This is a genomic window from Xanthomonas sp. LMG 12462 (genome assembly GCF_009192885.1).
GTDB classification, from domain to species: Bacteria; Pseudomonadota; Gammaproteobacteria; order Xanthomonadales; family Xanthomonadaceae; genus Xanthomonas_A; species Xanthomonas_A sontii.
Map to the genome: position 1 here is coordinate 1 of NZ_NMPP01000048.1, position 56414 is coordinate 56414.

The 56414-nt window shown below is 69.0% G+C and carries 50 protein-coding genes; 21 read left to right on the forward strand and 29 right to left on the reverse strand.

Annotated elements, in window-relative coordinates; genetic code table 11:
* Window positions 1–325 precede the first annotated feature (325 nt).
* Genes lpxK through CEK69_RS12760 form a run of 5 tightly spaced genes read right to left on the reverse strand, consistent with a single transcriptional unit; the run spans window position 326 to window position 6673 of the window.
* Window positions 326–1360 (reverse strand): tetraacyldisaccharide 4'-kinase, encoded by a 1035-nt coding sequence (gene lpxK, locus CEK69_RS12740; protein WP_152245972.1) that lies wholly within the window; start codon window positions 1358–1360, stop codon window positions 326–328.
* A complete protein-coding gene (gene msbA / locus CEK69_RS12745; RefSeq protein ID WP_026143406.1) occupies window positions 1357–3129 on the reverse strand; it encodes a lipid A export permease/ATP-binding protein MsbA in 1773 nt (590 codons plus the stop codon). Before msbA ends, lpxK begins: the two co-directional genes overlap by 4 nt.
* The gene (locus CEK69_RS12750; RefSeq protein ID WP_152245974.1) at window positions 3126–3563 is read right to left on the reverse strand and encodes a biopolymer transporter ExbD; all 438 of its coding nucleotides are present in this window, start codon (window positions 3561–3563) and stop codon (window positions 3126–3128) included. Before CEK69_RS12750 ends, msbA begins: the two co-directional genes overlap by 4 nt.
* Before the next feature lie 4 nt (window positions 3564–3567).
* Complete coding sequence (locus tag CEK69_RS12755) at window positions 3568–4227, reverse strand: MotA/TolQ/ExbB proton channel family protein (protein ID WP_026143405.1); 660 nt, start codon at window positions 4225–4227, stop codon at window positions 3568–3570.
* Window positions 4121–6673: a DNA internalization-related competence protein ComEC/Rec2 gene (locus CEK69_RS12760; RefSeq protein ID WP_152245976.1), complete on the reverse strand. Its 2553-nt coding sequence runs from the start codon at window positions 6671–6673 to the stop codon at window positions 4121–4123. The genes CEK69_RS12755 and CEK69_RS12760 overlap by 107 nt, the downstream gene beginning before the upstream one ends.
* A 258-nt stretch (window positions 6674–6931) precedes the next feature.
* Here CEK69_RS12760 and CEK69_RS12765 point away from each other — a divergent pair, with 258 nt between their 5' ends.
* Window positions 6932–7996 carry an SDR family oxidoreductase gene (locus CEK69_RS12765; protein ID WP_152245978.1) on the forward strand — a complete coding sequence of 355 codons (1065 nt, stop codon included), beginning with the start codon at window positions 6932–6934 and terminating at the stop codon, window positions 7994–7996.
* Between the two features lie 567 nt (window positions 7997–8563).
* Here CEK69_RS12765 and lolD read toward each other — a convergent pair.
* From lolD to CEK69_RS21460, 9 genes are all read right to left on the reverse strand, one after another.
* The gene (lolD, locus tag CEK69_RS12770) at window positions 8564–9271 is read right to left on the reverse strand and encodes a lipoprotein-releasing ABC transporter ATP-binding protein LolD (protein ID WP_152245980.1); all 708 of its coding nucleotides are present in this window, start codon (window positions 9269–9271) and stop codon (window positions 8564–8566) included.
* Window positions 9272–9308: 37 nt separating this feature from the next.
* A complete protein-coding gene (locus tag CEK69_RS12775; protein ID WP_010342649.1) occupies window positions 9309–10553 on the reverse strand; it encodes a lipoprotein-releasing ABC transporter permease subunit in 1245 nt (414 codons plus the stop codon).
* 23 nt (window positions 10554–10576) lie between these two features.
* Entirely contained in the window at window positions 10577–11029 is a 453-nt protein-coding gene (locus tag CEK69_RS12780) for a hypothetical protein (protein WP_152245982.1), read from the reverse strand.
* Window positions 10980–11228, reverse strand: coding sequence for a succinate dehydrogenase assembly factor 2 (locus CEK69_RS12785; RefSeq protein WP_010342652.1), 249 nt, complete (start codon window positions 11226–11228; stop codon window positions 10980–10982). The genes CEK69_RS12780 and CEK69_RS12785 overlap by 50 nt, the downstream gene beginning before the upstream one ends.
* Before the next feature lie 127 nt (window positions 11229–11355).
* Window positions 11356–12138, reverse strand: a complete 783-nt coding sequence (locus CEK69_RS12790) for a succinate dehydrogenase iron-sulfur subunit (RefSeq protein WP_017908442.1) — start codon at window positions 12136–12138, stop codon at window positions 11356–11358.
* 111 nt (window positions 12139–12249) lie between these two features.
* Window positions 12250–14040 carry a succinate dehydrogenase flavoprotein subunit gene (sdhA, locus tag CEK69_RS12795; RefSeq protein WP_017908441.1) on the reverse strand — a complete coding sequence of 597 codons (1791 nt, stop codon included), beginning with the start codon at window positions 14038–14040 and terminating at the stop codon, window positions 12250–12252.
* A 29-nt stretch (window positions 14041–14069) separates the two neighbouring features.
* Window positions 14070–14456: a succinate dehydrogenase, hydrophobic membrane anchor protein gene (gene sdhD / locus CEK69_RS12800; protein ID WP_017908440.1), complete on the reverse strand. Its 387-nt coding sequence runs from the start codon at window positions 14454–14456 to the stop codon at window positions 14070–14072.
* Entirely contained in the window at window positions 14453–14845 is a 393-nt protein-coding gene (gene sdhC / locus CEK69_RS12805) for a succinate dehydrogenase, cytochrome b556 subunit (protein WP_026144277.1), read from the reverse strand. The genes sdhD and sdhC overlap by 4 nt, the downstream gene beginning before the upstream one ends.
* Before the next feature lie 60 nt (window positions 14846–14905).
* Window positions 14906–15214, reverse strand: coding sequence for a DUF1674 domain-containing protein (locus CEK69_RS21460; protein WP_318526716.1), 309 nt, complete (start codon window positions 15212–15214; stop codon window positions 14906–14908).
* Between CEK69_RS21460 and CEK69_RS12815 the strand changes: the two genes are divergently transcribed.
* The gene (locus tag CEK69_RS12815; protein ID WP_193313978.1) at window positions 15116–15988 is read left to right on the forward strand and encodes a folate-binding protein YgfZ; all 873 of its coding nucleotides are present in this window, start codon (window positions 15116–15118) and stop codon (window positions 15986–15988) included. The two genes, CEK69_RS21460 and CEK69_RS12815, sit on opposite strands and share 99 nt — an antisense overlap.
* A 23-nt stretch (window positions 15989–16011) precedes the next feature.
* Here the strand turns inward: CEK69_RS12815 and ugpC are convergent, their stop codons facing one another.
* On the reverse strand, window positions 16012–17130 hold the full coding sequence (gene ugpC, locus CEK69_RS12820) for a sn-glycerol-3-phosphate ABC transporter ATP-binding protein UgpC (protein WP_152245986.1): 1119 nt from the start codon (window positions 17128–17130) through the stop codon (window positions 16012–16014).
* A gap of 441 nt (window positions 17131–17571) precedes the next feature.
* Here ugpC and zwf point away from each other — a divergent pair, with 441 nt between their 5' ends.
* From zwf to CEK69_RS12845, 5 genes are all read left to right on the forward strand, one after another.
* The gene (gene zwf, locus CEK69_RS12825) at window positions 17572–19008 is read left to right on the forward strand and encodes a glucose-6-phosphate dehydrogenase (protein WP_193313979.1); all 1437 of its coding nucleotides are present in this window, start codon (window positions 17572–17574) and stop codon (window positions 19006–19008) included.
* Window positions 19005–20012, forward strand: coding sequence for a glucokinase (gene glk, locus CEK69_RS12830; RefSeq protein ID WP_017917730.1), 1008 nt, complete (start codon window positions 19005–19007; stop codon window positions 20010–20012). Before zwf ends, glk begins: the two co-directional genes overlap by 4 nt.
* Entirely contained in the window at window positions 20009–20728 is a 720-nt protein-coding gene (pgl, locus tag CEK69_RS12835) for a 6-phosphogluconolactonase (RefSeq protein ID WP_152245988.1), read from the forward strand. Before glk ends, pgl begins: the two co-directional genes overlap by 4 nt.
* Window positions 20729–20867: 139 nt before the next feature.
* Window positions 20868–22784, forward strand: a complete 1917-nt coding sequence (gene edd / locus CEK69_RS12840; protein WP_017917732.1) for a phosphogluconate dehydratase — start codon at window positions 20868–20870, stop codon at window positions 22782–22784.
* A 76-nt stretch (window positions 22785–22860) separates the two neighbouring features.
* Window positions 22861–23541 carry a bifunctional 4-hydroxy-2-oxoglutarate aldolase/2-dehydro-3-deoxy-phosphogluconate aldolase gene (locus CEK69_RS12845; protein WP_152237421.1) on the forward strand — a complete coding sequence of 227 codons (681 nt, stop codon included), beginning with the start codon at window positions 22861–22863 and terminating at the stop codon, window positions 23539–23541.
* Window positions 23542–23655: 114 nt separating this feature from the next.
* On the opposite strand, the gene CEK69_RS12850 is transcribed toward CEK69_RS12845, so the two are convergent.
* The 9 genes from CEK69_RS12850 to CEK69_RS12890 form a co-directional block, all read right to left on the reverse strand.
* The gene (locus CEK69_RS12850; RefSeq protein ID WP_193313982.1) at window positions 23656–26772 is read right to left on the reverse strand and encodes a discoidin domain-containing protein; all 3117 of its coding nucleotides are present in this window, start codon (window positions 26770–26772) and stop codon (window positions 23656–23658) included.
* A 471-nt stretch (window positions 26773–27243) separates the two neighbouring features.
* Window positions 27244–28080 carry a carbohydrate ABC transporter permease gene (locus CEK69_RS12855; RefSeq protein ID WP_017909683.1) on the reverse strand — a complete coding sequence of 279 codons (837 nt, stop codon included), beginning with the start codon at window positions 28078–28080 and terminating at the stop codon, window positions 27244–27246.
* Window positions 28077–28958, reverse strand: coding sequence for a sugar ABC transporter permease (locus tag CEK69_RS12860; RefSeq protein WP_010342668.1), 882 nt, complete (start codon window positions 28956–28958; stop codon window positions 28077–28079). The genes CEK69_RS12855 and CEK69_RS12860 overlap by 4 nt, the downstream gene beginning before the upstream one ends.
* Entirely contained in the window at window positions 28955–30217 is a 1263-nt protein-coding gene (locus CEK69_RS12865) for a sugar ABC transporter substrate-binding protein (RefSeq protein WP_223875798.1), read from the reverse strand. Before CEK69_RS12865 ends, CEK69_RS12860 begins: the two co-directional genes overlap by 4 nt.
* A gap of 44 nt (window positions 30218–30261) precedes the next feature.
* Window positions 30262–31842, reverse strand: coding sequence for a glucoamylase family protein (locus CEK69_RS12870; RefSeq protein ID WP_173003417.1), 1581 nt, complete (start codon window positions 31840–31842; stop codon window positions 30262–30264).
* A gap of 136 nt (window positions 31843–31978) precedes the next feature.
* Window positions 31979–34951, reverse strand: coding sequence for a TonB-dependent receptor (locus tag CEK69_RS12875; protein WP_017909686.1), 2973 nt, complete (start codon window positions 34949–34951; stop codon window positions 31979–31981).
* A 105-nt stretch (window positions 34952–35056) separates the two neighbouring features.
* A complete protein-coding gene (locus tag CEK69_RS12880; protein ID WP_152182033.1) occupies window positions 35057–36070 on the reverse strand; it encodes a LacI family DNA-binding transcriptional regulator in 1014 nt (337 codons plus the stop codon).
* A 234-nt stretch (window positions 36071–36304) separates the two neighbouring features.
* Window positions 36305–36589, reverse strand: a complete 285-nt coding sequence (locus CEK69_RS12885; RefSeq protein ID WP_152245990.1) for a BolA family protein — start codon at window positions 36587–36589, stop codon at window positions 36305–36307.
* Complete coding sequence (locus tag CEK69_RS12890; protein ID WP_017909689.1) at window positions 36586–36885, reverse strand: YciI family protein; 300 nt, start codon at window positions 36883–36885, stop codon at window positions 36586–36588. Before CEK69_RS12890 ends, CEK69_RS12885 begins: the two co-directional genes overlap by 4 nt.
* Before the next feature lie 373 nt (window positions 36886–37258).
* On the opposite strand from CEK69_RS12890, the gene CEK69_RS12895 reads away from it, so the two are divergent.
* The 3 genes from CEK69_RS12895 to CEK69_RS12905 are packed head-to-tail and all read left to right on the forward strand — an operon-like array spanning window position 37259 to window position 40731.
* Entirely contained in the window at window positions 37259–38200 is a 942-nt protein-coding gene (locus tag CEK69_RS12895; protein WP_150410986.1) for a ScpA family protein, read from the forward strand.
* 22 nt (window positions 38201–38222) lie between these two features.
* Complete coding sequence (scpB, locus tag CEK69_RS12900; RefSeq protein WP_152245992.1) at window positions 38223–39191, forward strand: SMC-Scp complex subunit ScpB; 969 nt, start codon at window positions 38223–38225, stop codon at window positions 39189–39191.
* Window positions 39184–40731, forward strand: coding sequence for a pseudouridine synthase (locus CEK69_RS12905; protein WP_152182037.1), 1548 nt, complete (start codon window positions 39184–39186; stop codon window positions 40729–40731). The genes scpB and CEK69_RS12905 overlap by 8 nt, the downstream gene beginning before the upstream one ends.
* A 175-nt stretch (window positions 40732–40906) precedes the next feature.
* Here the strand turns inward: CEK69_RS12905 and CEK69_RS12910 are convergent, their stop codons facing one another.
* The gene (locus CEK69_RS12910; protein WP_152245994.1) at window positions 40907–41353 is read right to left on the reverse strand and encodes a pesticin immunity protein; all 447 of its coding nucleotides are present in this window, start codon (window positions 41351–41353) and stop codon (window positions 40907–40909) included.
* A 264-nt stretch (window positions 41354–41617) separates the two neighbouring features.
* On the opposite strand from CEK69_RS12910, the gene CEK69_RS12915 reads away from it, so the two are divergent.
* Window positions 41618–42313 (forward strand): hypothetical protein, encoded by a 696-nt coding sequence (locus CEK69_RS12915; RefSeq protein ID WP_152246044.1) that lies wholly within the window; start codon window positions 41618–41620, stop codon window positions 42311–42313.
* A 196-nt stretch (window positions 42314–42509) separates the two neighbouring features.
* Here the strand turns inward: CEK69_RS12915 and CEK69_RS12920 are convergent, their stop codons facing one another.
* From CEK69_RS12920 to CEK69_RS12930, 3 genes are all read right to left on the reverse strand, one after another.
* Window positions 42510–42947, reverse strand: coding sequence for a hypothetical protein (locus tag CEK69_RS12920; protein WP_017907302.1), 438 nt, complete (start codon window positions 42945–42947; stop codon window positions 42510–42512).
* A gap of 470 nt (window positions 42948–43417) precedes the next feature.
* Window positions 43418–44233: an amidohydrolase gene (locus CEK69_RS12925; protein WP_152245996.1), complete on the reverse strand. Its 816-nt coding sequence runs from the start codon at window positions 44231–44233 to the stop codon at window positions 43418–43420.
* Between the two features lie 106 nt (window positions 44234–44339).
* Window positions 44340–45488, reverse strand: a complete 1149-nt coding sequence (locus tag CEK69_RS12930) for a pyridoxal phosphate-dependent aminotransferase (protein ID WP_152245999.1) — start codon at window positions 45486–45488, stop codon at window positions 44340–44342.
* A 208-nt stretch (window positions 45489–45696) separates the two neighbouring features.
* Here CEK69_RS12930 and ccmA point away from each other — a divergent pair, with 208 nt between their 5' ends.
* The 10 genes from ccmA (at window position 45697) to CEK69_RS12980 (ending at window position 54162) form a co-directional block, all read left to right on the forward strand.
* A complete protein-coding gene (gene ccmA / locus CEK69_RS12935) occupies window positions 45697–46344 on the forward strand; it encodes a heme ABC exporter ATP-binding protein CcmA (protein WP_017907305.1) in 648 nt (215 codons plus the stop codon).
* Window positions 46341–47036, forward strand: coding sequence for a heme exporter protein CcmB (gene ccmB / locus CEK69_RS12940; protein WP_017907306.1), 696 nt, complete (start codon window positions 46341–46343; stop codon window positions 47034–47036). The genes ccmA and ccmB overlap by 4 nt, the downstream gene beginning before the upstream one ends.
* Before the next feature lie 129 nt (window positions 47037–47165).
* The gene (gene ccmC, locus CEK69_RS12945; protein WP_010343777.1) at window positions 47166–47915 is read left to right on the forward strand and encodes a heme ABC transporter permease CcmC; all 750 of its coding nucleotides are present in this window, start codon (window positions 47166–47168) and stop codon (window positions 47913–47915) included.
* On the forward strand, window positions 47912–48088 hold the full coding sequence (gene ccmD, locus CEK69_RS12950; protein WP_017915657.1) for a heme exporter protein CcmD: 177 nt from the start codon (window positions 47912–47914) through the stop codon (window positions 48086–48088). Before ccmC ends, ccmD begins: the two co-directional genes overlap by 4 nt.
* The gene (gene ccmE / locus CEK69_RS12955; protein ID WP_010343775.1) at window positions 48085–48534 is read left to right on the forward strand and encodes a cytochrome c maturation protein CcmE; all 450 of its coding nucleotides are present in this window, start codon (window positions 48085–48087) and stop codon (window positions 48532–48534) included. The genes ccmD and ccmE overlap by 4 nt, the downstream gene beginning before the upstream one ends.
* Window positions 48535–48705: 171 nt before the next feature.
* Window positions 48706–50640 (forward strand): heme lyase CcmF/NrfE family subunit, encoded by a 1935-nt coding sequence (locus CEK69_RS12960; RefSeq protein WP_152246001.1) that lies wholly within the window; start codon window positions 48706–48708, stop codon window positions 50638–50640.
* Window positions 50637–51245, forward strand: coding sequence for a DsbE family thiol:disulfide interchange protein (locus tag CEK69_RS12965; RefSeq protein WP_026143515.1), 609 nt, complete (start codon window positions 50637–50639; stop codon window positions 51243–51245). The genes CEK69_RS12960 and CEK69_RS12965 overlap by 4 nt, the downstream gene beginning before the upstream one ends.
* Window positions 51242–51700: a cytochrome c-type biogenesis protein gene (locus tag CEK69_RS12970; RefSeq protein WP_152246003.1), complete on the forward strand. Its 459-nt coding sequence runs from the start codon at window positions 51242–51244 to the stop codon at window positions 51698–51700. The genes CEK69_RS12965 and CEK69_RS12970 overlap by 4 nt, the downstream gene beginning before the upstream one ends.
* Window positions 51701–51704: 4 nt before the next feature.
* Window positions 51705–52736, forward strand: coding sequence for a cytochrome C biogenesis protein (locus CEK69_RS12975; protein ID WP_152246005.1), 1032 nt, complete (start codon window positions 51705–51707; stop codon window positions 52734–52736).
* A gap of 313 nt (window positions 52737–53049) precedes the next feature.
* Window positions 53050–54162, forward strand: coding sequence for a homoserine O-acetyltransferase (locus CEK69_RS12980; RefSeq protein ID WP_152246007.1), 1113 nt, complete (start codon window positions 53050–53052; stop codon window positions 54160–54162).
* Between the two features lie 288 nt (window positions 54163–54450).
* Here CEK69_RS12980 and CEK69_RS12985 read toward each other — a convergent pair whose 3' ends face one another.
* Window positions 54451–56328: a S8 family serine peptidase gene (locus CEK69_RS12985; RefSeq protein WP_193313980.1), complete on the reverse strand. Its 1878-nt coding sequence runs from the start codon at window positions 56326–56328 to the stop codon at window positions 54451–54453.
* Window positions 56329–56414 lie beyond the last annotated feature (86 nt).

A 56414-nucleotide genomic window follows, 5' to 3' on the forward strand; every position in this document is an offset into this window, starting at 1 on the left:
TGATCGGCGCTGGGCCCGGTCCTGCCTTGTCGATGCGAGTTCACGCCCGGGGCGGACTCTGGATACCGTTCGGACACACAAGGGCCAGCATGTGGAGGGCGGAGCCGATCTACGATGCAAGCTCGAAGCTTTAGGAGCGACTGGACCTCCCACACCTCCTCCGATGATCAGTCGGAAGACATGACGCCTGTTTAGGGGCGACATGTCCAGATACAAGGAGCGGCTTCAGCCGCGATGGGCTTGACCGGGAACGCCCCGTCGCGGCTGAAGCCGCTAACGCTGGATCCGGTGCGATTGCGGCAGAAACCGGTGCTGAGAGGCGCCGCTAGTCGCCGGTCCCGCCCGCGCGGCCGCGCAGCTTGTCCAGCCGATCCAGCAGGCCGATCCAGAACGCCGCCGGCAGCTCGGCGACCAGCGGCACGCTGAAGCACCAATCGTTGACGAAGGCGGCGCACTTGACTGCGTCCTTCTCGGTCATCAGCACCGGCAGTTCGCTGCCGAAGGCCAGATCCGCGGCGCGGTACTGGTGGTGGTCGGGAAAGGCATGCGGGACCACGCCGATGCCCTGCGCGCGCAGCATGTCGAAGAAGCGCTGCGGGTGGGCGATGCCGGCCACGGCGTGCACGCGCTGGCCGGCGAAGCTGCGCAACGGCCGCGCACGGCCGCCGTGCAACGGTTGCGCGCTGTCGATGCGCAGGCGCATCGCCCATTCGCCGAAGCCGACTTCGAGCGCGCCGCTGTCGCTGGCCTGTCCCAGATTGACGACCCGGAAATCGCATTCGTTGCCGCGCGCCACCGGCTCGCGCAGCGGCCCGGCCGGCAGCAGGCGGCCGTTGCCGTAGCGGCGCTGGCCGTCCACCACCTCGATCTCGATGTCGCGCTGCAGCCGGTAATGCTGCAGGCCGTCGTCGCAGACCACGATGTCGCAGCCGGCCTGCAGCAGCGCGCGCGCCGCGGCCACGCGGTCGCGGTCCACCCGCACCGGCACGCCGGTCTTGCGCGCGATCAGCACCGGCTCGTCGCCGCCCTGCTCGGCCGAGGTGCCCGGCTCGATCCAGCGCGGCTCCTGCGGCTGGCTGCGGCCGTAGCCGCGGCTGGCCACGCCCGGGCTCCAGCCGGCGTCGCGCAGGCGCTGCACCAGGGCGATGGTCAACGGCGTCTTGCCGGTGCCGCCGGCGGTCAGATTGCCCACCACCACCACCGGCGCGGCGATGCTGTGGCGCTTGCGCCAGCCGCGACGGTACAGCGCGCGGCGCAACGCGATCGCCGCCGCGTACAGCGGGGTCAGCACGCGCGCGTACAGCGGCGGCGAACCCGTGCCGTACCAATAGGCGGGGGTGTGCGGCCCGCGCTCGCTCATCCGAACTGCCTTTCGCGGAACTGCATGCTGTGCAGGTGCGCATACACCCCGCCCAGCGCCAGCAGCTCGCGGTGGGTGCCGCGCTCGACGATGCGGCCGTGGTCCATCACCAGCACCTGGTCGGCGTGTTCGATGGTCGACAGGCGGTGGGCGATGACCAGCGTGGTGCGGTCGGGCATCAGCCGGTGCAAGGCGTCCTGCACCAGCCGCTCGGATTCGTTGTCCAGCGCCGCGGTAGCCTCGTCGAGGATCAGGATCGGCGCGTCCTTGAGCATGGCGCGGGCGATCGCCAGGCGCTGGCGCTGGCCGCCGGACAGGCGCCCGCCCTTGGCCCCGACCTGCGACTGCAGGCCGTCCGGCAGGTGCTCGACGAACTCCATCGCGTTGGCATCGGCGATCGCCTGCTGCAATTGCGCCGGGCCGGCCTCGCGCATCTCGCCGTAGGCGACGTTCTCGGCGATGCTGCCATCGAACAGCATCACCTGCTGGCCGACCAGGGCGATCTGCCGGCGCAGATCCTCCAGGCGGTACTCCTGCAGCGGATGGCCGTCGAGCAGGATCTGCCCGGACTGCGGGTCGTAGAAGCGCGGGATCAGCTTGACCAAGCTGGACTTGCCGCTGCCGGAGCGGCCGACGATGGCGGTGACGGTGCCGGGCTCGGCGACGAAGCTGACTTCGGCCAGCGCCGGCCGCGCCTGCCCCGGATAGGCGGCAGTGACCTCACGGAACTCGATCCGGCCCTGCGCGCGCTCGATGTGGCGGGTGCCGCTGTCCTGTTCCTCCGGCGCATCCAGCACCACGAACAGCCGCTGCGCCGAGGCGACGCCCCGCTGCAGCATGTTCTGCACGTTGGTGAGGTTCTTCAGCGCCGGGATGATCGCCATCATCGCGGTCATCAGCGAGACGAACTCGCCGGCGGTCAGGCGCCCGGCCAGCGCCTCGTGGCCGGCGATCAGCAGCAGCGCGGCCAAGCCGATCGCGCCCAGCAACTGCACCGCGGCCGAGGAGATGCCGCGGGTGGATTCGACCTTCATCGCCAGGTGCAGGTTGGTGTCGGCCAGGTGCTGGTAGCGCTCCATCTCGCTGGCGCGCGCGCCGTAGACCTTGACCTCCTGGTTGCCGGACAGGGCCTGCTCGGCGGACTGCATCAGCTCGGCGTTGCTCTCCTGGATGCGGTGGCTGACCCGCCGGTAGCGCTTGGCCACGCGGTCCATCACCCACGCCAACGGCGGCGCCACCAGCAGGATGGTCACGGTCACCGTCCAGCTGTACCACAGCATCACCGCCAGCGCGCCGACGATCTGCAGGGTCTGCTGCACCATCACCTTCATCGCGTCGACCGCGGCCTGCGCCACCTGCTCGCTGTCCGAACCCAGCCGCACCAGCATCGACGCCACCGGCTCGGCATCGAAGCGGCTGCCCGGCAGGCGAAGGTACTTGTCCAGCACGTTGACCCGGAAATCGCGGGAAATGCTCCGCGCCGCGCGCCCCATCGACATGTCGGTGACGTAGCCGGCGATACCGCGCAGCACGAACAGGCCGACGATCTGCAACGGCAGCCACATCGCCACCTCGCGGTTGCGGGCGATGAAGGTCTCGTCGGTAATCGGCTTCATCAGCGCCAGGAAGCCCGAGCCGGCCAGCGCTTCCAGCAGCGCGCCGACGGCGGCGATCAGCAGCAGGCCGCGGTAGCCGCCGGCATAGGACAACAGGCGGCGATAGGTCCGCCAGGGGGAATCCTGGACGGGCACGTCGGTGGGTACATTCACTTGGAGCTTCCGTCCCTGTTGACTTCGGGGGCAGTGGCGATGGCGATGCGGCGGAATCCGAGCTGGCCCAGCGCGTCCTGCGCGGTGACCACCGCCTGGTACGGCGTGCGCGCGTCGGCGCGCAGCAGCACCGGCTGCTCGCGGTCGTCGCCGGCGACCTGGGCGATGCTGCGCTTGACCGACTCCACGTCGGTGCGCAGCACTTCCTGGTCGTTGATGAAGTAATGCCCGTCGGCGTTGATCAGCACGCTCAGCGCGCGCGCCGGCGGCGGCGCGTTGCGGTCGCTGGCGTTGGGCAGCTGCAATTGCAGCATCGAACGCGCATCGAAGGTAGTGGTCACGACGAAGAAGATGATCAGCACCAGGATGACGTCGATCAACGGCACCAGGTCGATGTGCGGCTCGTCCTGGCCACGGTCGTCGCGGATCCGCACCGGCTCAGCCCTTGGCCGACGCGGCGTTCGACGCGGCGCCGCGTGCCGGCGCAACCGCACGGCCATGGCCGTCGAGCGCGTCGGTCAGGGCGGTGGCTTCCTGCTCCATCTCGATCACGTAGCCGGCGATGCGACCCTTGAAATGGCGATGGAAGATCAGCGCCGGCACCGCGATGATCATGCCGGTGGCGGTGCACACCAGCGCCTTGCCGATGCCGCCGGCGAGCTGGTTCACGTCGCCCAGGCCATGGTCGAGGATGCCGAGGAACATCTGGATCATGCCGACCACGGTGCCGAGCAGGCCGAGCAGCGGCCCGGCCGAGGCGATGGTGCCCAACGCGTTCAGGTAACGCTCCATGCGGTGCACGACGTGCCGGCCGGTGTCCTCGATGCGCTCGCGCACGATCTCGCGCGGACGGTTGCGCACATCCAGGCCGGCCGCGAGCAGCGCGCCCAGCGGCGAATTGCGCCGCAGCGATTCGATGTGGGTGGGGTCGAGCTTGCCGCGCGTGGCCCAGTTGCGCACTTCCTGGCCCAGTCCCGGCGGCAACACCTCGCTACGGCGCAGGCTCCAGAACCGCTCCAGGACGATCGCCAGCGCGACCACGCCCAACAGCAGCAATGGCACCATCGGCCAGCCACCGGCCTTGACCAGTTCCCACACGTCGCAACCCTCCGGCACGCTCGGCCGTTCGTTCACTGGCCGATAGGATAGCAGCCGCCCGCGCCCGCTCCGCCGCGTCCCACAGCCGCGCCCGCCAGGGCCGCCGCTCGCGCAGTTGCAGGCCGGCGCGCCCCAGCCACACGCGCAGCGCACCGCCCTGCGGCGTGCCGGCGACCTCGGCGCCGGCGGCCTGCCAGCGCGCCACCACGCCCGGATGCGGATGACCGAAGCGGTTGCCGTAGGCCGCCGACACCAGCACCAACCGCGCGCCAGTGGCGGCGACGAAGGCCGGCTGCGAGGAATGCGCGCTGCCGTGATGCGGCGCCACCACCACCTCGGCGCGCAGCGCCTGCGGCGCCTCGCGCAGCAGCGTGCGCTCGACCACGTCGCCGATGTCGCCGGCCAGCAACAGCGCGCCATGCGCGGTCTCCACGCGCAACACGCAGCTGGATTCGTTGCGCAGATAGGGAAAGTGCGGCGCCGGGTGCAGGAACCGGAACCGCACGCCATCCCATTCCCAGGCATCGCCGGTCACGCAGGGGCAATCCAGCGGCACCGGCGCGCCGGCCGGGGCCTGGACCAGGCCGATCGGCAGCGCCGCGCGTACCGCGGCCAGGCCACCGGCGTGATCGTTGTCGCCATGACTGATCACCGCGCGATCCAGCCGCGCCACGCCGAGCGCATGCAGCGCCGGGACCACCACCCGCTCGCCAGCGTCGTAGCCATCCTCGACCGCCGGCCCGGTGTCGTACAGCAGTTGATGGTGGGCGGTGCGGACCAGCAACGACAGCCCCTGCCCCACGTCGAACATCACCAGATCGACCTCGCCCGGTCGCGGTCGCTCCAGCGGCGGCCACAGCAAGGGCAACCACAGCAGCGCCGCCAGCGGCTTGCCCGGCACCGCGCGCGGCAGCAGCAGCCAGAACGCGCCCAGCAAGGCCAGCGGCAGCGCCCAGTCGCGCGCCTCCGGCAACCAGCGCAGGGCGAAGCGGCTCTCGCCCAGGGCGACGAACAACGGCCAGGTCAGGTCGAAGCAGGCCGCGGCCAGGCGCCACAGCCAGGCCCCGGCGCCGGCATGCAACGCCTCCAGCGCGGTGCCGAGCAAGGCCAGCGGGACCACCACCAGGCTCCACCACGGGATCGCCAGCAGGTTGGCCAGCGGCCCGACCAGCGAGGCCTGCCCGAACAGCATCGTGCTCACCGGCAGCAGGCCGACCGTGGCCACGCCCTGCGCGGTCAGGAAACTGCGTAGCGTCTCGCGCCAGCCGCGCCCGGCGTCGGGCATGCACCAGGCCAGCCAGGCGACGCCGAGGAAGCTCAGCCAGAAGCCGGCCGAGAGCACCGCCAGCGGGTCGCAGAGCAGCATGGCGATCGCCGCCAGCGCCAATGCGTCGACCACCCGCACCGGCCGCCGCCACAGCCGTGCCGCCACCACCACCGCGATCATCAGCGCGGTGCGCACGGTCGGCAGGGCCATGCCCGACACCAGGGTGTAGCCGCCGGCGCCGAGCAGCGCCAGCGCCGCCGCGGCCTGGCGGCGCGGCCAGTAGCGGCCCAACTGCGGCCACAGCCGCCACAGTCCGCCACCGAGCAGTGCGAAGGCCCCGGCGACCAGGCCGACATGGAATCCGGAAATGGCGATGAGATGGGTCAGGCCGGCGGCACGCAGGATGCGCCAGTCGCGATCGTCCAGCCGCCGGGTATCGCCCAGCGCCAGCGCCTGCACGTAGCGCGCCGAGGCCTGCGGCACGGCCGCGGCGATGCGCGCGGACATATCCGCACGCCACGCGTCGATGCCCTGCCCCGGCGTCAGTTGCGCTGCCGCATGCGGCGCCACCACGTAGCCGCTGACGCTGATCCGCTGCGCCAGCGCATAGGCCTCGGCATCGAAGCCGCCGGGATTGCTCAAGCCGCGCGGCGCGCGCAGGCGCACCTGCAACTGCCAGCGCGCGCCGGCGCTCAGTGCGCTACGCGGCCCGGCCTGGTGCGTGCCGAAGTCGTCGTACCACGCCAGTTGCAGCAGGCGCCCGCGCAACGGCGCCGGCTGCGCCGCATCGGCGTCCACGCGGAACAGAAAACGGGTGCGGCGGGTCTCCGCCTGCGGCAGTTCCACCACCTGGCCGCGGACGTCGACCACGCGCTTTTCCCAGTCGGCCGGCAACTGCCTTGCCAGCACCATGCCGGCGACCAACGCCAGCCAGCCGGCGCCGATCGCGAACGCGCCCAGCCAGCGCCAGCGCGGTGCCGCCACGTACAGCGACGCCCCGGCGAGCAGGATCGCCACGGCCAGCGGCCAGGGCGGCAGGCGCGGCAGCCACAGCGCGGCCAGCACGCCGGCGGCGAGGCTGGCCGCGACCGCAGCGCCGAACGGCGCCGGTGCCGGCCAGCGGGCAGCGCGAGCCGCGACGGGGCCCTGGCACGGCACGGCGTCTGCCGACGGTTGCATGTGCTTGCCCTCCTTGGCATCGATGGATCGGAAGCAGCGAGACGAAGCGGCGCGACGTGCGCATCGCGCGACACCGTCTGTATCGCCATGCCAGCGTCGCATCCCGCCTGGACGCGAGCCATCGGTCCATGCCGCGGCACCGCGTCAGAATTCGCCTAACGCGCGAGCGCGCGCCGCGTCACAGTCCCGACGCAGTTCTCCGCAGCTTCATCGCCCCGCGCCTAAGGTGCGATACCCCACGTCGTAAGGAGTTCGCGCATGCGCAAGGGCATCGCATTGATCGTCGGAGTCACTGGCATCTCCGGCTACAACCTCGCCAACGTGCTGGTCGCCGAGGGCTGGACCGTCTATGGGCTGGCACGCCGCCCGGTGCCGCAGGAAGGCGTGATTCCGGTGGCGGCCGATCTGCTCGACCGCGACGCCACCATCGCAGCGCTGCGCGGGCTGCCGATCACCCACGTGTTCTTCTGCACCTGGACGCGGCGCGACACCGAGAAGGAGAACGTCGCCGCCAACGGCGCGATGTTGCGGCACCTGTGCGAGGGCCTGGACGGCGCGACGCTGCAGCACATGGCGCTGGTCACCGGCACCAAGCATTACCTCGGCTCGTTCGAGCACTACGGCAGCGGCAAGGCGGAGACGCCGTTCCGCGAGAGCGAACCGCGGCAGCCGGGCGAGAATTTCTACTACACGCTGGAAGACCTGTTGTTCGACGCCGCCGCGCGCCATGGCTTCGGCTGGAGCGTGCACCGCTCGCACACCATGATCGGTCAGGCCAACGGCAGCAATGCGATGAACATGGGCGTGACCCTGGCGGTGTATGCGACGCTGTGCAAGCACACCGGGCAGCCCTTCGTGTTCCCTGGCTCGCGCGCGCAGTGGGACAGCCTCACCGACCTCACCGACGCCGGCCTGCTCGGCCGCCAACTGGCCTGGGCCGCGACCAATCCGGCCGCACGCAACCAGGCCTTCAACACGGTCAACGGCGACGTGTTCCGCTGGCGCTGGATGTGGGGCGAGATCGCCGCGTTCTTCGGCCTGGACCCTGCCCCCTATCCGGAGGCGCCGATGCCGCTGCAAGCGCGCCTGCAGGACGCCGCGCCGGCCCTGTGGCGCGAAATCGCCGAGCAGCATGGGCTGGTGCAGGCGGATGTGAACCAACTGGCGTCGTGGTGGCATACCGATGCCGATCTGGGCCGCGAGATCGAGTGCGTCAACGACATGACCAAGAGCCGCGATCTCGGCTTCCTCGGCTACTACGACAGCCGCGCCTCGTTCCTGGAGCTGTTCACGCGGCTGCGCGCGCAGCGGGTGATTCCCTGAGAGACGCGGCTGGGTGAAGAGTCGCCGATGCAATGGGAAAGCGGCAATCCGGAAGGTTGCCGCCTATGGGGCACGCGGTGCGCTCCAGGACGGTCGCCGTTGTAGGGACATACACTGCACTGCCGCGGCGACGTGTTTGCTGGGCATGCTGTACGAAGTTTTTCGGCGCCGACAGCAACCAACGCCGGCGACTTGCCCGGCTTCGTTGGTCGCGGCTGAAGCCGCTTCTACGGCGCGCTTGCGCTAGAAGTGCTTTCGCCTGTCCGAGGATCTCCGGCGTCGGCAAATGCACTGAAGCCACTGCGGCTCGCTGCCTCGTTCGTCGCGCGTGACCTCACTCCAACGCGCGGCGAAGCGGCGATGTGAACTGTGGGAGGGACTTCAGTCCCGACGCGCACTGCATCAGTGAGCAGGACACTGCTTTTGTCGTGATCGCAGGCGCTGCACAGCAAGCGAGGCTGTCACGCCCGACCCCGCACGCAGCAGGATTCAGTGGCGCGCCTTCAGGCCGCGATTACGTCCCCACACCGTGATACAACAGCACATCGCGTCCGCCGCCAAGCTCGCTCAAACGTCCGCAGGCGCCAATTCGCGCAGCTTGCCCTGGTGCAGTTCCAGCACCCGGTCCAGCTTGCGCGCCAGGCTGCGGTCGTGGGTGACCAGGGCCAGGCTGGTGCCCTGCGCGCGGTTGAGCTCGAGCATCAGCGCGAACACGTTGGCCGCGGTCTTGTCGTCGAGGTTGCCGGTCGGCTCGTCGCCGAGTACGCAGGCCGGACGGTTGACCAGCGCACGCGCCACCGCGGCGCGCTGGCGCTCGCCGCCGGACAGCTCGCCCGGCTTGTGCTCCAGGCGATGGCCCAGACCCACCGATTCCAGCAGCGCCCGCGCGCGCGCATCGGCGTCCTGGATCGGCGCGCCGCCCAGCAGCACCGGCATCATCACGTTCTCCAGCGCGGTGAACTCGGGCAGCAGGTGATGGAACTGGTAGACGAAGCCCAGCGAGCGGTTGCGCAACTGCCCGCGCGCCGCGTCGGTCAGCGCCGACATGCGCTGCCCGGCCACGTAGACCTCACCGGAGGTCGGCACGTCGAGGCCGCCGAGCAGGTGCAGCAAGGTGCTCTTGCCGGCACCGGAGGCGCCGACGATGGCCACGGTCTCGCCCGCCGCCACGCTCAGCTCCAGGCCGTCGAACACCGGCGTGCGCATCTTGCCTTCGGCGTAGGTCTTGGCCAGGCCTTCGGCGCGGATCGCCGCGTCCGCTTCTCGCTTCTGCATTCCCGATTCCCGATTCCCCATTCCCGATTCCCGGCTCTCATTCATAGCGCAGCGCCTCCGCCGGCTGCGTGCGCGCCGCGCGCCAGGCCGGGTACAGCGTGGCCAGGAAGCTCATCAGCAAGGCGACGATGGTGATCACCATGACGTCGTGCGGCTGCATGTCGGTGGGCAGGCCGGTGATGTAGTAGACGTCCTCCGGCAGCAGCTTGATGTTGAACACCGCCTCGATGCCGGCCAGGATCCGCTCCAGGTTGAGCGTCAGCACGATGCCGCCGATCACGCCGGCGACGGTGCCGATCACGCCGATCAGCGTGCCCTGCACCATGAACACCTGCATCACCCCGCCCGGGCTCAGTCCCAGCGTGCGCAGGATCGCGATGTCGGCCTGCTTGTCGGTCACCAGCATCACCTGCGAGGACACCAGGTTGAACGCACCCATCGCGATGATCAGCGACAGCAGGATGCCCATCACCGTCTTTTCCATCTTCAGCGACTGGTAGAGGTTGGCGTTCTCCCGGGTCCAGTCGCTGACCATGTACGGGCCGTGCAGGTTCAGCGCCAGGTCGCGCGCCACGTTCCAGGCCTGGTCCATGTCGTACAGCTTCAGGCGCACGCCGGTGACGCCGTCGCCCATGCGCAGCACCCGCTGCAGGTCGGGCATGCTGGTCACCGCCAGGCCGCGGTCGATCTCGTTGTAGCCGGCCTCGAAGATGCCGCTGACGGTGAAGCGCTTGTAGCGCGGCACCATGCCCATCGGGCTGGCCTGCGGCTCGCCGAGCATCACCACCACCTTGTCGCCGACGCCCACGCCCAGCCACAGCGCCAGTTCCTGGCCGAGCAGGATGTTGTACGACCCCGGGGTCAGGCTGTCGACCGAGCCCTGCTTCATCTTCTGCGCCAGCACCGAGACCTTGGCCTCTTCCTTGGGCAGGATGCCGCGGACGATCGCCGGCTGGTTGCGCTGGCCGGTGAGCAGGGCCTCTTCCTCGACGTAGGGCGCGGCGCCAGCGACGCGCTTGTCGCGCATGGCCACGTCCACCGCGTGCTGCCAGTCCTCCATCGGCGCGCCCTGCGCGCTGACCGTGGCGTGCGCGGCCATCTGCAGCAGGCGGTCGCGGATCTCCTTCTGGAAGCCGCTCATCACCGCCAGGGTGGTGATCAGCACGGTCACGCCCAGGGCGATGCCGAGGATCGAGGCCATGGAGATGAAGGAGATGAAATTGTTGCGGCGCTTGGCGCGCAGATAGCGCAGGCCGATGGCCACGGGTAAGGGTTTGAACATGCGCAGCCACCATCCAGGGAGCGCTATGGTGCCATTTGCGGCGGCGCAGACGAAGCGGCATGGGCGGCAGCGGCCAGACGCAGTTCACGTCGTGCCGCCGGTGGCAGCGTGTCCGGCCACCACGCCAGGCGCTGGGTGCGCCCCTGCGCATCGCGCCAGCGCACGAACGCCAGCGGTCCGCGCCAGTCGACCTGCAGCTCGGTCACCGTCTTACCGTCGACGCTGGGCGCACCGGCGCCAGCGGGAACCAGCAGCGTGCGCGGCGCCCGCCTGGCCTCACGGCGCAGCAGCCACCCCGCATACAGCAGCGCCAGCGTGGCCGCCGGCCAGGCCAGGTGTGGCGGCAGGTCGGAGCCGATCAGCGACAGCGGCGCCAGCGCGCCGAGCAGGGTCAGCGCGGCCAGCAGCCAGCGCGAGGGGCGCCAGTCAAGCCGGCATGGCGCGGATGGAAGCGATGAGATCGGCGGCGCGTGCATCGGGACAGGCCTCGTAGCCCATGAACCAGCGCCACAACTTATCGTCCTCGCAATCGAGCAGGTATAGGAAAACCCCGCGCTCGGCCTCGGAAGCCTCCCCCCAGCGCCGGTCCAGGTAGCGGCCGAACAACTGGTCCAGTTCGCGCATGCCGCGCCGGCAGCGCCAGCGCAGCTTCTTCAGTTCGGTGCTCTCGTCCATCGCATGCGCCCTTGCCTGGAGGCGGCGCCGCACGGCAGCCGCCGAAAACGAACGCGGCACCGAACCCGAAAGCCGGTGCCGCGCGGTCGGCGGGCAGGCCCGCCGTATGGAACGTCCGCCGCTGCGATCAGGCGCGGCGCGCCATCATCAGCTTCTTGATCTCGGCGATCGCCAGCGCCGGGTTCAGGCCCTTCGGGCAGGTCCGCGCGCAGTTCATGATGGTGTGGCAGCGGTACAGCTTGAACGGATCTTCCAGATCGTCCAGGCGCGCACCGGTGTCCTCGTCGCGCGAGTCGATGATCCAGCGGTAGGCCTGCAGCAGGATCGCCGGGCCCAGGTAACGCTCGCCGTTCCACCAGTAGCTCGGGCAGCTGGTCGAGCAGCACGCGCACAGGATGCACTCGTACAGGCCGTCGAGCTTCTTGCGGTCCTCCGGCGACTGCAGCCGCTCGCGGTCCGGCGGCGGCGGGGTCTGGGTGCGGATCCACGGCTTGATCGAGGCGTACTGCGCGTAGAAGTGGGTCAGGTCCGGCACCAGATCCTTGACCACGCTCATGTGTGGCAGCGGGTAGATCGGCACTTCCTTCTTGCCGCAGTCGCTGATCGCCTTGGTGCAGGCCAGCGTATTGGTGCCGTCGATGTTCATCGCGCACGACCCGCAGATGCCTTCGCGGCACGAGCGGCGGAAGGTCAGGGTCGGGTCGATCTCGTTCTTGATCTTGATCAGCGCGTCCAGAACCATCGGGCCGCACGCGTCCAGATCCACCTCGTAGGTGTCGGTCCGCGGGTTGCTGTCGTCGTCCGGATTCCACCGGTAGACCTTGAAGGTCCGCACGTTCTTCGCGCCCTTGGCGGGAAAGTGCTTGCCCTTGCCGATCTTGGAATTCTTGGGGAGGGTGAACTCTGCCATGGCTTTAAAATCCGGGAATGGGGATTGGGGAATGGGGAATGGGAAGCGGGAGCGAAGAGCGCATGCGCTGTTCTCGATTCCCGATTCCCTACTCCCGTTTCCCGGCTGTGGTCAGTAAACGCGCGGCTTCGGCGGCACCACGTCCACGTCCTTGCTGAGCGTGTACATGTGCACCGGGCGGTAGTCGAAGCTGCACTGGCCCTTGTCGTCGACGGTGACCAGCGTGTGCTTCTGCCAGTTGACGTCGTCGCGGTCGGGGAAATCCTCGTGGGCGTGCGCGCCGCGGCTTTCCTTGCGCTGTTCGGCCGAGTTGATCGTCGCCACCGCGTTGAGCAGCAGGTTGTTCAGCTCGTAGGTCTCGATCAGGTCGGAATTCCACACCAGCGAGCGGTCGGACACCTTGACGTCCTCGAAGCTGGCGAAGATGTCGGCCATCTTGTCCACGCCTTCCTTCAGCGTCTTGCTGGTGCGGAACACCGCCGCGTCGGACTGCATGGTGCGCTGCATCTTGTCGCGGATCACCGAGGTCGGGGTACTGCCGTTGGCGTTGCGCAGCTTGTCCAGCAGGCCCAGCGCCTTGTCGCAGGCGTCGCCCGGCAGGCCCTTGTGCGGGGCGCCGGTCTTGATCGTCTCGGCGCAGCGGTTGGCCACCGCGCGGCCGAACACCACCAGGTCGAGCAGCGAGTTGGAGCCCAGGCGGTTGGCGCCGTGCACCGACACGCAGGCGGCCTCGCCGATGGCGTACAGGCCCGGCACCACCGCATCGGGGTTGTCGCCGTCCTTGCGCACCACTTCGCCGTGGTAGTTGGTCGGGATGCCGCCCATGTTGTAGTGGACGGTCGGGATCACCGGGATCGGCTGCTTGTGCACGTCGACACCGGCGAAGATGCGCGCGCTCTCGGCGATGCCGGGCAGCTTCTCGTCGATCACGCCCGGGCCGAGGTGGGTCAGGTCGAGCAGGATGTGGTCCTTGTGCTCGCCGACGCCGCGGCCTTCGCGGATCTCGATGGTCATCGAACGCGACACCACGTCGCGCGAGGCCAGATCCTTGTAGTGCGGCGCGTAGCGCTCCATGAAGCGCTCGCCGCTGCTGTTGCGCAGGATGCCGCCTTCGCCGCGCACGCCTTCGGTGATCAGGCAGCCGGCGCCGTAGATGCCGGTCGGGTGGAACTGCACGAACTCCATGTCCTGCATCGGCAGGCCGGCGCGCATCACCAGACCACCGCCGTCGCCGGTGCAGGTATGCGCCGAGGTGGCGCTGAAGTAGGCGCGGCCGTAGCCGCCGGTGGCCAGCACCACGCCGTGGGCGCGGAACAGGTGCAGCGAGCCTTCGGCCATGTCCAGGGCGAGCACGCCGCGGCAGGCGCCTTCCTCGTCGAAGATCAGGTCGAGCGCGAAGTACTCGATCATGAAGCGCGCATTGTGCGCCAGCGACTGCTGGTACAGCGTGTGCAGCATGGCGTGGCCGGTACGGTCGGCGGCGGCGCAGGTGCGCTGCGCGGACGGGCCTTCGCCGTACTTGGTGGTCATGCCGCCGAACGGACGCTGGTAGATCTTGCCGTCCTCGGTGCGGCTGAACGGCACGCCGTAGTGCTCCAGCTCGATGATCGCCGGGATCGCCTCGCGGCACATGTATTCGATGGCGTCCTGGTCGCCCAGCCAGTCCGAGCCCTTGATGGTGTCGTAGAAGTGGTAGCGCCAGTCGTCCTCGCCCATGTTGCCGAGCGCGGCGGAGATGCCGCCCTGCGCGGCCACGGTGTGCGAACGGGTCGGGAAGACCTTGGTCAGGCAGACCGTCTGCAGGCCCTTCTGGGCCAGGCCGAAGGTGGCGCGCAGACCGGCGCCGCCGGCGCCGACCACGACCATGTCGTACTTGTGTTCGGTGATCTTGTAAGCGGACATCGAATCTGAGTTCCTGTTCCGGGCGCCGATCAGGCGCTGCCCAGCGCGATGCGGGCGACCGCGAATACACCGACGATCGCGCCGAGCACGGCGACGAACTTCACCGTGGTCTGCAGCGCCAGGGCCAGCAGCGAGTTGTGTACGTAATCTTCGAGAATGACCTGCAGGCCGATCTGCGCGTGCCAGAACATCGCGATCAGGAAGCCGACCAGCAGCACCGCGTTCCACGGCTTGGCCACCGCTTCGGTGGCGGTGACGTAGTCGGCGCCGAGCAGGCTCAGCACGAACACCAGGAACCACACGGTCAGGCCGACCAGCGCGGTGGCGGTCAGCCGCTGCAGCACGAAATGCTCGGTGCCGGACTTGGCCGCGCCCAGGCCGCGGACGTTCTTCAGGGGGGTGCGATAGCGGCTCATGCGGCGGCTCCGTGGAGGACGTAGGCCCAGATCAGCGCCACGATCACCAGGCTGCCGACCACCGACATCCAGCTGCTGCGCACGAACGCGGGAATGCTGTAGCCATGGCCGAAGTCCTGCACGATGTGGCGCAGGCCGTTGCACAGGTGGTAGGCGAAGGCCCAGCTCCAGGCGAACAGGAATACCTGGCCGTACCAGGCGCCGGCCATGCCGCGGAAGCAGTTCCAGGACGCCGGGCCGAGCATCAGCACCAGCAGCGCGGCGGCGATGATCAGGGCACCGACCGACAGCACGATGCCGGTGGCACGGTGCAGGATGGAGGTGACCATCTGGATCTGCCAGCGATAGACCTGCAGATGCGGGGAAAGGGGACGTTCGCGCGTAGCCATTCGCTGGGCTCGTTGTCTCGGCTGGGCGGCGTGCTTAAGGCCGCGTTGGCTCAAAGCTGCTCAAAAATCGATGCAGCGTCCGTTTTTCTCCCAGTCGCCGTAGCGCGTCGGCTCGAGGCCGCCGCGCCCGCCGATCTCCCGCGGCGCAGGCTCGGTCTGCGGAGGGGTGTCCTCGGCGGGCCGCTGCGTTTCGGGATCGGACTCGGGTGTGGGGGTTGGTTGGCCTATCATGCGGGTCTCACAACTCGTCAATTTTAGTCCTCCCCTCTCGTGCCTGACAACCTGAATCTGGAATCCGGCGGTTTTTCCGCCTTGCCACACCTGCAATACGTCGCATTGCGCGGTCCGGATGCAGCGGCCTTCGCGCATGCGCAATTCGCCAACGACGTGCAGGCGCTGGCCGTGGGCCAGTGGCAGTGGAACGCCTGGCTCACCGCCAAGGGCCGGGTGATCGCGGTGTTCGCGCTGCTGCGCCAGGCCGACGACGCCTTGCTGATGCTGCTGGCCGACGGCGACGCCGACGAACTGGCAACGGCACTGGGCCGCTTCGTGTTCCGGCGCAAACTGCGCGTGACGGTCGAGGACACGCTTGTTGCTTTCGGTCGCCTGAGCCTACCCGAGCAGGCCCGCGGCGCGACGTCAGCGCACGATGAGGCCGGCGTGATCGAACTGGACATGGGCGGCGACGGCGTGCCGCGCACCCTGCGCCTAGTGCCGGCGCCGGCCGCGGATGCGCCGGCCGCCGACCCGGCACTGGCTGATGCCTGGCGCGCGGCCGACCTGCGGCTAGGCCTGGCCCGGCTTGCACCGAGCCAGCGCGAACAGTGGACGCCGCAGCAGTTGGGCCTGGACCGGCTGCACGCCTTCAGCGTCAAGAAAGGCTGCTACCCCGGCCAGGAAATCGTCGCCCGCACCCACTTCCTGGGCAAGGCCAAGCGCGCGGTGCAGTTGCTGGAAGTGGATGCGCCCGTCGCCATCGACGCACCGGTGCAGCGCGACGGCCAGCCATTCGGCAGCGTGGTCAGCGTCGCCGGCACCCTGGCATTGGCGGTGCTGCCGCTGGAGGAGGCGCCGCCGACAGGACTGGACGTCGACGGTCACCCGGCGCGCTGGCAGCCCCTGGTCGACGGCCTGGCGCGCTGAACGCGCCGGCGCTTTCGCTGTTGCTATTGCGATTCCCGATTCCCGATTCCCGATTCCCCGCTCTCCAGACGCCCCCCACTCTCGGCATCGAAGAAGTGCAGCGCGTCGCCGCGCACCGCCACCCGCAGGCGCTCGCCCAGGCCCGGCAGCGTGCGCGGCGCCACCCGCATCACCAGCGGCTGCGCGCCGTGGCTGAGATTGACGAAGATCTCGTTGCCGACCGGCTCGATCACCTCGATGGTGGCCTCGAAGCCGCCCTGCGCGTCGTCGCTGGGCTGCAGGTGCTCCGGCCGCACGCCGATCGCCAGTTCCCGGCCCAGCCATTGCGGCGCGATCTGCGCACCCGGCAGCGGCACCCGCCCGCCGTCCTGCAACTGCAGCTGCAGACCACCCTCTTCCACCAGCCGCCCGCGCAGCACGTTCATCGCCGGGCTGCCGAGGAAACCGGCCACGAACAGGTTGGCCGGGCGGTCGTACAGCGCCATCGGCGTGTCGATCTGCTGGATCAGCCCGTCCTTGAGCACGACGATGCGCTGGCCCAGGGTCATCGCCTCGACCTGGTCGTGGGTGACGTAGATCATGGTGGTGCCGAGCTTGCGGTGCAGTTGCGCGATCTCGGTGCGCACTGAGTGGCGCAGCTTGGCGTCCAGGTTGGACAGCGGCTCGTCGAGCAGGAACACCGCCGGCTCGCGCACCAGTGCGCGACCCAGCGCCACGCGCTGGCGCTGGCCGCCGGACATGGCCCGCGGCAGCTTGTCCAGCATCGGGGTCAGGCCCAGGGTGTCGGCGGCGGCGGCCACGCGCTGACGGATGACCTCCTTGCTCTCGCCGCGCAGCTTGAGCCCGAACGCCAGGTTCTCGGCCACGGTCATGTGCGGGTACAGCGCGTAGCTCTGGAACACCATGGCGATGTCGCGGTCCTTCGGCGCCACCTCGTTGACCACGCGCTCGCCGATGCGCAGCTCGCCGCCGCTGATCTCTTCCAGGCCGGCGATCATCCGCAGCAGCGTGGACTTGCCGCAGCCCGAGGGCCCGACCAGCACCATCAGTTCGCCGTCGGCCACTTCGAAGCTGGCCCCGTGCACGGCGACCTGGCCGTTGTCGTAGACCTTGCGGATGTTGTCCAGTTGTACTTTCGCCATGTATCCGGTTTCCGGCAGTGAGGAACGGGCTGCCGCCGGTCCCTCCCGAGGGCAGTGCATACGAATTCGGGTCGCATCATGCCCGCGCGCAGGCAACAATGGATCGCGATGCGGTATTCTGCCATGTAACCGTTTTCACGGGGCAACATCGAGCCTGGGAGGGCATGCAATGCGATCCGCCAGCCGCCGATCCGGCGCGCGCCCGTCATCCTGCGGGATGACAGCCGACCTGCAGCATGAGGCATTGGAGAGGTATGCTCAGAGGTCTGGCAGTCGTATTCATCTCCTGGATCGTGCGTTCCCGCCTGGCGGCCCTCCCGCGTCACGCCCTCGCCCGAACCGGCCGGATACAGGCCGTCGCCGCCGTTCGCTTTCCCACGCCACGTCACTCCTAGCCCCCAGGTGATCGACACCATGTCACCCGAAACCGAAACCCGGTCGATGCACGATACCTTCCTGTTGTTCGGCGCCACCGGCGATCTGGCCCAGCGCTATCTGTTCCCCTCGCTGCTGCGCATGCTCGACGACGGCTTCCTGCCGGAAGACTTCCGCATCCGCGCACTGGCGCTGTCGCCGCACGACACCGCCAAGTTCCACGAGATCCTCAAGCCGCGCCTGCAGGCGGCGATGCCGCAGATCGGCGAATCGATCGTGCAGGCGCTGCTGGCGCGCATCGACTACCGCTCGGTGGACCTGCGCGATGCCGAATCGGTGGCCGCCGCGGTGCGCGACCTGACCGCGCGCCGCTGCGTGAGCTACCTGGCGATCCCGCCGGGGCTGTACATCAGCACCTGCCAGGGCCTGGCCCTGGGCGGCGCCCTGGCCGCACCGCACCGGCTGATGCTGGAGAAGCCGATCGGCCACGACTCGGACAGCGCCCGCGAGATCGTGCAGGCGATCGGCGCGCTGATCGACGAGGACCGCGTGTTCCGCCTGGACCACTATCTGGGCAAGGCCGCTGTGCAGAACCTGATCGCGCTGCGCTTCGGCAACACCCTGCTGGAAGCGGTGTGGAACCGCAACTACATCGAGTCGGTGGACATCCTGGTCGCCGAGAGCGAGGGCGTGGACGGCCGCGATGCCTACTACGCGCGCTCCGGCGCGCTGCGCGACATGGTGCAGAGCCATATCCTGCAGTTGCTGTGCCTGGTGGCGATGGAGCCGCCGGCGTCGCTGGAAGCCGACCGCATCCGCGACGAGAAGGTCAAGGTGCTGCGCGCGCTGCGTCCGCTGAGCGCAGAGCATGCCGCCCGCGACAGCGTGCGCGGGCGCTACACCGCCGGCACCATCAACGGCCAGCCGGCGCAGGCCTACCAGCCGCCGGAAGGCAGCGACGTGGAAACCTTCGCCGCGGTCACCGCCTACATCGACAACTGGCGCTGGGCCGGGGTGCCGTTCCGGCTGTGCACCGGCAAGCGCCTGGCCGAGCGCTCCACCCGCGTGGTGGTCACGCTCAAGCCGGTCACCCACTGGCTGTTCGAGCGCCCGGCCGCGCAGCAGGTGGCGCCGAACCGGCTGACCTTCCAGCTGCAGCCGCAGGAGAACATCGAACTGGGGCTGATGAGCAGCCTGGCCGGCCCGGAATGGGGCGCGCTGGAACTGCAGCCGCTGGAACTGGAACTGTCCGTGCCCACCGGCCTGCACCGGCGCATCGCCTACGAGCGGCTGATGCTCGACGCGCTCAACGGCAACCATGCGCTGTTCGTGCGCGACGACGAAGTCCGCGCCGCCTGGGCCTGGATCGACAGCGTCAGCGCCGCCTGGGCGCAGGCGCACCTGCCGCTGCTGCCCTACCCGGCCGGCAGCTGGGGGCCGGAGGAAGCGAAGGCCTACGTGTCCTGCGACCAGTCCGGCGCCGCGCCGAAGGTCGCGCAATGAGCGCGCCGCAGCGCCCGGTGCTGGTCGCCGACATCGGCGGCACCAATGCCCGTTTCGCCCTCGCCGATCTCGACGCTTCGGTGCCGCTGCTCGACGACAGCACCCAGACCTACGCGGTAGTGGAATTCCCGTCGCTGGGCGACGCCGCCCGCCACTACCTGGAACAGACCGGGGTGGACGCGCGCAGCGGCACCTTCGCGGTCGCCGGCCGCGTCGATGGCGACGAGGCGCGCATCACCAATCATCCGTGGGTGATCTCGCGGGCGCGCACCCGCGCCATGCTCGGCTTCGACGAACTGCACCTGATCAACGACTTCGCCGCGCAGGCGATGGCGATCAGCCTGCTGCGGCCGCAGGACGTGGTCCAGGTCGGCGGCGCCAGCTGGACCCCGTCGCCGGTCGAGGTGCCGCGCAACTACGGGGTGATCGGCCCCGGCACCGGCCTGGGCGTGGGCGGCCTGCTGATGCGCGGCGGGCGCTGCTTCCCGCTGGAGACCGAGGGCGGCCATGTCAGCTTCCCGCCGGGCACGCCGGAGGAGATCCGCATCCTGGAACTGCTCTCGCAGCAGTTCGGCCGCGTCTCCAACGAGCGCCTGATCTGCGGCCCCGGCCTGGTCAATATCCACCGCGCGCTCAGCGAGATCGCCGGCGACGATCCGGGCCCGCTGCAGCCGGAGGACATCACCGCGCGCGCCGCGCAGGGCGACTACCGGGCGATGCGCACGGTGGACGTGTTCTGCGCCGTGTTCGGCGCCATCGCCGGCGACCTGGTGCTGATGCAGGGCGCCTGGGACGGCGTGTTCCTGACCGGTGGGCTGGTGCCGAAGATGCTCGACGCGATCCAGCATTCCGGGTTCCGCCAGCGCTTCGAGCACAAGGGCCGGTTTTCGTCGATCATGGCGCGGGTGCCGTCGCTGGCGGTGATCCATCCCCGTCCCGGCCTGCTCGGCGCCGCCGCCTACGCGGTGGACGCCGCGCGGCAATCCCCAGGAGCCATTGCATGAGCCCCACGCTGTCCGACCGCATCACGCTGATCCGCTACGACGATCCGGACGAATGGATCGACGCGGCGGCGGCCGAGATCGGCACCGCGCTGCGCGAGGAGACCCAGCGCCGCGGCGGCGCGCGCCTGCTGCTGTCCGGCGGCACCACCCCGGCGCCGGTGTACCAGGCGCTGGCCGAGTTGCCGCTGGACTGGTCGAAGCTGGAAGTCGGCCTGGTCGACGAGCGCTGGCTGTCGCCGCAGGACAGCGACAGCAACGCCTACCTGGTCCGGCACAGCCTGCTCGACCGCGCCGAAGAGGCGCGCTTCGAGCCGCTGGTGCGGGTCGGCAAGCCGCTGCAGGACTGCGTGCACGCGGCCAATCTGCACGCGCAGCACGCCCCAGCCGCGTGCATGGCGGTGCTGGGCATGGGCGGCGACGGCCACACCGCCTCGCTGTTCCCGGGCGCCACCGACCTGAACAAGGCCCTGGCCAACCCGCTGCCTTACGCCACGCTCGACGCCACCGGCTGCCCCGGCGCCAACACCTGGCCGCTGCGCATCACCCTGACCCCGGCCGGCCTGGCGCCGATCGGCCAGCGCATGCTGCTGTTGCGCGGCAAGCAGAAGCTGGAGGTGCTGGAGCGCGCGCTGGCCGGCACCGATCCGCACGAGTACCCGATCCGCGTCGCCTTCGACACGCCTGGTGCGCGCCTGCGCGTGCATTGGTGCGAGTGAGGCCGGGATTGGGGATTGGGGATTGGTGATTAGGAATTCGCAACGGCTGCGCGCTGATGCATTTCCGCTCTTCCGCTTCCCGCTCTTCCGATTCCCGATTCCCGTTTCCCGATTCCCCCCTTCATAGCCACTTCCGCCAATGAGCCTGCATCCGACCCTCCACGCGATCACCGAACGCATCCGCCAGCGCAGTGCGCCGTCGCGGCGCGCCTACCTGGCCGGCATCGACGCCGCGCTGCGCGACGGTCCGTTCCGTAGCCGCCTGAGCTGCGGCAACCTCGCCCACGGCTTCGCCGCCTGCGGCCCCACCGACAAGAGCCGGCTGGAAGGCGGGATCACCCCCAACCTCGGCATCATCACCGCCTACAACGACATGCTCTCGGCGCACCAGCCGTTCGAGCACTACCCGGAGATCATCCGCAGCACCGCGCGCGCGCTCGGCGCCACCGCGCAGGTGGCCGGCGGCGTGCCGGCGATGTGCGACGGCGTGACCCAGGGCCGGCCGGGTATGGAGCTGTCGCTGTTCTCGCGCGACGTGATTGCCCAGGCCACCGCGATCGGCCTCAGCCACGACATGTTCGACACCAGCCTGTACCTGGGCGTGTGCGACAAGATCGTGCCGGGCCTGCTGATCGGCGCGCTGGCCTTCGGCCATCTGCCGGCGGTGTTCGTGCCGGCCGGGCCGATGACTCCAGGCATCCCCAACAAGCAGAAGGCCGAGGTGCGCGAGCGCTACGCCGCCGGCCAGGCCACCCGCGAGGAGCTGCTGGCCGCTGAATCGGCGTCCTACCACGCCCCCGGCACCTGCACCTTCTACGGCACCGCCAACTCCAACCAGGTGCTGCTGGAAGCGATGGGCGTGCAGTTGCCCGGCGCCTCCTTCGTCAATCCCGGCACCCCGCTGCGCGAGGCGCTGACCCAGCAGGCGACCGAGCGCGCGCTGCGCATCACCGCCCTGGGCAACGACTTCCGCCCGCTGGGCCGCTTGATCGACGAGCGCGCCATCGTCAACGCGGTGGTCGCGCTGATGGCCACCGGCGGTTCCACCAACCACACCATCCACTGGCTGGCGGTGGCGCGCGCGGCCGGCATCGTGCTGACCTGGGACGACCTGGACGCGCTGTCGCAGCTGGTGCCGCTGCTGGCGCGGGTGTACCCGAACGGCGAGGCCGACGTGAACCACTTCGCCGCTGCCGGCGGCATCGGCTTCGTGTTCCGCGAGCTGATGGACGCCGGGCTGATGCACGACGACCTAGCCACCATCGTGCCGGGCGGCATGCGCGCCTACGGCGACGAGCCCTGCGTGCAGGACGGCAAGCTGGCCTACGTGCCGAGCCCGGCCAAGAGCGCCGACGAGGCCGTGGTACGCCCGGCGTCCAACCCGTTCGAGGCGCAGGGCGGCCTGCGCCTGCTGCGCGGCAACCTCGGCCGCTCGCTGATCAAGCTGTCGGCGGTGAAGCCGCAGTTCCGCACCATCGAAGCGCCGGCCGTGGTGATCGACGCGCCGCAGGCGCTGAACAAGCTGCACGCCGCCGGCGCGCTGCCGCACGACTTCGTGGTGGTGCTGCGCTACCAGGGCCCGCAGGCCAACGGCATGCCGGAACTGCATTCGCTGGCGCCGCTGCTGGGCCTGCTGCAGAACCAGGGCCGGCGCGTGGCGCTAGTCACCGACGGACGCCTGTCCGGCGCCTCCGGCAAGTTCCCCGCGGCCATCCACGTGACCCCGGAAGCGGCGCGCGGCGGCCCCCTGGCACGCGTGCGCGAAGGCGACATCGTGCGCCTGGACGGCGAGGCCGGCACCCTGGAAGTGCTTGTGGACGCCGCCGAGTGGGCCGCACGCCCGCTGGCGCCGAACACCGCGCCGGCCGCGCACGACCTGGGTCGCAACCTGTTCGGGCTCAACCGCCGCATGGTCGGTCCGGCCGACCAGGGTGCGCTGTCGATCTCCTGCGGCCCGCCGGCCGCCGACGGCGACCTGTGGAACTACGACGCCGAGTACGACCTGGGCCGCGATGCCGAGGCCGCCGCCGCGCCGCACGAAGCCAAGGACGCCTGACCGGCGCCGCCGTTCGCCCTCCCCCGCCCTGGCCGTGCGCGGCCAGGGCCTCGCCCCCATCGCAACCGAGACGCCCATGACCATCGCCGAACACCAGACCAAGGCCGAACAGCTGCTGCGCGCGGCCGGCATCCTGCCCGTCGTCACCGTCCACACCCTGGAAGAAGCGCGCCGCGTCTCGGCCGCACTGCTCGAAGGCGGCCTGCCGGCGATCGAACTGACCCTGCGCACGCCGGTGGCGATGGACGCGCTGGCGATGCTCAAGCGCGAACTGCCGGACATCGTGATCGGCGCCGGCACCGTGCTCAACGCCACCCAGCTGCAGCAGTCGATCGACGCCGGCGCCGACTTCATCGTCACCCCGGGCACCACCCCGACCCTGGCCGACGCCCTGGCGCAGGCGCCGCTGCCGGTGGTGCCGGGCGCGGCCACCCCGAGCGAACTGCTGGCGCTGATGGAGCGCGGCTTCCGCGTGTGCAAGCTGTTCCCCGCCTCCGCCGTCGGCGGCCTGGCGATGCTCAAGGGCCTGGCCGGTCCGCTGGCCGAGCTCAAGCTGTGCCCCACCGGCGGCATCGGCGAGAGCACCGCCGCCGAATACCTGGCCCAGCCCAACGTGGTCTGCATCGGCGGCTCGTGGATGGTGCCCAAGGACTGGCTGGCCGACGGCGCCTGGGACAAGGTGCGCGAGAGCTCGGCGAAGGCGGCCGCGATCGTGCGTGAAGCCGGGAATCGGGATTCGGGAATCGGGAATCGGTAAAAACCCGAACCTCGGCTCTCACAACTCCATACTCCAGAAAGCAAAAGCGCCGGCATGCCGGCGCTTTTGCTTTTGCTTTTGCGATTCCCGATTCCCCACTCCCCATTCCCGGCTTCACCGCACCTCGATCTGCACATCCGCCGGCAACGCGTGGATGCGCAGTTCACCGTGCTCCCACTGCGCCGCCTCGCCGTTGACCAGGGTGCGGCCCGGTTCGCCCGGGTACGGCCACGGCAGCACCAGGCCGCCGCTGGGCATGCGCAGGCCCTCGGGGATGTTCAGTAGCAGCCGGTTCTTCTGCCGGCGCAGCTGGTAGCTCAGCGGGCCCTGCGGGGTGCGCAGCTGTTCGATCGCCACGCCCTTGCCGTCGAGCCAGTCGGCGGGGATGCCGGCGGCCAGCACCAGGCTGTCGTCGACGTCGCGGGCGTAGGCGAACATGTCCAGCACCGAGCGCACGAAGTCCGAGGCGACCCAGGCATGCGGCAGGTCGCCGAGGAAGAACGGCTTGCGCGGCGTGCGCGAGACCACTTCGGCCCACTGGTTCCACGCCTGCGGCGTGCGGTCCTTGAAGAAGAACTGCGTCGCCTCCCACGCGCGCTCGCGCCAGCCCAGGCGCACGAACGCGGACACGTTGCGCCACTCGTAGGGGGTGTAGTCCTTCCACTCGCGGGTGCCGTCGCGGCGGCCGACGAACTCGCTCCAGTAACGCTCGAAGGTGTTGTCGAGCAGCGCCTGCGGCAGCCGGCCCTGCTCGCCGCCCGGCGCCAGCGCGATGGTGGTCGAGGTCGGATCGAAATCGCCCAGTTCCGCCGAGCCCGGCAGGAAGTCGATGTGGTGCTGCTGGGTGGCGGCGTCCAGCGAGGCGTACAGGTCCTGGCGGAACTGGTCGCGCGAGGCGGCGAAGTGCGCGGCATCGTCGATGCGGCCGAGTTCGGCGGCGATGCTCACCGCGTCCTTGTAGCCGCGCAGCGCCCAGAAGTTGTCCCAGTACGAGTGCATCGGCTTGGCCGAATAGCCCTCGTGGCTGATCGACACCGGCATCATCCCGTAGAAGGCCGCGTTGCGCGCGCGGTTCTCGTCGGTGCGCTCGCTCAGCCGCAGCTGTTCCATGTAGGTGTACGCGCCGAGCACGTGCGGCCACATCTGTTCCAGGAAGGCGCGGTCGCCGCTGTAGCGGTAGTAATCGGCGACGCTGTAGATCAGTTCGCCGTGGCTGTCGTTCTCCGGCACCGGATCGCTGCCGCGGTCGTCCACGCAGCACGGCACCATGCCGTTGGCGAACTGGTACGGCGCATACCACTCCACGTACTCGCGCACCACGTCGGCGCGGCCCAGGCGCAGCAGGCCTTCGGAGATCATCGCGCCGTCGCGGATCCAGCTGCGCGAGTACGAACGCGTGCCCGGCTGCAGGCGCGGACCGATCCGCGAGATCAGCATGTGCGCCAGCGCGGTGCGCAGCGTGTCGGTGACCGCCTTGCCCTGCGCCGGCACATGCAACTGCACGCGGTCCAGCTTCTCGTGCCACTGCGCGGCGACCTGCTGTTGCGCGCGTGCCGCATCGAAGCCTGCCGGCACGCCGGCGTTACCGGTCTGCGGGATCACCAGCGCCACCTCACGCACCTCGCCCGGGGCCAGACGCCCGCGGTACAGCAAGGCGCCGGAGGCCAGTCCGTCCGGATCCTGCGCCTGCTGCGGCAGGCCGCTGGCGTCGGTACTCAGCCGTTCGACGTCCATGCCGGCGTCGAACGCGCTGGCATACGCCGCATCCGGCTTCTGCACCGCGAACACCCGCGGCTGGCCGTTGACCTGCACCTGCGTGCCGGCGAAGGCCAGCGAGCGGATCGGGCTGACCCCGCCGACCGTGTTGAGGAACTGGCTGGGCGGATTGACCTGGAACGGACGCACCGCCAGCGCCAGGGTGTAGTCGTGCGGCTGCTTGCTCGGGTTGCTGAGCCGGTAGCGCGCTACCAGTTGCGCCTGCTCCGGCTCGCCCTGCACGAAGGCGGTCACGCGCAGCGCGGCGTTGTCATGGCTCCAGTCCACGCTGGGAATCGGCAGGTAGTCGTCCTGCAGGCTCTGCGCCGTCTTGACGTCGGCCCAGCTCAGGCGCTTGCCGTCCAGCAGCAGGAACGGCTCGATGCTGAAGCCGCCCTTGCCCACCTCGATCGCGCCATCCTCGCCGACCAGGCCCTGCTCGCGGCCGCCATCCAGGCCGACGATGGTCCAGTACGGCTGCTCGCCGCTGAAGCCGCGCGGGAACCAGCCGCGGGTCGATTGCGCCGCCACCGACTTGATGAAGTCGTTCTGGGTGGCGGCGAAGGCCAGCGGCTGCAGCGTGATGTCGGCGATGCCGTAACGGAAGCTGGGGCCGTCCTGCAGGTCGAAGCGCACGTAGCGCGCCTCGGTTTCCGGCAGCGCCAGCCAGTCGGTGCCGCCGTTGCCGGCGGTCACGCTGCGCAACTCGCGCCAACTACGCCCGTCGGCCGAGCCTTGCACGGTGTAGCGCGAGGCATAGACGCCCGGCGCCCACTGCACCTTGGCGCCGCCGAACTCGCGCACCTTGCCCAGGTCCAGCATCACCGTCTGGGTCTTGGCATTGCCGCTGTACCAGACGGTGTCGGGCTTGCCGTCAGCGATGCGCTGCTCCAACGCCGGCGCGGTATCGGTGTTGACCTTGACCGTCAGCGGCGAGGTGTCCTGCGGCGGCAACGGGGTCAGGGTCAGCTGGTCGAAGCACACCGTGCCGGCGCCGCCGACCTGGTTGTAGATGGTGAACTCGATCTGTGCGCTGCGGGTCAGCTCCTTCTCCGGGCTCGGTCCCCAGGCCTTGTCGATCTGCCGCTTCTTGTAGGTGACCGTGCTCCACTGCGTGGGGAAGTCGTAGCGCGGCCGGTTGACCCACCACACGTTGTCGCCGCTGGCGTCGACCAGTTTGAACTGGAGGTCGTTGCTCGGCGACTCGCCGCGCAGCTGGAACGAAAACTGGTAGTTGTCCGGGTACTCGATCGGCACGCTGCGGCGGATCCCGGCATAGCCGGACACGCCGTTGAAGTCGTAGTCCAGGCACAGCGCCTTGGCGCGGCCGCCGCTGGGCGCCTGCACCAGCCGGGTCGAGGCAGTGACCTGGTTGGAGACGACGATCTGCCACTTGTCCAGATCGTTGAAGCTGTCCAGCGTCACCGTGGAGGTCGGCGGCGCGGCGACGGCATGGGCGGCCGCCAGTCCCAGCATCGCCAGCATCGCGCGTGCGCACGTCATCGCCATACCGTCCCTCATCGCCTTCCCCGTCGCTGTCGTTTCGTTGCGTGTCTGCTTGTATGTGTCTGTGCATCCCAGCGGGCATCGCACCCATCGGCGCCCCTCGGCATCGCCTTGCATGTTGTCGCGGCTGAAGCCGCTCCTACACGTCAGGCCTGGCCATCCATGGCCGGGCGTTCGGGAACGCGCGCGCCAGTGGCGCTCGATGTTCCGCATCGATGCTGCCGTCCATGGCGCAACCATCCCACACCAGAACGTCCGGCCCGGCCATCCGTGGCCGGGCGTTCGGGAACGCGCGAGCCAATGGCTCGCAAGCGCGTCGCCGCACTCGCCTGTTTCCCATGCCATCCCTGGCGCAACCGATCGGCTCCGGACGACCCGGCCCGGCCATCCATGGCCTGGCGTTCGGCGCAACGCGCGCCAGTGGCGCGCAAGCGTTGCGCCTCACCCCTTCACGCTGCCGAGCAGCAGGCCCTGGATGTAGTAGCGCTGCAGCGCCAGGAACAGCGCCAGCACCGGGACCACCGTGACCACCGCGCCGGCCATCATCATCTCCACGTCCATGATGTGCTCGCGCGACAGCGCCGCCAGCGCCACCGGCAAGGTGTAGTGCTCCTGGTCGGTCAGCACGATCAGCGGCCACATGAAGTCGTTCCACGCCGCCATGAAGGTGAAGATGGTCAGCGTCACCAGCACCGGCTTGAGCATCGGCAGCACGATCTGGAAGAAGATCCGCAGCTCGCCGGCACCGTCGATGCGCGCGGCCTCCAGCAGTTCGTCCGGAATCGAACGCGCGTACTGTCGCACCAGGAAGATGCCGAACACCGTCGCCAGCGCCGGCACGACCACGCCGCCGAAGTTGTTGACCAGGTGCAGCTGCTTCATCAGCAGGAACAGCGGCAGCATCGCCACCTGCGCCGGGATCACCAGCGCCGCCAGCAGGATCTGGAAGATCCGCTCCTTGCCGACGAAGCGCAGCTTGGCGAAGGCGTAGCCGGCCATGGTATTGATCAGCAGCGAGCCGAAGGTGATCGCGCACGACACCAGCAGGCTGTTGGCGAAGTTGCGGGCCATGCCGGTGCGCGAGAACAGCTCGCCGTAGTTGGCCAGGGTGGCGCCGGTGGGCAGCATCGGCGGCGGGAAGCGGCTGGCCTGCCCCGCCGGCATGAACGACACCGACACCATCCACAACAGCGGCGCCAGGCTGATCACGGCGAGCAGCAGCAGCCCGCCGTTGACCAGCAGCGTGTTCCAGCGCGAGGCGCCGATCTCCCGGCTCATACCAGGTCCCTCTTGCGGCCGAAGCGCAGCATCACCGTCGTCACTCCCAGGATGATCAGGAACAGCAGGAACGCCACCGCCGACGCGCGGCCGAGGTTCCACCACTTGAAGCCTTCCTCGAACATGTAATACAGCACGCTGACCGTGCTCTGCAGGGGATCGCCGCGGGTCATCACGTAGGGTTCGGCGAACAGCTGGAAGTAGCCGGACACGGTGATCACCCCGACCACCAGCAGCACCGGCCCCAGCATCGGCAGGGTGATGTGCAGGAACTGCCGCCACTTGGAGGCGCCGTCGATGCGCGCGGCCTCGTACAGGTCCTGCGGGATCGCCTGCAGGCCGGCGAGGAAGATCACCATGTTGTAGCCGAAGTTCTTCCACACCGCGAACAGCATGATGGTCGGCATCGCCCAGTGCGGGTCGCCGAGCCAGTCGATCGGGCCGATGCCCAGATGCGCCAGGCCGTAGTTGACCAGGCCGTAGCTGGTGTGGAACAGGTAGCGCCAGATCACCGCCACCGCCACCAGCGTGGTCACCACCGGCGCGAACAGCGCGGTGCGGAACAGCGCCTTGAAGCGCGCCACCGGCGCGTTCAGCAGCAGCGCCGCGCCCAGCGAGGCGCCGATGGACAGCGGTACGCCGACGATCACGAAGTACGTGGTGTTCCACAGCGACTTCCAGAACATCGGCGTCTGCAGCAACTCGATGTAGTTGCCGAAGCCGACGAAGCGCAGGTTGTGGCGATCGGCCAGCGAGTACAGGTCGAAGTCGGTGACGCTCAGCGCCAGCGCCGACAGCACCGGCAGGCCGAAGAACACGCCGATCACGATCAGCGCCGGGCCGGCGAACAACCAGCCGATCAGGGAACCGCGCTTCATGGCGCCGCTCCCGCGGCCGGCGCCGCCGTGCCTTCGCGGTGCTGCTGGTGGATCCAGCGGCGTTTCTCCAGGATCTCGTCGACCCGCTTGTCCAGTTCCCGCATCGCCTTCTCCTGCGGCTCACCGCCGCGCACCACGCGCTCGGTGGCCAGCCGCATCTCCTGCACGATGCGCTCCCACTCCAGCACCTTCGGTGCCGGCTTGACCCGCTCCAGCTGATCGCGGAAGGCGTGCGCCAGCGGATCGTCGGCCAGCGACGGATACGCCCAGGTGCTGCGCCGCGGCGGCATGTCGCCGATCAGCGCGTGGAAGCGCGCCTGGATCTGCGGCCGCGACAGGAACTCGATCAGCTTCCACGCCGCGTCCTTGTGCTCGGACTTGCGGAAGATCACCAGGCTGGTGCCGCCGGCGATGCCGGCGCCGGGGCCGTCCGGACCCGGCAGCGGCATGGTGCCCCACTGGTCCTTGAGCGCAGCCGGCTGCACCTTGCGGAACTCGCGGATGTTCCACGGGCCGGAGATGTAGAACGCGTAGAAACCGTTGAAGAACTCGTCCCAGACGTTGGAGATCTGCGTCTCCGACATCTTCGGCGCCCAGCCCTGGTCGAACATGTTGGCGTAGAACGCCAGCGCCTTGCGGAAGCCGGGGCTTTCGAAGTTGCCGTAGTTGTTGTGGTCGCGCAGCAGCGGATCGGGCAGCTGCAGGCCCAGCGACAGTTGCTGCTCGAACTCGTTGAGCGGCATCAGGATGGCGTAGCGCTTCGGCCCGACATGCTTCTTCACCGCCGCCATCGCCTGCTCCCACTCGGCCCAGGTCTGCGGCAGCTTGGTCACCCCGGCGTCGCGCAGCATGTCCTTGCGATAGAACAGCAGGCGCGTGTCCACGTACCAGGGGATGCCGTAGAGCTGGCCATCGATGACGCTGGTGTCCCAGATGCCGGGGAAGTAGTCCTTCGGGTCGACCACCTTGGAGCGCTCGACATAGGGCTGCAGCGGCTGCAGCGTGCCCAGTTCGGCGAATTCCGGGATCCAGGTGTTGCCCAGCTGGCACACGTCCGGCAGGCCGTCGGCGGCGAAGGCGGTCAGCAGCTTCTCGTGCGCGGCGGTCCACGGGATGTTCTGGATGTCCACGTGGATGCCGGGATTCTCCTTCTCGAACTCCGGGATCAGCTCGGCCACCACCTCGGCCTCGCGGCCCATCGCCCAGAACCGCACCACCTCGCCCTGCGGGGCGCGCGCGCACCCGCACACGGCCACCATCAGCAAGCCCAGCGACACCCAACGACCGATCATGCGTGCTGCGCTCATTCGGGCTTCTGCGGCTGGCGCTGGTCGGGGTTCTGTTGCGCCTGCGCAGCGGCGGCGCGCGACTCGGCGATGCCGATCGCCCGCGCCGCGGCGGCCTGCTCGTCCTTCTTCGGCACCGGCTGCGCCTCGCCCTCCGGAGTCAGCCAGCCGCCGCTGAAGCCGGCGCGCTCCAGTCCGGTGCGGATGTACTTGTTCTTCTTCATCACGTTCCAGACGAACTCGTTGCGGTAGTTGGCGATCATGGTCAGGATCGGGCCCTGGTCGATGCCGATGTAGTCGCTGGAGACCCAGCCGCGTCCGGGCACGACGCGGCCGGTCTTGAGCGGGATATCGTAGTTGAAGCTGGGGTTGAACGAATCCAGGAAGCCGTAGCTGGAGTAGATGAAGTCGCCGTAGCGCTTGTGCATCTCCTCGGTGGCCGGAATCACCACTTCCGGCGCGAACACCAGCGAGGCCACCGCCGCGGTCGGCGCGATGGTGCCGTCGTCGAAGTTCTCGCGCAGGCCGGCGCCGCGCGAGGAATAGTGGCGGAACTGGCGTTGTTCGCCGCGATACTCCTGCTCGGTGTTCTGCGGCCCATCGCTGGCGGTCAGGCCCCACACGTTCTCGCCGTAGTCCTTCCACTTCATCGGATTGGCGATGGCGTACTCGCGCTGCGCCAGCACCGCGCGGCGGCTGTTGAGGAAGTAGTCGATGCCGCGCTCGCGCATGTACTGGTCCTGGATGTCGCGGAAGTCGATCCAGACATGGCTGTACTGGTGCGCGAACATCGGCCCGAACGACAGGTATTCCTGGCCGTAGTACACGCCCCAGTCGTTGTTGTAGGTGCGGGTCCACACCGTCCACGCATCCGGGCTCACCGCATGGGTGGGCGATCCCAAGGCCAGCACGTACAGCATCATCGCTTCGTTGTAGCCCATCCAGTCGTGGCTGATGAAGCCGCTTTCGGGGAACCAGCCCATCGAGATCAGCGGATCGCGCTGCTGCAGCCAGGTCCAGTCCACGCGCCGGTACAGCGTGTCGGCGATCTCGCGAATCTCCTTCTCGCGCGGGTCGTCGCCGTCGTAGTACGACTGCGCGAACAGCACGCCCATCATCAGCAGCGCGGTATCCACGCTCGACAGCTCCACCCAGCTGTCGTAACGGTGGCCGTTCTGCATGTCCAGAAAGTGGTAATAGAAGCCCTTGTAGCCGGCCTTGCCGGTGCGCTGCGGGCCGACCGGCGCATCGCGGAAGAACTTCAGCGTGGTCAGGGTGCGATCCACCGCCTGGGTCCGGCTGATCCAGCCGTTCTCGATGCCGATGGGATACGCCGTCAGCGAGAACCCCACCGACGCGATGCTGGCGAACGGACGCGACGGGAAGCGGTCGGGAGTCAGGCCATTGGTGTCGTTGGTGGTGTCCCAGAAGAACTGGAAAGTGCGCCGCTCGATGTCGCTGAACAGTTGCGGCAGCTCGGGCTTCAGCGGTTTGGGCGGCAGTTCCGCCTCGACCAGGATCACCTGCACCGGCTTCTTCTCCACCGCCTTCGGCTCCTCGACCTTTTTACACGCCGTCAGCAGCACCCCTGCTGCCATCACCATCAACGAAAACCTGATGAACCTGCGCTGCTTCTTCATCGTGCCCCCCGTGAAATCGTTTACATGCACGCAAAAAATACCCCACTTCCGCATCGCCGCGGCCCCCGGTGCACGGGAGCCGCGGCGACCTTGCTTACCAGTTCAAGCCGAACGACAGCTTGAACGTCCGCATCGGCGAGGCGAGCACGCCGTTCGGCGTACCGAACGCCGTATTCAGATCGGCGTACGTTCCGGTTGCGGTGTTGTAGTCCGCGTAGTTGGTCCAGTTGAACAGATTGATGACATCGGCGCGCACGTTGAACTTGATGCCCGACCCGGTATCCCATTCCTTGTTCGCCGCCAGGCTGAATTCCTTGTAGCCCAACGTGGCGTCCGGCTTGTACTGAATGATATAGCACTGGTCGTTGCCCGCCAGGCAGTTGGTGCCGTAGCGCGGGGTCTGGCTGGCCAGCGACAGCTTGGCCGACAGGGTGACGTCGTACGGCAGATCGTAGATGCCGGTGACCACCAGGCGGTTCTTCGGGATGCCGCCGGCCTCACGCCAGCCGTAGCCGGCCATCGACGGCTGGTCCAGCGCATAGTGCTCGCCGTACTGGCGGTTTTCCTTCGCGTCGGAGAAGGTATAGGCCACGGTCAGGCCCCAGCCCGATTCCTTGTCGTAGGGCTTGTCCAGCTTCAGCGCCAGCTGGTTGTTGCGCGTCTTCAGGCCGTTGGTGCCGAGCACGATCGCGCTGTAGCCGTTGGGCGAATCGGTGGGCACGCCGGAGGTGGTGCCGGGCAGGAAGAACGAGCCGTCGGCACGGCGGTTGCCGCGCAGGAACACGAAGCCGTCCTCGCTGACGATGCGGCTCAGGGTCACGTCCGTGTACCAGTCGTTGCCCCAGAAATGCAGCATGTTGCGCATGCCCAGGCTGAACTGGTCGGAGTACGGCACCTTGATGTTGTTGTCGATCAGGTACACCTCGCGGCCGCCGCCGGTGCCGGCGGTGGTGGAGGCGGCCAGCCCGTTCAGGCCGGCCTGGGTCGCATAGCTCGGGTCCCATGCCACGCACGGCTGACCGAGGCACGGCGTGTTGGCGCTGCTGAAGTAGTAGCTGTAGGAGCGGAAGTTGTTGTTGAGCTGCTCCAGCGCCAGGTAGTCGAACAGGTTGCGGTCGTACGCACGGCCGGCACCGCCGTAGATCACGTGCGCCTGGTCGCCGAACAGGTCGTAGGAGAAGCCCAGGCGCGGCTGCCAGGCATCCTTGAACGCCTTGCGGTTGTTGCCGGTGCTGATGTAGTTGGCGATGTCGTAGTTGGCGTTGTCCAGATTGCGCCAGTTCAGCAGCGCGCTGGCGACGTCGGCCGGGGTGACGAAGTCGAGGAACGACGGGGTCTTCTCGTAGTCGTAGCGCACGCCCAGGTTCAGGGTCAGGTGCTCGTTGACCTCCCAGTCGTCCTGCAGGTAGATGCCGTACTGCTTGTTCTGCGACTGCACCGAACCGCCGTCGCCGGTGTCGCCGAAGCGCACCCGGTACGGGGTGCCGACATCGCTGAGGATGTTGTAGTAGTACTGCGGATTGGCCGGATTGATCTGGGTCGAATCGAGCTGGATGTCCTTGTACTTCAGGCCCATCTTGATGGTATGGCTGCCGTGCCAGTCGAGGCTGTTGAGGGTCAGGTCGTCCTGCAGGGTCCAGCCCTTCTGGCCCTTGTTCTGGAAGCTGCTGCCGGCGCCGGCGCTGAGGATGGTGGTCTCGTTGCCGGCCTGCGGCACATAGGACAGCACGTAGCCGCTGCCGTCGGTGAGCGGGGTCTGGGTCCAGAACGCGCTCTCGTAGCTCAGGTTCAGATCGTTGAGGAAGGCCTCGCCGCTGTACTGCCAGCGCAGGTTGGCGCGCTTTTCCTTCTGCCCGTTGCTGCTGCCGTGCTGGTAGGTGGTGGTGTTGCCGATGTCCGACAGCTCGTCTTCCTTGCGGTACTTGCCGGTCAGCTCGAACAGGTTGTTGTCGCCCAGGGTCCAGTCGATCTTGCCGAAGTACAGGTCTTCCTTGAACGGCGTGCTGTAGGTGGCGACCAGCGGCTGCAGCTGCGCCGGCAGCTGGTCGACGCGGTCGGCGTAGATGCCGCCCGGGATCACCGTGTTCGGCGTGGTGTATTCCTTGGCCTCGTAGGCCACGAAGAAGTGCGCGCGGTCCTTGAGGATCGGGCCGCTGAAAGTGGCGCCGTACTGGGTCTCGGAGAAGTCGTCGCGCTGGCCGGCCTTGCGCTCCAGCGGGCTTTCGGCACGCCAGTCGTCGTTGGTCGTATCCCAGAAGAAGCTGCCGTGGAAATCGTTGGTGCCGGACTTGGTCGAGGCGACGATCGCCGCGCTGCTGACCTGGTCGAACTCGGCCTTGTAGTTGGAGGTGATGACCTTGTACTCGCCGATCGCCGACTGCGGGAACGGGTTGCCGCGGCTGGAATCCTGGCCGCTGACGCCGCCGGTCAGCACGTAGTTCTTCTGGCTGATGCCGTCGATGTAGACGTTGGTGCCGTTGGCCGAGGTCGCGCCGGAGCGCACCGTGGTGTTGCCCTTGGCGTCGCGCTGGAACTGCACGCTCGGCACGCTGTCGGCCAGCTCAAGGAAGTTGCGCGTGGCCTGCGGCAGCTTCTCGATCTGCACGTTGGAAATGTAGGTGGCGTTCTCCGAGGTACGGGTTTCCACCAGCACCGGCGGCGCCTGCACCTGCACCGCGTCGAGCGTGGTCGCGCCCTGCCCGTTGGCGGTGGCCGCTTCGCCGCCCACGCCCAGATCCAGGGTGGCGGTCTGGCCGACCTGCACGGTGACGTTCTGCGAGGTGGTCTTGCCGTCGGCGGTGACGTCGATGCGGTAGGAACCCGGCGGCAGGCCGCCGACCGAATAGGTGCCGTTGCTGGTCTGCACGCTGCGGCTCAGACCGGTGGCCAGGTTGGTGGCGGTGACCTGCGCGGACGCGGCCGGCGCCGAATCGACCTTGACCTGGCCGCGGATGGTGGCACCGGTGCTTTGCGCGAATGCCGGCGCGGCGCCCAGCAGCAGACAACTGGCGAGGGCGCAGCTCAACAGCTTGCGCGTGGGCCGGGCGGAGTGCGGGGTGTGTTGCATGTGGGGTTTTCCCTCCAGGAAGACGTGATGCTCGTTATGGGTGGTGCGTGGTGCTTCGATGGAACGAAGTGGAACAAGCGATGCGGCGCAGAAAAATGCGTCGCATCAGGAACGGGCCGTGCTGGAATCGCGCACGACCAACGTAGGAACCAGGGTCTGCCGCTGCCGGTCGTCCGCGTCGGGCCGATCAATCAGTTGCAGGAGGCGGTGCATCGCCTGCTCACCAAGCCCGGCGATGCTGACGCGCATGGTGGTGAGGGATGGGTGAACGAAACGCGCCAGCGGAATGTCGTCGAAGCCGGCCAACGCGATGTCGTTGGGCACGCGCACGCCGCTCTGGGTGAAGGCGTAGAGGCAGCCGAGCGCGGTCATGTCGTTGGCGGCGAACACCGCATCGGGCAGCGTGCCGGCCTGCAGCATCGCCTGTCCGGCGCGATAGCCGGAGGCTTCGTCGAAGTCGCCCGGGAACTCCTGGCCATGCGCTTCGCCGGAATGGCGTGCCACGGCGTCGCGGAAGCCGCGCAGGCGTTCGCGCGCGTCGAAGTTCAGTTCCGGACCGCCGATGAAGGCGATGCGGCGATGCCCCATCGCCAGCAGGTGCTCGGTCATCGCCACCGCGCCGGCGTGGTCGTCGATGCTCAGCACCGGATATTCGGTGCCCGGCAGGTGGGTGTTGATCAACACCGTCGGCAACGCCTGCGGCAGGTTGTCGGTGAGGAAGCCCGGACGCTCGGCATACGGCGACAGCACCAGCAGGCCGTCGACGCGGCCGCGCATCGCCCGCAGCGCCCGCCCCTGCTCTTCCGGGTCGCCGTGGTAACTGGACACCAGCAGGTGCTGGCGGCGCGCGCGGGCGGCGCCGTCGATGCCGCGGATCAGTTCGGAGAAGAATTCGCCGTACAGGTCGGGCAGCACCACGCCCAGGGTCTGGGTGCGGCGGCTGCTGAGGCTGCGCGCCGCCGCATGCGGGCTGTAGCGCAGGCGCTCGGCCACTTCCAGCACCAGGGTCCGCACCGGTGCGGCCACGTTCTCGTGGCCATTGAGCGCACGCGACACGGTGGCCACGGAAACCCGAGCCTCGCGTGCGACGTCTTTGATGGTAACCGCGCTCTTCGCCATCGTGCCGCCCTCCGCGGCAGAGACCTTGAGAAACTGGCGCGGACTGTAATCGTTTTCAGCGCGAGGCAGAAGCCCTTTGTTATTTTTACAATAAACGCCTTATTTTTCAGTTACTTGAATAATGAGAAACCGGTCGGAATCGTGCCGCAATGCAGCATAATCCAGGTGCAGATTCCGCTTTTTCCCGGGGTGTACACCCCTGTTTGGACCGGCGGCAGCCGTCGCCGGCGCGCGTCAGCCGCCCGTGCCCGGCACCTCGGCGCGGATCGACAGCGCGTGGATGTCGGTCTGCATCATCTCGCCCAGCGCCGCGTAGACGGCACGGTGGCGGGCCAGCGGCGCCATGCCGGCGAAGGCCGGGCTGACCACCCGTACATTGAAATGCCCGCGGCCGTCGCGCGCGCCGGCATGGCCGGCATGGCGATGGCTGTCGTCCTCCACCTCCAGCGCCTGCGGCGCGAACGCCGCCTCCAGCGCGGCGCGGATCCGCGCCACCCGCTCGGCGCCGATCTGGCTCATGGCAGCACCTTGCGGAACGGCCGCACCTCGACCCGGGCATAGACGCCGGCATCGACATACGGATCGGCCTCGGCCCAGGCCCGCGCCTCGGCCAGCGAGTCGAACGCGGCCACCACCAGGCTGCCGCTGAAGCCGGCCGGACCCGGATCCTCGGCGTCGATCGCCGGGCACGGCCCGGCCAACAACAGCCGCCCGGCTTCCTGCAATGCGGTCAGCCGCTGCAGATGCGCCGGCCGCGCCGCCGCCCGCCGCGGCAGCGCATCGGCCACGTCGTACCCCTCGATCACGTACCACATCGCGTCTCCGCCCTCGTTGCCTATCCAAAGACCTGTCATTGTAGAACCTGCCCCGGCACGGCGGCGCTGGACACCGACCCCGCCGGCGCATTACCCTTGGTCGTATTGCACGCGGCCGGATGCAGCGGCCCGTCGGTGATCGGCGACCCCAAGCCCCTTCCGACGACCGATTCGCTGCCTGACACCGCCCGCGCAGACGTCCTCCTCTGCAGTTCCCGCCGCCACGACACGCGTGGCGTGCGTCGTGTGTCTTGTTGAAGTACCGAGCGCGTTGCGGGGACGACGCGCCATTGAACCGCAGCACTGCCGGCAAGGAGCCGCGCCGGGTCGCGCCTGCCCGGCCCTTCGCTACCGCAACACCGATGTCCAACCGATGACTTCCGAACTCGCGCTCGACGCGAACCCGCCAACCCAGACGACCCCGCCACAGCAGCAGGAAATGCCGCTGGCGGTCGTGCATGGGCAGCCGGTCCTGCAGATCCCGCAGGATCTGTACATCCCGCCGGATGCGCTGGAAGTGATCCTGGATGCGTTCGAAGGCCCGCTGGACCTGCTGCTGTACCTGATCCGCCGGCAGAACCTGGACATCCTGGACATCCCCGTCGCCGAGATCACCCGGCAGTACGTGGACTACATCAACGTGATGCAGGAGTTGCGCTTCGAACTGGCAGCCGAATATCTGGTGATGGCCGCGATCCTGGCCGAGATCAAGTCGCGGATGCTGCTGCCGCGGCCGCCGGCCGAGGACGGCGAGGAAGTGGACCCGCGCGCCGAACTGGTCCGCCGCTTGCAGGAGTACGAACGCTTCAAGCAGGCGGCCGAGGACATCGACGCGCTGCCGCGGCAGGACCGCGACACCACCCCGGTGCACGCCCATGTGCCGGACCGTGCCGCGGTCAAGCTACCGCCGCCGGTGGAGTTGAAGGAAATGCTGCTGGCGCTGTACGACGTGCTCAAGCGCGCCGAACTGTTCAGCGGCCACGCGATCAAGCGCGAGGCGCTGAGCGTGCGCCAGCGCATGGGCGACGTGCTGGGCCGTCTGGACGACGGCAAGTTCCACCGTTTCGAATCGCTGTTCAGTGCCGAGGAAGGCAAGCTCGGCGTGCTGGTCACGTTCCTGGCATTGCTGGAACTGGCCAAGGAGCAGTTGCTGGACATCGTCCAGGAACCGCTGGCGCACGTCCCCGCCGAGGCCGCCGAGCGGCCGCCGATGCCGCCGATCTACGTCAAGTCGCTGGCACTGGGCAACACCAACGCGCCGCTGCAGTTCAACAGCGAGTTCGACGACAGCGACGCCGCCGACGCCACCACCTGAGCCACCGAGAACCCGCCCCCGCATGGATCAAGCGCTGATCAACCGCATCGTCGAGGCCGCCCTGCTCGCCGCCAACCAGCCGTTGCCGCTGGCGCAGTTGCACGGCCTGTTCCCGGAGGAGGAACCCGCGCCGCCAGGCAGCATCGAGCGCGCGCTGGAACTGCTGCGCGAGGCCTGCGAGGGCCGCGGTGTGGAACTGGTCGAAGTGGCCTCCGGGTTCCGCTACCAGGTACGCAGCGACGTGCACGCCTGGGTGGCGCGGCTGTGGACCGAGCGCAAGACCCGCTACACCCGCGCCACCCTGGAGACGCTGGCGCTGATCGCCTACCGGCAGCCGATCACCCGCGGCGAGATCGAGCAGGTGCGTGGCGTGGCGGTCAGCAGCAACATCATCCAGGCGCTGGAAGAGCGCGAGTGGATCCGCGTGGTCGGGCACCGCGACGTGCCGGGCAAGCCGGCGCTGTTCGGTACCACCAAGACCTTCCTGGATTATTTCGGGCTCAAGCGCCTGGACGAACTGCCGCCGCTGTCCGAACTCAAGGACATCGGCGAACTGGAGCCGCAGCTGCCGCTGGACCGCGACGCGCTGCCGGTCGGCGACATGGCCCAGGCCGACGCCGCGCCGGGCGACGCGGCCGATCAGGGCAACCAGGGCGACACCACGGCGCAGGCCGCAGCCGCCGGCGAACCCGCCGAGCCTGCCGCGACGGCGCAGGCAGACGCGGCCGATGCCGACGCTGCCGCCGACGCAGAAGCACGCGACACCGCAACACCGCACACCCCCGCGACCGACGACGCCCACGCGCCGGCGGCCACGGATTCCACGACCGCCCCGACGGGCGAACCCGAAGCCGCGCCGGGAGAGCGCGCGGCGGATGCGAACGAAGCCGAAGACAACGCCGTCGCGACGACGACCGTGGCTGTTGACGATGCCGATTCCGAACCACAGGCCGACGCGCAACGCGCCGGCCGGAGCCAAGTAAATGAGTGACACCTCCCGCAAGCTGTCGTTGAACAAGCTCTCGCTCAAGCGCGACGCCGCTGCCGCCGAGCAGCCGAAACTGGAAGAACGCCTGCACAAGGTCCTGGCCCAGGCCGGACTGGGCTCGCGCCGGGCGCTGGAACAGCGCATCGCCGACGGCCTGGTCAAGGTCAACGGCGAGGTCGCGCAGACCGGCATGTCGATCCGCAGCGGCGACAAGATCGAGCTGGACGGCCGCAGCTTCGTCGCCAGCGCGCTGACCGAGCCCTCGCGCGTGCTGATCTACAACAAGCCCGAAGGCGAAGTGACCACGCGCGAAGATCCCGAAGGCCGCCCGACCATCTTCGAGGCGCTGCCGGCGCTGAAGGGCGCGCGCTGGATCGCGATCGGCCGCCTGGACATCAACACCACCGGCCTGCTGCTGCTCACCACCGACGGCGAGCTGGCCAACGCGATGATGCACCCCTCCTACGAGATCGAACGCGAGTACGTGGTGCGCGTGCGCGCCCCGGAAGGCGAAGAGACCGTGCCCGACAGCATGATCGAGCGGCTCTCGCGCGGCGTGCTGCTGGAGGACGGCGGCGCCAAGTTCGACGAGATCGAACGCATCGGCGGCACCGACTCGCACGACTGGTTCCGGGTGGTGGTCAAGGAAGGCCGCAACCGCGAGGTGCGGCGCCTGTGGGAATCGCAGGGCTGCCAGGTCAGCCGGCTCAAGCGCACCCGCTACGGCAAGATCGCGCTGCCGCGCGAACTGCTGCGCGGGCACTCGATGGAACTGGCGCAGGACAAGGTCGAGGCGCTGCGCGCCGAGCTGAAGCTGGAGGAAGGCACCCCGTCGGCGCTGACCCTGCAGCCGGTGATCGGCCAGCGCAAGGCGGCCAAGGCCACCGTGCAGGTCGGCCGCGGCGGCAATGCCTACGTCAACGGTCACAACACCGCCGACGAAGGCCGCGAGCTGCGCCGCTTCGACACGTTCCGCGAGGACCGCGGCCGCGGCCGCGGCGGCAAGAAGCCGCACGGCGGTCTGACCGTGAGCGGCGAAATGGCCGCCAAGCAGGCGCAGAAGCCGTTCAAGCAGCGCGCCCCGAAGGGCCCCAAGCCGCTGCCGGACGGCAACCCCGCCGCGTTCCGCACCTGGTACGTGCCCGATGGCGTCAGCACCGGCCCGACCGGCCACCGCAATGCCGGTCCCGGCGGTCGTGGCCAGGGTCAGGGCCAGGGGCGTCCCTACGCCAAGCCGCGTCCGGCCGGTGCCGGCGCTGGTGCCGGCGCCGGCCAGGGCCGCGGTCAGGGCCAGGGCCAGCAGCGCAAGGCGCACCCCTACGGGCATCCGGGCAACGCGCCGAGCTTCCCGTCCGACCACGCCACCCCCGGCTTCAATCCCTACGGCGCCGCGCCGCGCGCCGCGCGCCCGGCCGGCGGCCAGAAGCGCGGCCCGGGTCCGGGCGGACGCCCCGGCGGCGGCAACCGCCCGGCCGGTGGACGTCCTCCGGGTGGCGGCGGCCGTCCCGGCGGCGGCGGCAACCGCGGTCCGCGCGGCGGCTGAGGACCACGCCGGTGCCGTGCGCGCCGGCCCGCTCCGCACCCGACAGGGCGCCTGCGCAAGCGGCGCCCTGTTTTTTATGGGGACGCTATCGACCACGGGGACGGCGCGCGCCGTCAGGCCGCGGCAGCCCCTCACCCAGGTGGTGCGACGGCCCGCAGCGCGGCCGCCCGTGCACTCACGCGCCGGCAGGCGCGTTCTTGCAGCCCGCAAACCCCGCCGGGATCTGCCTGGCGGTCCACTTGCCCTGAGACGCTGTGGAGACGAGCAGCGCCGAGGTCGCGTCGTAGCTGGGGGCCTGTGTCGCGCCGGGCCTGGCCAATCCCGTGTCATGGAAGCACAGACGTACGGACGTGGCATCGGCCGACAGCACCTCGAAGCGCATCATCCAGCCCTTGTCGGCCTCGAGCAGGCGCGCGCCATGGGCGGTTTTGGTGACATCCACGAAACCATAGTCCGCGAACGTCGTCTTCCCCGGCAGACGGCGGGGGCCGACCGAGTTGGGGAACGAGGTCAGATCAAGCTGCTGGATGACCGCGTCGACGACGCCTGCCTGCTGCGATACAACCGGAGACGACGCGCCGACGCCCAGCGCGAGAAGGCCAACAAGCATTCCGGAGGTCATGCGGACGATCTCGCGTGCGGAGGGAGTCGCGGATGATAAGCGCCGGGAACGCCGGCGCCCCAATGGAGATTGCCGTGCGCGGTGGCCGCCGACCAGGCGGCGCCCGACAGCGTCTCGCAGGCTCGAACGACAGGGACGTGGCGACATCAGCCCACCCGCTGTCGCGCCGTTCGCCCTGCACGGGCGAAGCCGATATCCTGGCGCATCTGGCGGCCGCTGCGGGTGGCCGCCCTCACCGACCAGGAATTCCCGATGACACGGAAGATGAAGATCGCCCTGCCGCTGCTGATCGCCGGCGTACTGAGCCTCGGCGCCTGCCAGAAGGCGCAGCAGAAGGCCCAGGAAGAGATCGCCGCGGCGCAGAACCCCTACCCGGCCAGTTCGCCGCTGCACGCGCCGTTCGATCGCATGCTGCGCAAGCTGGCCAACGACCCGCGCTACGTGGCGCTGCTCAAGCAGAGCGGCCCGCAGGCGCAGCAGGCCGGCTTCCAACTGGCGCAGAACGGCATCGCGCGACTGGACCACGCCACGCTGGAACAGCGCCTGCAGATCCTGTCGCAGGTCAGCGACAAGGTCGACGTGCGGCAGTGCGCCGTGCTGGCGCGCGGCGGTAACCCCAACGATGCGCAGGCGCTGAGCGCGGCGATGCTGTCGGGCCTGGAAACGCTGCCGCAGGCGCAGATCGACCGCTGGTTCGAGGTCTCGCTGAAGGCCACCGACGCGGAGTTGAACAAGACCCCGGCGCAGCCGGTGAGCCAGGAGCAGATCCAGGCGGCGATGAGCACCCTGGTCAAGTCGCTGCCCGCCGACCAGCAGCAGCGCCTGATGCGGGTGCTGCCGGAGATCGCCAAGGCCAGCGACGAGGACGCCTGCTGGACGGCGCGGACCCTGTACCGCCAGGCCCTGGCGACGCCCGAGCCGGTACGCGGCCAGTTGGCCTGGGTGTTCGCGCAGCAGTAAGCGCGCGGCAGCGCGAACCGTGCCCTGGCGCAGGGCGCGGTTTGCCGGGTCGCCGCGCATCTCCGCCGCACGGCGGGCTTCAGGCCAAGTGGCCGAGAGAAACCTTTGACCGAAAAAATCCAGGCGCGCTGCGCCTGGATTTTTTGCGTTGTCTCCGCCCTGGCTGCAACGCAGCGTCAGGGCGGAACGCAGCGCCTTACTTGCGGCGCTCGATCACGAAGTTGCCGACGTTGACGCCCAGATCGACGCCCTCGCCGGTGCCGGCCAGGGCCAGCGAGATATCGCCCTTGGTGACGACCTGCGCGGTGCTGGACTTGACCACGCCGGCATGCGCTTCGGCGGCGGCATAGGTGCCGAACAGATCGTTGAGGCTATAGGCGCCGGTGAAGGTGCCGCGGCCACCGACGATCTTCGACTTGCCGACCGTCAAGCCACCGCCCTTGCTGCTGATCTTGACCGGGATCACCGCGCCGTCGTTGCAGGTGATGGTGCCGGTGCCCTTAGCGGTCTTGTAGAACACCGACCAGCCGGACAGGTTGAAGGACAGCTTGCAATCGATGTTGCCGGCGGCCTGGGCCTGCGGCGCGAGCGCGGCCGCACCCAGCAGTGCGAACAGAGAGAGCGACTTGATCATGTGGGCATTCCGGGTGGGTGGACAAGGCGCGAGGGTAGCAATGGGTTTGTCGCGGCCGCGACAAGGTTGCGGGAGCGTCGCGCGTGCGTTCAGCAGGCATTTCCACTCGCGGCGGGCGCAGTCGGCCCCGGCTTGGCCGGAGCAAAGGCAGGCCGGGGCCGGCGCCAAGCATCTCCAGACTCGTTTGCGGCGGCCAGGCCTGATTGCCTCGGTGCTTTGTAGGCGTTAACGCGAATGCAGCGGGGACGTACGAAGCACTTGCTGATGGCGTAATGCGTCGGGACTGAAGTCCCTCCCACAGTGCACCTGCCACGTTTACCGCGACATGTCGCGGGAGGGGCTCTTGCCGCTTTTTCGAAATCCGCCGCGACAGGGGTTACCGGGAAAGCCCGTCGCGGCTGAAGCCGCTCCCACGACAAGCGTCTTCGGAAATAGCACGATGAGCTTTCCGGCGTCACGGGAGCCGCAGGCTAGTCGTCCAGACTGAAGGCGTCCGCATCGAGCATGGCCGGGAAGCGCGCGCGATGCGCGGCCAGCGCGGCGGCGGAGATCGTGGTGGTGGCGACCTGTTCGCGCTCGCGGATCTCCAGTTGCGGCTGGCCGAGGAAATCGATCACCGCGCTGTCGCCGGCATAGTGCAGGTCGTTGCCGTCCACGCCGACGCGGTTGACCGCGGCCACGAAGCACAGGTTCTCGATCGCGCGCGCGCGCAGCAGCGTGCGCCAGGCGTAGGCGCGCGCCGACGGCCAGTTGGCGACGAACAGCTGCAGATCGAAATCCAACTGGCCCGGGCGCTCGACGTCGTAGCGGTTGCGGCAGAACACCGGGAAGCGCAGGTCGTAGCAGACCTGCGGATTGATCCGCCAGCCCTTCCACTCAACGCACAGGCGTTCGTGCCCGGCGGCATAGCGCAGGTGCTCGTTTCCGTAGCGGAAAAGATGACGCTTGTCGTAATGCTGCAATGCGCCGTCCGGCGTGGCCCACAGCAGGCGGTTGAACACCTTGGCCTCGCCATCGGCGCCGGGCACGCGCAACTGCGCGCTGCCGGTCACCGCCGCGCCCAGCCGTGCCGCCTGCTCGCGGATCCACGCCACGGTCGGCCCGTCCATGTCCTCGGCCTGCGCCAGCGCATCGTTGGAGAAGCCGCTGGTGAAGGTCTCCGGCAGGATCACCAGGTCGGTGACGCCGGCCAGCGGCGCCAGCAGTTCGGCGTAATGCGCGCGGTTGCCGGCCGGATCGTGCCAGCGGGTGTCGCCCTGGACCAGCGAGATCCTCAGATCGTTCATAGCAGGGAATCGGGAAAGGGGAATAGGGAATGGGTAAAGGCTAAGCGCATCGGCGAGTTTTCACCATTCCCCATTCCCGAATCCCCATTCCCGGCGCTTACGCGCGCTACAGCGCGCGCAAGCGCTCGATCGCCGCATCCAGCGTCGCCTCGTTCTTGGCGAAGCACAGCCTGGCAAGGCGCTGGGCGGGCGGCGGGTCCTGGTAAAACGGCGACAGCGGGATCGCCGCCACGCCCTTCTCGATGGTCAGCCACTTCACGAACTCGGTATCGGGCAGGTCGCTGACCGCCGAATAGTCCACGAGCTGGAAGTAGCCGCCCGGCACCGGCAGCGGCTTCAGCCGGGTGCCCAGCAATTGTTCGCGGAAGCGATCGCGCTTGGCCTGGTAGAACGCGCCGAGCTGTTCGTCGTGCTCGGGCTCCTCACGGATCATCGCGGCGAAGGCGTGCTGGGCCGGGCCGAAGCTGGCGAAGGTGTTGTACTGGTGGACCTTGCGGAACTCGGCGCTGAGCGCCGGCGGCGCGATCGCGTAGCCGATCTTCCAGCCGGTGCAGTGATAGGTCTTGCCGAAGCTGGAGACGACGAAGGCGCGCTCGCGCAGTTCCGGCCAGCGCAGCACCGACTCGTGGCGGCGGCCGTCGAACACGATGTGCTCGTAGACCTCGTCGGAGATCAGGAAGATGTCGCTGCCGCGCAGCAGCTCGGTCACCGCATGCAGGTCGTCGGCACCGAACATGGCCCCGGACGGGTTGTGCGGGCTGTTGAGCATCAGCAGCCGGGTGCGCGGGGTGATCGCCGCACGTACGCGCTCCCAGTCCACCGCGAACGTCTGCGGGTCCAGCGGCACGTGCACCGCGCGTGCGCCGGCCAGGTCGATCGCCGGCTCGTAGCTGTCGTAGGCCGGATCCAGCACGATCACTTCCTCGCCCGGGCGCACCACCGCGTGGATGGCGTTGAACAGGGCCTCGGTGGCGCCGCTGGTGACGGTGACCTCGGTGTCGGCATCGACCTGGGCGCCGTAGCAGCGCAGCGCCTTCTCGGCGATCGCCTGGCGCAACGCCGGCACGCCGGTCATCGGCGGGTACTGGTTGTGGCCGTCGCGCATCGCCCGGTCCAGCGCCTCGATCAGCCGCGGCGGCACCGGGAAATCGGGAAAGCCCTGGCCCAGGTTGACCGCGCCGTGCTCGGCGGCCAGTTGCGACATCACGGTGAAGATGGTGGTGCCCACCTTGGGCAGCTTGGTCTGCGGATGCATGCGGGGGATCTGCGGGCAGCGGGAAAACGCCGAGTGTACGCAAAGCCGCTTGCCGGCGATGCGCCCTACACGCCGCCGCTCCACTGACGCAGCGCATGCGCATCGCCGCGTGTGGCCGACGCCGGCATCCGCCGGACGCCCGCATGCCGATACAATGCGCGCCTTCCCTTGCCGCCCGCCGCCGCGCCATCCGCCGCGGCCTTCGCCGATGACCGATCCGCTGTACACCGCCCCACCGCTACTGGCCGCGCACGGGCTCACGTTCGCCCGCGACGACGCCGCGGTGTTCGGTCCGCTGGACTTCCACCTGGATGCCGGCGAAGCGCTGCTGGTGCAGGGCGACAACGGCGCCGGCAAGACCACCCTGCTGCGGGTGCTGGTCGGCCTGCTGCGCGCCGAGGCCGGGCGCATCGAGATCGACGGCCACCCGGTGCGGCGCGGCGACCGCGCTCGCTTCATGGCCTACCTGGGCCACCTGGGCGCACTGAAGGCCGACCTGAGCACCCTGGAGAACCTGCACTACCTGTGCGGCCTGCAGGGGCGCCGGGCCAAGCAGATGCCCGGCAGCGCGCTGGCCATCGTCGGCCTGGCCGGCTACGAGGACACCCTGGTAAGGCAGCTGTCGGCCGGGCAGAAGAAGCGCCTGGCGCTGGCGCGGATGTGGCTGTCGCCGGCGCCGCTGTGGCTGCTCGACGAGCCCTACGCCAACCTCGACCTGGACGGCATCACCCTGGTCAACCGCATGATCGCCGCGCACCTGCGCAGCGGCGGCGCGGCCCTGGTCACCACCCATGGCGCCTATGCCGCCCCCCCCGTGCGCACCCGCATGCTGACCCTGAGCGGAGTCGCCGCATGAGCCTGGCCACGCCCGTTCCCTCGCTGTGGCAGGCCACCCGCGCGCTGCTGCTGCGCGACCTGCGCCTGCTGTGGCGACGCCGCGGCGACGCACTGCAGCCGGCGCTGTTCGCCCTGTTGATCGTGGCCCTGTTCGCGCTGGCGCTGGGCAACCAGCCGCGCCTGCTCGGCGAGGTGGCCGGCGCCGCGCTATGGCTGGCGGTGCTGCTGGCCGGCCTGCTGGCCCTGGACAGTCTGTTCCGCAGCGATGCCGAGGACGGCTCGCTGGAGCAATGGCTGCTGGCGCCGGTGCCGCTGGCCTGGCTGGTGCTGGTGCGGGTGCTGCTGCACTGGGTGACCACCGCCTTGCCGCTGATCGTGGCCGCCCCGCTGCTCGGCGAATTGCTGCACCTGCCACATGACCGCATGCCGGTGCTGCTGGCATCGTTGGCGCTGGGGACCCCGCTGCTGAGCCTGCTCGGCGCGGTGGTCGCGGCGCTGACGGTGGGCATGAAGCGCGCCGGCATCCTGGTCGCGCTGCTGGCCCTGCCGCTGTACGTGCCGGTGCTGGTGTTCGGCGCCGGCAGCGTTGCGGCGGCGGCGCAGGGCCTGGATCCGGCCGGCGGCCTGCTGTTGCTGGCCGCCGGCCTGGTCGCGGGCCTGGTGCTGGCGCCGTTGGCGGCGGCCGCGGCGATCCGCATCTCGCTGAGCTGAGCCTTTTGGGGCAGCGCCGGCGCGACGGCGGCCGTACCATGCAAGCGCAGTGTTCCCTCGCCGTTCCGTCGTTGTCGCATCGAATGTTGTCGCATCGAAGCCCGCCTTCCGCCAGCTAGAATCGTCCGCATGGCCTCTCTCGTCCGCTGGTTCCACCAACTCGGTTCGCCGCCGACCTTCGATCGCTTCGCTGCGCGCTGGACGCCGTGGTGCTACCTGGCGGCGCTGCTGCTGGCCGGCGTGGGCATCTGGCAGGCCCTGTTCGTGGTCCCGGCCGACCGCCTGCAGAGCGACGCCTTCCGCATCCTCTATATCCATGTGCCCAGCGCCTGGATGAGCCTGTTCGTGTTCGGCCTGATGGCCGTGTACGCGGCCATCGCCCAGGTCTGGCGGATCAAGCTGTGCGAGATCCTGGCGATGGCCTGCGCGCCGATCGGCGCCGCCTTCACCCTGATCACCCTGCTGACCGGCAGCATCTGGGGCAAGCCGATGTGGGGCGCCTGGTGGGACTGGGACCCGCGCCTGACCACCGAGCTGATCCTGCTGTTCCTGTACATCGGCGTGATGGGCCTGTACCTGGCGATCGAGGACCGGCGCACCGCCGCACGCGCGGCCGGGCTGCTGGCCATCGTCGGCGTGGTGCTGCTGCCGGTGATCCGCTATTCGGTGGTGTGGTGGAACTCGCTGCACCAGGGCCAGACCATCCGCCTGTTCGGCCAGTCCAGCATGGACCCGAGCATGCTGCCGCCGCTGTGGCTGATGGTGGCCGCGACCAAGTTCTGGTTCGCCGGCTCGCTGCTGGCGCGTGCGCGCGCCGACAACCTGCGCCGCGAGGCCGGCAAGGACTGGGTGACGCAACTGGCGGAGGCACGCGGATGAACTACCTGCCGTATGTGGTCGGTGCCTACGCGGTGTTCGCCGGGGTGCTGCTGGCCGATTTCGTGTTGGCGCGGCTGCAGGTGCGCGCGGCGCTGCGGGCGGCACGGCTGCGCGCACAACGCAAGCGCCAGGCCAAGGCCGAACCGGCGCCGCCGCTGGAGCTGAGCCGATGAACCCGCAGCGCAAGCGCCGCCTGCTGTGGCTGATGCTGCTGGTGCTGGCCGCCGGCCTGACCACCACGCTGGTGGCGATGGCCCTGCAGCGCAATGCCGCCTACCTGTACACCCCGGCCGAAGTGCTGGCCGGCAAGACCGGCGCGCACGCGCGCTTCCGCCTCGGCGGCATGGTCGAGAAAGGCTCGTTCCAGCGCGCACCCGGTTCGCTGCAGTCGCACTTCCGGGTCACCGACGGCGATGCGCAACTGACCGTGCGCTACGACCGGATCCTGCCCGACCTGTTCCGCGAGGGCCAGGCGGTGGTGGCCACCGGCAGCATGCACGACGGCGTGTTCGTCGCCGAGGACGTGCTGGCCAAGCACGACGAGACCTACATGCCGAAGGAGCTGGCGGACAAGATGGGCAGCGCGCATCGCAAGCACGATGTGGGGGCGATGCAGTGAGAGGCGGGAATCGGGATTGGGGAATGGGGAATCGTCGAAGCAAAAGCGCTGGCACGATCGTTGGCACCACCAAGCAGCGGCGACGGAACACGGGGGGGCAGCCTTGCGCCATGTGCATCCCGCAATCCGCTGCGCGTCCCGCCCTACCCGCCCGCGCGTTCCGCAAGCACCATGCTGCCTGAGGTCGGTCAGCTCCTGCTGATCCTTGCCCTGTTCACCGCGGTGCTGCAGGCGCTGCTGCCGCTGGCCGGCGCGCAGCGCGGCGATGCGCGCTGGATGGCGGTGGCGCGGCCGGCGGCGTTCGCGCAGCTGGCCTTGGTGGCCGGCGCCTTCGCGATCCTCACCCATGCGTTCGTGACCCAGGACTTCTCGGTGGCCTACGTCGCCGAAAACTCCAACTCGCTGCTGCCGCTGGTGTACCGCTACTCGGCGGTGTGGGGCGCGCACGAGGGCTCGCTGCTGCTGTGGACGCTGATCCTGGCGCTGTGGACCGGCGCGGTGGCGCTGTACTCGCGGCGCCTGCCGGCGCACGTCGTCGCGCGGGTGATCGGTACCCTGGCGCTGGTCAGCATCGGCTTCCTGGCGTTCCTGCTGTTCACCTCCAACCCGTTCGCGCGGCTGCTGCCGGCGCCGCTGGAAGGGCGCGATCTCAATCCGCTGCTGCAGGATCCCGGGCTGGTGATCCATCCGCCGCTGCTGTACGCCGGCTACGTCGGCTTCGCGGTGCCGTTCGCCTTCGCCATCGCCGCGCTGCTGGACGGCCAGGTGGACGCGCGCTGGCTGCGCTGGACGCGGCCGTGGACCAACGTGGCATGGGGCTTTCTGACCATCGGTATCGCGCTCGGCAGCTGGTGGGCGTACTACGAACTGGGTTGGGGCGGCTGGTGGTTCTGGGACCCGGTGGAGAACGCCAGTTTCATGCCGTGGCTGGCCGGGGCGGCGCTGCTGCATTCGCAGGCGGTCACCGAGAAACGCGGCAGCTTCGGCGCTTGGACCCTGTTGCTGGCGATCGCCGCATTCTCGCTGTCGCTGCTCGGCACCTTCCTGGTGCGCTCGGGCGTGCTGACCAGCGTGCACTCGTTTGCCGCCGACCCCGCCCGCGGCCTGTTCATCCTGGTGTTCCTGAGCCTGCTGTGCGGCGGCGCGCTGCTGCTGTATGCGCTGCGCGGCGGCCGCGTGGCGGCGGCGGCCGACGAGGCGCGGCAGCGCTTCGCCCCGGCCTCGCGCGAGACCTTGCTGTTGGCCAACAACCTGCTGCTGACCTGCGCCTGCGCCATGGTGCTGCTGGGCACGCTGTATCCGCTGCTGGCCGATGCGCTGGACCTGGGCAAGCTGTCGGTGGGGCCGCCCTACTTCGGCACCTTGTTCATCGTACTGATGGCGCCGCTGGTGGCGCTGCTGCCGTTCGGCCCCCTGACCCGCTGGCAGCGCGAACAGGCGTCGCGGCCGCTGGCGCTGCTGGCGCCGTGGGCCGGCCTGGCCCTGCTGGCCGGGGCGATCGGCTTCTTCCTGGCGCCGCAGGGTGCGTGGAAGACCGCCGCCGGCGTCGCCGCCGCGGCCTGGGTGCTGCTGGGCACCGCGCGCTTCGTATGGAGCCGGCGCCAGCTCAAGGGCAGCCGCTTCACCGCCGAGATGCTGGGCATGACCCTGGCGCACGCCGGCATCGCGGTGTTCCTGGCCGGCGCGTTGCTGGTCGAGGCCCTGGAGCAACAGCGCGAAGTGGCGCTGGCGCCCGGACAGCACCTGGAGCTGGGCCGCTACCGTTTCGAGCTGCAGGGACTGGACCAGCGCAAGGGCCCCAACTACGTGGCCGAACGCGCGCAGGTGCAGGTGCTGCACGACGATCGCCCGCTGGCGCTGCTGCACCCGGAAAAGCGCCTGTACGCCAGCGGCGGCCAGAACATGACCGAGGCCGGCATCCATCCCGGCCTGTTCGGCGATGTGTACGTCGCCCTGGGCGAGCCGCTGGGCGGCAACGCCTGGGCGATGCGCGTGCACGTCAAACCTTTCGTGCGCTGGATCTGGCTTGGCGCGGCGCTGATGGCGCTGGGTGGTTTCGTCACCGCCGCCGACCGGCGCTTCCGTCGTACCCCGGAGACCCCCTGATGTCCGCTCCCGCTCCACGTCGCCTGCCGCTGCCCGCCATCCTGCTGGGCGCGCTGTTCTTCCTCGGCCTGCTGGCGTTGATGGTGTATGCGGTGCAGCGTTCCGGCAGCGCCGATCGCGACGCGCTGCCCTCGGCGCTGATCGGCAAGCCGGCGCCGGCGTTCGAACTGCCGCTGCTGCACGACGCCTCGATCCGCGTGCGCAGCAGCGAGTTGCTGGGCGCGCCGTACGTGCTCAACGTGTGGGGCAGCTGGTGCCCGGCCTGCCGCGAGGAACACCCGGTGCTGACCCGCTTCGCGCTGAGCAAGCGTGTGCGGGTGATCGGCTACGACTGGAAGGACACCCGCGAGGACGCGCTGCGCTGGCTGGAGCAGTTGGGCAATCCGTTCCTGGCGGTGCTGTTCGACCCCGAAGGGCGCACCGCAATCGACTGGGGCGTGGCCGCGGCGCCGGAGACCTTCCTGGTCGACGCGCGCGGCGTGGTGCGCTGGAAGCATGCCGGCCCGCTGACCGATGCGATCATCCGCGACGAACTGCTGCCGGCACTGGAGCAGGCCGAGCGCGACGCCCCGCCGACGCGCGCCCAGGGCAAGGCCACGCCATGAGCCAGCACCGCCGGCCTGCGCTGCGGCTGGGCCTGCTGGCGCTGCTGGCGTGGTCCACGCTGGCCGGCGCCGAACCGGTGTCCGATCCGACCCCGCTGGCCTACCGCTCCGCTGCCGAGGAGGCGCGCTTCCATGCGCTGACCGCGGAACTGCGCTGCGTGCAATGCCAGAACCAGTCGCTGGCCGACTCCCACGCGCAGATCGCCATGGACCTGCGCCGCGAAGTGCTGGAACTGATGCACCAGGGCAAATCGGATGCGCAGATCAAGCAGTTCCTGGTCGATCGCTATGGCGAGTTCGTGCTGTACCGGCCGCAACTGGAAGCGCGGACCTGGCTGCTGTGGTTCGGCCCCTTGCTGCTGCTGGCCGGCGGCGCCGTGGTGATGATCCGGATGGTACGGCGGCGCGCGCCCGCGGCGACGGCGCTGCCGCTGCAGGACGAACAGGAATGGTGAGGCGATGCTGACTTGGGGCATGTCGGCTGCGGCGGTGGCGCTGGCGGCGCTGGTGTTCGCGGTGGTGCTGTGGCCGCTGCGCGGCGGCGGCCGCAACGGTGCGGTGCTGGCGGTGGCGATCCTGGCGCTGGGCGTGGCGACAGCGGCGCTGTACGCGTTGGTCGGCACCCCGCGCGCGTTGCAGGCGCAGAACCGCGAGGCACCACGCACGCTCGAGGATGGCGTGAAGCAACTGCAGGCGGCGCTGGCCAAGGATCCCAACCGGGCCGACGGCTGGGCCTTGCTCGGCCGTAGCCAGATGTCGCTGGGGCACAACGCCGAGGCCGCGGCCGCATTCGCGCGTGCGGTGCGCCTGGCGCCGGAGCAGGCGCCGCTGCTGATCGAAGCAGCCGAGGCGCGTGCGATGGCCAACCCGCAACGGCAGTTCGACGATCAGGCGCTGGCCTGGCTGCAGCACGCCCTGCAATTGGCGCCGGGCAGCGAACGCGGCGCCTGGTTCCTGGGCATCGCCCAGCGCCAGCGCGGCCAGGACGCCGCCGCCGCGGCCACCTGGGAAGCGCTGTTGCCGCGCGTGGACGCGGCCACCGCCGCGGCGCTGCGGCCACAGATCGACGCGGCGCGCAGCGCGGCCGGCCTGCCCGCCTTGCCCGCCGCCGGCGCCACGGCGCAGCCTGACAAGGCGCCGGCGACCGCCGGCCTGACCGTGGCAGTGTCGCTAGACCCGGCGTTCGCCGCCCGCGTGCGCCTGCGCGGCGACGCCAGCGTGTTCGTGATTGCCCGCGTGCCGGGCGGCCCGCCGATGCCGGTGGCGGTGCAGAAACATCCGCTGCAGGCGCTGCCGTTGCGGGTGACGCTGAGCGACACGGACAGCCCGATGCCGACGCAGAAGCTCTCGCAACTCAAGCAGGTGCAGGTGATCGCGCGGCTGTCGGCCAGCGGTAACGCCATGCGCCAGGACGGCGATCTGGAATCGGCGCCGGTGACGGTCACCCTGCCGGCGACCGCGCCGGTGGAGTTGGTGATCGGCAAGCCGTAGCGCAAGCAGTCGTGTGGGAGCGACCGTGACTGATCGGGACCGTCCGGTCGCGACCAGGCCAAGACGCCAGCAAGAGTGCGAAACGTCGTTGCAGCAGCGGCTTCAGCCGCGACACGCTCTACCGGGAGGCCGGTCGCGGCTGAAGCCGCTCCCACGAGACAACAGCGTGTCGGACTGGATCGCGGTGGAAGCGAATGATCAGACGCGCAGTAGATCCGGCCCGGCGTCACTCACGGACGCCATTGCGGCCCGACACGCTCCATCCCGCACCACGCATACGCCGGATGCGCAATCGCGCGGCTAGAATCGGCGCATGACCGAATTCATCCCGCCTGGCAGCCGCTTCCACACCCTGCCCTCGCCGTTCCCGATGAAACGTGGTGGCCAGTTGCATGGCGCGCGGGTCGCCTACGAAACCTGGGGCACGCTGTCGGCCGCGCGCGACAACGCGGTCCTGATCGTCACCGGACTCTCGCCCGACGCGCATGCCGCAGCCAATGCCGACGATCCCACGCCAGGCTGGTGGGACGGCATGCTCGGCCCCGGCAAGCCGATCGACACCCAGCGTTGGTTCGTGATCTGCGTGAACTCGCTGGGCAGTTGCAAGGGTTCGACCGGCCCGGCCTCGCCGCATCCGGACGACGGCAAGCCGTATCGCCTGCGCTTCCCGGAGCTGTCGATCGAGGACGGTGCCGACGCCGCCGCGCAAGTGGTGCGGGCACTGAACATCGCGCAGTTGGCCTGCGTGATCGGCAACTCGATGGGCGGCATGACCGCGCTGGCGCTGCTGCACCGGCATCCCAGCCTGGCGCGCAGCCACATCAACATCTCCGGCAGCGCGCAGGCACTGCCGTTCTCGATCGCGATCCGCTCGCTGCAGCGCGAGGCGATCCGGCTGGATCCGAACTGGAACGGCGGCGACTACGACGAGGCCACCTATCCCGAGTCGGGCATGCGCATGGCGCGCAAGCTCGGCGTGATCACCTACCGCTCGGCGCTGGAATGGGACGGCCGCTTCGGCCGCGTGCGGCTGGACTCGGACCAGACCGACGACGATCCGTTCGGTCTGGAATTCCAGGTCGAAAGCTATCTCGAAGGCCACGCCCGCCGCTTCGTGCGCCGCTTCGACCCGAACTGCTATCTGTACCTGAGCCGCTCGATGGACTGGTTCGACTTGGCCGAACCTGCGGGCGGCGACGTGCTGGCCGGCATCGCCACGATCCAGATCGAGCGCGCGCTGGCGATCGGCGCCAACACCGACATCCTGTTTCCGGTGCAGCAGCAGCAACAGATCGCCGACGGCCTGCGCGCCGGCGGCGCACAGGCGCAGTTCCTGGGGCTGGATTCGCCGCAGGGCCACGATGCGTTCCTGGTCGATTTCGCGCGGTTCGGACCGGCGGTGCGGGCGTTTCTGGATGCGCTGTGAGTGGTGCGGCGTACTGGTCGCATCACTCCATCATGCGGTGCCTGGCGAAGCCGCCATCGGCAAGTCGAGATGGACTTAACTCAAGATGCATCCCGCTCAGTGAGTTGATTTCCCTCCGAACACGTCGCACCTAGCAGATCCCGCGCGCGTAACCGCTGCCACGGTCGTACGCACGGACCGACTGACACGCTGGCGACACACGGAATTAGAAAGGCAGAAGCGAGAGCACGGCAGATCCTTTGCCGTACTCTCGCCGATCGTTGCAGCAGAACGCCGGCAACGGTGATATCAGTTGAACCGCGGCATGTCCGCCAGCGCCGTGTTCTGGATCAGCGTCTCGCCATTGAACTCGAAGTAACGGCCATAGGCGGTGATCACCTCATGTCGATTGCTCTTGAGTTCACGCGTGTCGAACTTGCACGGCGTACCCGCCGGACCGTAGTTGCAGATCTGCTGATAGCGCGCAACGCTCTGCAACGGACCGGAAGCAAGCAGATTGCCGTTGGCGTCCCACATCCAGTACTGCCCGTACGCATTGACCGACTCGACCAGCCCGCCCCACTCCGGGAACACGACCAGCGAGCGCGTGTCGAATACGCAGGGATTCTTTCCTTGGCAAGGGCCAGCCGCATACCGCGGGACGTCTTTCAGTTCTCCACCCTGCGGACCAAACGGCTGGCCGTTGGCGTCGAAGTTCCAGTAACGACCGTAGGCGGTGATGGATTCGAGGTAGCCCACGCCTGGGTAGTTCACTTCGGCGCGGGTTTCGAACTTGCAGATGTCCTGACGCGAAACGAACTGGGCAGTGCACGGGCCGCTGCCAGTCGCATAACGCGACACGCTGCTCAGCGGCATCGGCCTGGCCACTGCCTGCCCCTGGGAATTGAACTTCCACAGATGACCGTAAGCGGTAGCAGATTCAGTTCCATCCGGCGCTTCGTCCATTGTGCCCAGCTTGCATGCAGCCACCTGAAGCGAATCGCCGCCGAAGTTGTAGAGGCAAGCACCAGGAATCTTGCCGTTGCCTGCCATCGAACGGGCCCAGTTGACGGCGGCCTCCGCGTTCAACAAGCCGGCACCACAACGATTGTTGGCGCACGACATCGGCGTGGCGGTGCTTTGTAGGATGCTCTTGATCTGGTCGGGCGTCAGCGCAGGATTCACCGACAGCATCAGCCCGATCACGCCGCTGGCGTGCGGCGCCGACATCGACGTCCCCGAAAGATAGCGATAGCAGGAGGTCAATCCGCTTCCGTTGCTCACGGCCCAAGTCGAGAGCACGCCGACTCTGGTTGTGCTATTCCCCTGCGAAATCGGATTGATGATTGCCGGGCAATCTCCAACCCCTGCGCCATAGACGCCTTCGTCGCGGGTCGCGCCGCCTCCTGGCGCCATCAACGTCAAGGACACGCCACCGTTCGTGTAAGGAGCCTCCAGATTCATCTGATCGGTTGCGCCAACAGAAATCACCTCCGGACAAGAGGCAGGCCGCACATTGGCCACATCCACCCACGAAGCGGAAGCCGCTTGGTCGTAAATTATTCCCGGCGCATTATGGTTGCCAGCCGAAGCAACGATCGACACACCCGCGGCATGTGCTTGGGCTATCGCACGATTGGTGTACTGATAGTTGCTGCATGCACTGTTCGCTTCGGCCAGGCTCAAATTGATGACTCTTGCGCCGGATTGAACAGCCTGTTTGATCGCTCCAGCAAGCACGTCGTCCGTCAGACCTGAATCGACCCTTCTGGACAGGATCTCGCACTGCGGACAAACGGCGGCAATCCCCTGACCATTCTGCGTCTTGGCCGCGATGATGCCGGCGACGTGAGTCCCGTGAGAAAAGTCCCCAGCCTCTTTACCATCGTATGCATCGCTGGATCCGGCAAGGTAAAAATCCTTGCCACTCCCATCCTGGGCCCACGTGATATCCGGGTGTCCGGAATACCCAGAATCGATTGTGGCAATTCGAATCTTCTGGCCATTCGCTGGCGCAAGCGCCCAGGCCTGCGGTGCGCGAATCGCGGAAAGATTCCATTGCTGCGCCGAAAGCGGATCGTTGGTAGGCGCCTGTGCGTGGACCGAGCTACTTAGTGCCAGTCCTATCAACGCCCCTAAGCGCACCAGGGCAGACAAACGTTTCTTCGCGAACATTGTTCCAGACATACGTGAAACTCCTTTTCTCTGATGGGCAACCCCCTGTCGCCCGGTCATCCGGAAAGAAACTGACTACCGCTTCGTGGTGTTCGCTC

What these genes read in the sequence shown, in the direction of transcription:
- CEK69_RS12985 (WP_193313980.1), bottom strand. Translation starts at nt 56,328, where the DNA reads ATGTCTGGAACAATGTTCGCGAAGAAACGTTTGTCTGCCCTGGTGCGC.
- CEK69_RS12775 (WP_010342649.1), bottom strand. Translation starts at nt 10,553, where the DNA reads ATGTTCAAACCCTTACCCGTGGCCATCGGCCTGCGCTATCTGCGCGCC.
- CEK69_RS12925 (WP_152245996.1), bottom strand. Translation starts at nt 44,233, where the DNA reads ATGAACGATCTGAGGATCTCGCTGGTCCAGGGCGACACCCGCTGGCAC.
- CEK69_RS12895 (WP_150410986.1), top strand. Translation starts at nt 37,259, where the DNA reads ATGACTTCCGAACTCGCGCTCGACGCGAACCCGCCAACCCAGACGACC.
- zwf (WP_193313979.1), top strand. Translation starts at nt 17,572, where the DNA reads ATGCACGATACCTTCCTGTTGTTCGGCGCCACCGGCGATCTGGCCCAG.
- scpB (WP_152245992.1), top strand. Translation starts at nt 38,223, where the DNA reads ATGGATCAAGCGCTGATCAACCGCATCGTCGAGGCCGCCCTGCTCGCC.
- sdhC (WP_026144277.1), bottom strand. Translation starts at nt 14,845, where the DNA reads ATGGCTACGCGCGAACGTCCCCTTTCCCCGCATCTGCAGGTCTATCGC.
- CEK69_RS12880 (WP_152182033.1), bottom strand. Translation starts at nt 36,070, where the DNA reads ATGGCGAAGAGCGCGGTTACCATCAAAGACGTCGCACGCGAGGCTCGG.
- ccmA (WP_017907305.1), top strand. Translation starts at nt 45,697, where the DNA reads ATGACCGATCCGCTGTACACCGCCCCACCGCTACTGGCCGCGCACGGG.
- CEK69_RS12850 (WP_193313982.1), bottom strand. Translation starts at nt 26,772, where the DNA reads ATGCTGGGACTGGCGGCCGCCCATGCCGTCGCCGCGCCGCCGACCTCC.
- CEK69_RS12870 (WP_173003417.1), bottom strand. Translation starts at nt 31,842, where the DNA reads ATGGCAGCAGGGGTGCTGCTGACGGCGTGTAAAAAGGTCGAGGAGCCG.
- CEK69_RS12875 (WP_017909686.1), bottom strand. Translation starts at nt 34,951, where the DNA reads ATGCAACACACCCCGCACTCCGCCCGGCCCACGCGCAAGCTGTTGAGC.
- CEK69_RS12975 (WP_152246005.1), top strand. Translation starts at nt 51,705, where the DNA reads ATGCTGACTTGGGGCATGTCGGCTGCGGCGGTGGCGCTGGCGGCGCTG.
- CEK69_RS12790 (WP_017908442.1), bottom strand. Translation starts at nt 12,138, where the DNA reads ATGGCAGAGTTCACCCTCCCCAAGAATTCCAAGATCGGCAAGGGCAAG.
- sdhA (WP_017908441.1), bottom strand. Translation starts at nt 14,040, where the DNA reads ATGTCCGCTTACAAGATCACCGAACACAAGTACGACATGGTCGTGGTC.
- lolD (WP_152245980.1), bottom strand. Translation starts at nt 9,271, where the DNA reads ATGCAGAAGCGAGAAGCGGACGCGGCGATCCGCGCCGAAGGCCTGGCC.
- CEK69_RS12970 (WP_152246003.1), top strand. Translation starts at nt 51,242, where the DNA reads ATGAGCCAGCACCGCCGGCCTGCGCTGCGGCTGGGCCTGCTGGCGCTG.
- ccmD (WP_017915657.1), top strand. Translation starts at nt 47,912, where the DNA reads ATGAACTACCTGCCGTATGTGGTCGGTGCCTACGCGGTGTTCGCCGGG.
- ccmE (WP_010343775.1), top strand. Translation starts at nt 48,085, where the DNA reads ATGAACCCGCAGCGCAAGCGCCGCCTGCTGTGGCTGATGCTGCTGGTG.
- CEK69_RS12780 (WP_152245982.1), bottom strand. Translation starts at nt 11,029, where the DNA reads ATGCACGCGCCGCCGATCTCATCGCTTCCATCCGCGCCATGCCGGCTT.
- CEK69_RS12915 (WP_152246044.1), top strand. Translation starts at nt 41,618, where the DNA reads ATGAAGATCGCCCTGCCGCTGCTGATCGCCGGCGTACTGAGCCTCGGC.
- ccmC (WP_010343777.1), top strand. Translation starts at nt 47,166, where the DNA reads ATGGCCTCTCTCGTCCGCTGGTTCCACCAACTCGGTTCGCCGCCGACC.
- CEK69_RS12785 (WP_010342652.1), bottom strand. Translation starts at nt 11,228, where the DNA reads ATGGACGAGAGCACCGAACTGAAGAAGCTGCGCTGGCGCTGCCGGCGC.
- CEK69_RS12960 (WP_152246001.1), top strand. Translation starts at nt 48,706, where the DNA reads ATGCTGCCTGAGGTCGGTCAGCTCCTGCTGATCCTTGCCCTGTTCACC.
- CEK69_RS12910 (WP_152245994.1), bottom strand. Translation starts at nt 41,353, where the DNA reads ATGACCTCCGGAATGCTTGTTGGCCTTCTCGCGCTGGGCGTCGGCGCG.
- CEK69_RS12885 (WP_152245990.1), bottom strand. Translation starts at nt 36,589, where the DNA reads ATGAGCCAGATCGGCGCCGAGCGGGTGGCGCGGATCCGCGCCGCGCTG.
- pgl (WP_152245988.1), top strand. Translation starts at nt 20,009, where the DNA reads ATGAGCCCCACGCTGTCCGACCGCATCACGCTGATCCGCTACGACGAT.
- ccmB (WP_017907306.1), top strand. Translation starts at nt 46,341, where the DNA reads ATGAGCCTGGCCACGCCCGTTCCCTCGCTGTGGCAGGCCACCCGCGCG.
- CEK69_RS12890 (WP_017909689.1), bottom strand. Translation starts at nt 36,885, where the DNA reads ATGTGGTACGTGATCGAGGGGTACGACGTGGCCGATGCGCTGCCGCGG.
- CEK69_RS12845 (WP_152237421.1), top strand. Translation starts at nt 22,861, where the DNA reads ATGACCATCGCCGAACACCAGACCAAGGCCGAACAGCTGCTGCGCGCG.
- CEK69_RS12920 (WP_017907302.1), bottom strand. Translation starts at nt 42,947, where the DNA reads ATGATCAAGTCGCTCTCTCTGTTCGCACTGCTGGGTGCGGCCGCGCTC.
- glk (WP_017917730.1), top strand. Translation starts at nt 19,005, where the DNA reads ATGAGCGCGCCGCAGCGCCCGGTGCTGGTCGCCGACATCGGCGGCACC.
- CEK69_RS12930 (WP_152245999.1), bottom strand. Translation starts at nt 45,488, where the DNA reads ATGCATCCGCAGACCAAGCTGCCCAAGGTGGGCACCACCATCTTCACC.
- edd (WP_017917732.1), top strand. Translation starts at nt 20,868, where the DNA reads ATGAGCCTGCATCCGACCCTCCACGCGATCACCGAACGCATCCGCCAG.
- CEK69_RS21460 (WP_318526716.1), bottom strand. Translation starts at nt 15,214, where the DNA reads ATGCGCGAAGGCCGCTGCATCCGGACCGCGCAATGCGACGTATTGCAG.
- CEK69_RS12860 (WP_010342668.1), bottom strand. Translation starts at nt 28,958, where the DNA reads ATGAAGCGCGGTTCCCTGATCGGCTGGTTGTTCGCCGGCCCGGCGCTG.
- CEK69_RS12760 (WP_152245976.1), bottom strand. Translation starts at nt 6,673, where the DNA reads ATGCAACCGTCGGCAGACGCCGTGCCGTGCCAGGGCCCCGTCGCGGCT.
- CEK69_RS12855 (WP_017909683.1), bottom strand. Translation starts at nt 28,080, where the DNA reads ATGAGCCGGGAGATCGGCGCCTCGCGCTGGAACACGCTGCTGGTCAAC.
- sdhD (WP_017908440.1), bottom strand. Translation starts at nt 14,456, where the DNA reads ATGAGCCGCTATCGCACCCCCCTGAAGAACGTCCGCGGCCTGGGCGCG.
- CEK69_RS12865 (WP_223875798.1), bottom strand. Translation starts at nt 30,217, where the DNA reads ATGGTGGCCGTGTGCGGGTGCGCGCGCGCCCCGCAGGGCGAGGTGGTG.
- CEK69_RS12765 (WP_152245978.1), top strand. Translation starts at nt 6,932, where the DNA reads ATGCGCAAGGGCATCGCATTGATCGTCGGAGTCACTGGCATCTCCGGC.
- ugpC (WP_152245986.1), bottom strand. Translation starts at nt 17,130, where the DNA reads ATGGCGAAAGTACAACTGGACAACATCCGCAAGGTCTACGACAACGGC.
- CEK69_RS12980 (WP_152246007.1), top strand. Translation starts at nt 53,050, where the DNA reads ATGACCGAATTCATCCCGCCTGGCAGCCGCTTCCACACCCTGCCCTCG.
- lpxK (WP_152245972.1), bottom strand. Translation starts at nt 1,360, where the DNA reads ATGAGCGAGCGCGGGCCGCACACCCCCGCCTATTGGTACGGCACGGGT.
- CEK69_RS12905 (WP_152182037.1), top strand. Translation starts at nt 39,184, where the DNA reads ATGAGTGACACCTCCCGCAAGCTGTCGTTGAACAAGCTCTCGCTCAAG.